51 protein-coding genes, 9 tRNA genes, 1 rRNA gene and 1 other RNA gene (1 of these 62 running past the window's edge) are annotated in these 57,671 nt (G+C 44.2%); 55 read left to right on the plus strand and 7 right to left on the minus strand.

Annotated elements, in window-relative coordinates:
* The 15 genes from J2Z69_RS11895 to J2Z69_RS11965 all read left to right on the plus strand — a co-directional run.
* A 23S ribosomal RNA gene (locus J2Z69_RS11895) occupies nucleotides 1–99 on the plus strand; the annotation flags it as partial.
* Nucleotides 100–165: 66 nt separating this feature from the next.
* A tRNA-Ser gene (locus J2Z69_RS11900) sits at nucleotides 166–257 on the plus strand.
* Nucleotides 258–299: 42 nt separating this feature from the next.
* A tRNA-Met gene (locus tag J2Z69_RS11905) sits at nucleotides 300–373 on the plus strand.
* A 23-nt stretch (nucleotides 374–396) separates the two neighbouring features.
* Nucleotides 397–472, plus strand: a tRNA-Val gene (locus J2Z69_RS11910).
* Nucleotides 473–477: 5 nt separating this feature from the next.
* A tRNA-Thr gene (locus tag J2Z69_RS11915) sits at nucleotides 478–553 on the plus strand.
* Nucleotides 554–569: 16 nt separating this feature from the next.
* Nucleotides 570–646 (plus strand) — tRNA-Asp (locus J2Z69_RS11920).
* Nucleotides 647–728: 82 nt separating this feature from the next.
* A tRNA-Phe gene (locus J2Z69_RS11925) sits at nucleotides 729–801 on the plus strand.
* A gap of 16 nt (nucleotides 802–817) precedes the next feature.
* Nucleotides 818–902, plus strand: a tRNA-Tyr gene (locus J2Z69_RS11930).
* A gap of 4 nt (nucleotides 903–906) precedes the next feature.
* A tRNA-Lys gene (locus J2Z69_RS11935) sits at nucleotides 907–979 on the plus strand.
* 984 nt (nucleotides 980–1,963) lie between these two features.
* Nucleotides 1,964–3,067, plus strand: a complete 1,104-nt coding sequence (locus tag J2Z69_RS11940) for a PucR family transcriptional regulator (protein WP_209862732.1) — start codon at nucleotides 1,964–1,966, stop codon at nucleotides 3,065–3,067.
* Between the two features lie 114 nt (nucleotides 3,068–3,181).
* Nucleotides 3,182–4,303, plus strand: coding sequence for an ABC transporter ATP-binding protein (locus tag J2Z69_RS11945; RefSeq protein ID WP_209862735.1), 1,122 nt, complete (start codon nucleotides 3,182–3,184; stop codon nucleotides 4,301–4,303).
* 214 nt (nucleotides 4,304–4,517) lie between these two features.
* Complete coding sequence (gene hprK / locus J2Z69_RS11950) at nucleotides 4,518–5,459, plus strand: HPr(Ser) kinase/phosphatase (protein WP_209862739.1); 942 nt, start codon at nucleotides 4,518–4,520, stop codon at nucleotides 5,457–5,459.
* A gap of 11 nt (nucleotides 5,460–5,470) precedes the next feature.
* Nucleotides 5,471–6,514: a prolipoprotein diacylglyceryl transferase gene (gene lgt / locus J2Z69_RS11955; protein WP_209862742.1), complete on the plus strand. Its 1,044-nt coding sequence runs from the start codon at nucleotides 5,471–5,473 to the stop codon at nucleotides 6,512–6,514.
* 9 nt (nucleotides 6,515–6,523) lie between these two features.
* A complete protein-coding gene (gene ppaX, locus J2Z69_RS11960) occupies nucleotides 6,524–7,177 on the plus strand; it encodes a pyrophosphatase PpaX (RefSeq protein WP_209862745.1) in 654 nt (217 codons plus the stop codon).
* Nucleotides 7,174–7,671, plus strand: coding sequence for an acyltransferase (locus J2Z69_RS11965; RefSeq protein ID WP_209862748.1), 498 nt, complete (start codon nucleotides 7,174–7,176; stop codon nucleotides 7,669–7,671). The genes ppaX and J2Z69_RS11965 overlap by 4 nt, the downstream gene beginning before the upstream one ends.
* A gap of 177 nt (nucleotides 7,672–7,848) precedes the next feature.
* Here the strand turns inward: J2Z69_RS11965 and J2Z69_RS11970 are convergent, their stop codons facing one another.
* The gene (locus J2Z69_RS11970) at nucleotides 7,849–9,270 is read right to left on the minus strand and encodes a DUF4179 domain-containing protein (protein ID WP_209862752.1); all 1,422 of its coding nucleotides are present in this window, start codon (nucleotides 9,268–9,270) and stop codon (nucleotides 7,849–7,851) included.
* A complete protein-coding gene (locus J2Z69_RS11975) occupies nucleotides 9,257–9,799 on the minus strand; it encodes a sigma-70 family RNA polymerase sigma factor (RefSeq protein WP_245339265.1) in 543 nt (180 codons plus the stop codon). The genes J2Z69_RS11970 and J2Z69_RS11975 overlap by 14 nt, the downstream gene beginning before the upstream one ends.
* 362 nt (nucleotides 9,800–10,161) lie before the next feature.
* Here J2Z69_RS11975 and J2Z69_RS11980 point away from each other — a divergent pair, with 362 nt between their 5' ends.
* The 28 genes from J2Z69_RS11980 (at nucleotide 10,162) to J2Z69_RS12115 (ending at nucleotide 37,652) form a co-directional block, all read left to right on the plus strand.
* Nucleotides 10,162–11,331 (plus strand): ATP phosphoribosyltransferase regulatory subunit, encoded by a 1,170-nt coding sequence (locus J2Z69_RS11980; RefSeq protein ID WP_209862756.1) that lies wholly within the window; start codon nucleotides 10,162–10,164, stop codon nucleotides 11,329–11,331.
* Nucleotides 11,332–11,426: 95 nt separating this feature from the next.
* A complete protein-coding gene (gene hisG, locus J2Z69_RS11985; protein ID WP_209862758.1) occupies nucleotides 11,427–12,053 on the plus strand; it encodes an ATP phosphoribosyltransferase in 627 nt (208 codons plus the stop codon).
* A 16-nt stretch (nucleotides 12,054–12,069) separates the two neighbouring features.
* Nucleotides 12,070–13,377, plus strand: coding sequence for a histidinol dehydrogenase (gene hisD, locus J2Z69_RS11990; protein ID WP_209862760.1), 1,308 nt, complete (start codon nucleotides 12,070–12,072; stop codon nucleotides 13,375–13,377).
* Nucleotides 13,361–13,969, plus strand: coding sequence for an imidazoleglycerol-phosphate dehydratase HisB (gene hisB, locus J2Z69_RS11995; protein WP_425355006.1), 609 nt, complete (start codon nucleotides 13,361–13,363; stop codon nucleotides 13,967–13,969). Before hisD ends, hisB begins: the two co-directional genes overlap by 17 nt.
* A gap of 4 nt (nucleotides 13,970–13,973) precedes the next feature.
* On the plus strand, nucleotides 13,974–14,594 hold the full coding sequence (gene hisH, locus J2Z69_RS12000; protein WP_209862763.1) for an imidazole glycerol phosphate synthase subunit HisH: 621 nt from the start codon (nucleotides 13,974–13,976) through the stop codon (nucleotides 14,592–14,594).
* Between the two features lie 120 nt (nucleotides 14,595–14,714).
* Nucleotides 14,715–15,455 (plus strand): 1-(5-phosphoribosyl)-5-[(5-phosphoribosylamino)methylideneamino]imidazole-4-carboxamide isomerase, encoded by a 741-nt coding sequence (gene hisA, locus J2Z69_RS12005; protein ID WP_209863525.1) that lies wholly within the window; start codon nucleotides 14,715–14,717, stop codon nucleotides 15,453–15,455.
* A gap of 28 nt (nucleotides 15,456–15,483) precedes the next feature.
* Entirely contained in the window at nucleotides 15,484–16,242 is a 759-nt protein-coding gene (gene hisF, locus J2Z69_RS12010) for an imidazole glycerol phosphate synthase subunit HisF (RefSeq protein ID WP_209862765.1), read from the plus strand.
* Nucleotides 16,239–16,946: a bifunctional phosphoribosyl-AMP cyclohydrolase/phosphoribosyl-ATP diphosphatase HisIE gene (gene hisIE / locus J2Z69_RS12015; protein WP_209862768.1), complete on the plus strand. Its 708-nt coding sequence runs from the start codon at nucleotides 16,239–16,241 to the stop codon at nucleotides 16,944–16,946. The genes hisF and hisIE overlap by 4 nt, the downstream gene beginning before the upstream one ends.
* 20 nt (nucleotides 16,947–16,966) lie before the next feature.
* On the plus strand, nucleotides 16,967–17,797 hold the full coding sequence (gene hisJ / locus J2Z69_RS12020) for a histidinol-phosphatase HisJ (RefSeq protein WP_209862770.1): 831 nt from the start codon (nucleotides 16,967–16,969) through the stop codon (nucleotides 17,795–17,797).
* Nucleotides 17,798–17,929: 132 nt separating this feature from the next.
* The gene (locus J2Z69_RS12025; RefSeq protein WP_209862773.1) at nucleotides 17,930–18,715 is read left to right on the plus strand and encodes a response regulator transcription factor; all 786 of its coding nucleotides are present in this window, start codon (nucleotides 17,930–17,932) and stop codon (nucleotides 18,713–18,715) included.
* A gap of 22 nt (nucleotides 18,716–18,737) precedes the next feature.
* Nucleotides 18,738–19,844: a sensor histidine kinase gene (locus tag J2Z69_RS12030; protein WP_209862776.1), complete on the plus strand. Its 1,107-nt coding sequence runs from the start codon at nucleotides 18,738–18,740 to the stop codon at nucleotides 19,842–19,844.
* Nucleotides 19,845–20,009: 165 nt separating this feature from the next.
* Nucleotides 20,010–20,948 (plus strand): ABC transporter ATP-binding protein, encoded by a 939-nt coding sequence (locus tag J2Z69_RS12035; RefSeq protein ID WP_209862779.1) that lies wholly within the window; start codon nucleotides 20,010–20,012, stop codon nucleotides 20,946–20,948.
* 13 nt (nucleotides 20,949–20,961) lie between these two features.
* Entirely contained in the window at nucleotides 20,962–22,089 is a 1,128-nt protein-coding gene (locus tag J2Z69_RS12040; RefSeq protein ID WP_209862781.1) for an ABC transporter permease, read from the plus strand.
* A 2-nt stretch (nucleotides 22,090–22,091) separates the two neighbouring features.
* Entirely contained in the window at nucleotides 22,092–23,240 is a 1,149-nt protein-coding gene (locus J2Z69_RS12045; protein ID WP_209862784.1) for an ABC transporter permease, read from the plus strand.
* 122 nt (nucleotides 23,241–23,362) lie between these two features.
* Nucleotides 23,363–25,093 carry a tetratricopeptide repeat protein gene (locus J2Z69_RS12050; RefSeq protein ID WP_425355007.1) on the plus strand — a complete coding sequence of 577 codons (1,731 nt, stop codon included), beginning with the start codon at nucleotides 23,363–23,365 and terminating at the stop codon, nucleotides 25,091–25,093.
* A 112-nt stretch (nucleotides 25,094–25,205) separates the two neighbouring features.
* Complete coding sequence (trxB, locus tag J2Z69_RS12055; protein WP_209862787.1) at nucleotides 25,206–26,162, plus strand: thioredoxin-disulfide reductase; 957 nt, start codon at nucleotides 25,206–25,208, stop codon at nucleotides 26,160–26,162.
* A 252-nt stretch (nucleotides 26,163–26,414) separates the two neighbouring features.
* Nucleotides 26,415–27,362, plus strand: a complete 948-nt coding sequence (locus J2Z69_RS12060; RefSeq protein WP_209862789.1) for an ROK family glucokinase — start codon at nucleotides 26,415–26,417, stop codon at nucleotides 27,360–27,362.
* 63 nt (nucleotides 27,363–27,425) lie between these two features.
* A complete protein-coding gene (gene rapZ, locus J2Z69_RS12065; RefSeq protein ID WP_209862792.1) occupies nucleotides 27,426–28,325 on the plus strand; it encodes an RNase adapter RapZ in 900 nt (299 codons plus the stop codon).
* Nucleotides 28,326–28,385: 60 nt separating this feature from the next.
* A complete protein-coding gene (locus J2Z69_RS12070) occupies nucleotides 28,386–29,330 on the plus strand; it encodes a gluconeogenesis factor YvcK family protein (protein ID WP_209863529.1) in 945 nt (314 codons plus the stop codon).
* 5 nt (nucleotides 29,331–29,335) lie between these two features.
* Nucleotides 29,336–30,265 carry a DNA-binding protein WhiA gene (whiA, locus tag J2Z69_RS12075; RefSeq protein ID WP_209862795.1) on the plus strand — a complete coding sequence of 310 codons (930 nt, stop codon included), beginning with the start codon at nucleotides 29,336–29,338 and terminating at the stop codon, nucleotides 30,263–30,265.
* A gap of 113 nt (nucleotides 30,266–30,378) precedes the next feature.
* On the plus strand, nucleotides 30,379–30,648 hold the full coding sequence (locus J2Z69_RS12080; RefSeq protein ID WP_209862797.1) for an HPr family phosphocarrier protein: 270 nt from the start codon (nucleotides 30,379–30,381) through the stop codon (nucleotides 30,646–30,648).
* A gap of 170 nt (nucleotides 30,649–30,818) precedes the next feature.
* On the plus strand, nucleotides 30,819–31,574 hold the full coding sequence (locus tag J2Z69_RS12085; protein WP_209862800.1) for an SIMPL domain-containing protein: 756 nt from the start codon (nucleotides 30,819–30,821) through the stop codon (nucleotides 31,572–31,574).
* Nucleotides 31,575–31,856: 282 nt separating this feature from the next.
* Nucleotides 31,857–32,834, plus strand: a complete 978-nt coding sequence (locus J2Z69_RS12090; RefSeq protein WP_281069410.1) for an ABC transporter ATP-binding protein — start codon at nucleotides 31,857–31,859, stop codon at nucleotides 32,832–32,834.
* The gene (locus tag J2Z69_RS12095; RefSeq protein ID WP_209862806.1) at nucleotides 32,831–33,685 is read left to right on the plus strand and encodes an ABC transporter permease; all 855 of its coding nucleotides are present in this window, start codon (nucleotides 32,831–32,833) and stop codon (nucleotides 33,683–33,685) included. The genes J2Z69_RS12090 and J2Z69_RS12095 overlap by 4 nt, the downstream gene beginning before the upstream one ends.
* Complete coding sequence (locus J2Z69_RS12100; RefSeq protein WP_209862809.1) at nucleotides 33,682–34,488, plus strand: ABC transporter permease; 807 nt, start codon at nucleotides 33,682–33,684, stop codon at nucleotides 34,486–34,488. Before J2Z69_RS12095 ends, J2Z69_RS12100 begins: the two co-directional genes overlap by 4 nt.
* A 64-nt stretch (nucleotides 34,489–34,552) precedes the next feature.
* The gene (locus tag J2Z69_RS12105) at nucleotides 34,553–35,578 is read left to right on the plus strand and encodes a polyamine ABC transporter substrate-binding protein (protein WP_209863532.1); all 1,026 of its coding nucleotides are present in this window, start codon (nucleotides 34,553–34,555) and stop codon (nucleotides 35,576–35,578) included.
* Nucleotides 35,579–35,714: 136 nt separating this feature from the next.
* Entirely contained in the window at nucleotides 35,715–36,353 is a 639-nt protein-coding gene (locus J2Z69_RS12110; RefSeq protein WP_209862812.1) for a GDSL-type esterase/lipase family protein, read from the plus strand.
* A 219-nt stretch (nucleotides 36,354–36,572) separates the two neighbouring features.
* A complete protein-coding gene (locus J2Z69_RS12115; RefSeq protein ID WP_209862815.1) occupies nucleotides 36,573–37,652 on the plus strand; it encodes a PdaC/SigV domain-containing protein in 1,080 nt (359 codons plus the stop codon).
* Between the two features lie 89 nt (nucleotides 37,653–37,741).
* On the opposite strand, the gene clpP is transcribed toward J2Z69_RS12115, so the two are convergent.
* Both clpP and J2Z69_RS12125 read right to left on the minus strand, forming a co-directional pair.
* Nucleotides 37,742–38,338: an ATP-dependent Clp endopeptidase proteolytic subunit ClpP gene (gene clpP, locus J2Z69_RS12120; RefSeq protein WP_342591587.1), complete on the minus strand. Its 597-nt coding sequence runs from the start codon at nucleotides 38,336–38,338 to the stop codon at nucleotides 37,742–37,744.
* Nucleotides 38,339–38,634: 296 nt separating this feature from the next.
* Nucleotides 38,635–38,709 (minus strand) — tRNA-Arg (locus J2Z69_RS12125).
* A 278-nt stretch (nucleotides 38,710–38,987) separates the two neighbouring features.
* On the opposite strand from J2Z69_RS12125, the gene J2Z69_RS12130 reads away from it, so the two are divergent.
* The 11 genes from J2Z69_RS12130 to ssrA all read left to right on the plus strand — a co-directional run bounded on the left by J2Z69_RS12130 (nucleotide 38,988) and on the right by ssrA (nucleotide 51,354).
* On the plus strand, nucleotides 38,988–40,031 hold the full coding sequence (locus J2Z69_RS12130) for a sugar-binding transcriptional regulator (RefSeq protein WP_209862817.1): 1,044 nt from the start codon (nucleotides 38,988–38,990) through the stop codon (nucleotides 40,029–40,031).
* Nucleotides 40,032–40,103: 72 nt separating this feature from the next.
* A complete protein-coding gene (gene gap, locus J2Z69_RS12135; protein ID WP_209862820.1) occupies nucleotides 40,104–41,114 on the plus strand; it encodes a type I glyceraldehyde-3-phosphate dehydrogenase in 1,011 nt (336 codons plus the stop codon).
* 185 nt (nucleotides 41,115–41,299) lie between these two features.
* The gene (locus tag J2Z69_RS12140; RefSeq protein ID WP_209862823.1) at nucleotides 41,300–42,481 is read left to right on the plus strand and encodes a phosphoglycerate kinase; all 1,182 of its coding nucleotides are present in this window, start codon (nucleotides 41,300–41,302) and stop codon (nucleotides 42,479–42,481) included.
* A gap of 45 nt (nucleotides 42,482–42,526) precedes the next feature.
* On the plus strand, nucleotides 42,527–43,279 hold the full coding sequence (tpiA, locus tag J2Z69_RS12145) for a triose-phosphate isomerase (protein ID WP_209862827.1): 753 nt from the start codon (nucleotides 42,527–42,529) through the stop codon (nucleotides 43,277–43,279).
* A 1-nt stretch (nucleotide 43,280) separates the two neighbouring features.
* Complete coding sequence (gene gpmI, locus J2Z69_RS12150; RefSeq protein ID WP_209862830.1) at nucleotides 43,281–44,837, plus strand: 2,3-bisphosphoglycerate-independent phosphoglycerate mutase; 1,557 nt, start codon at nucleotides 43,281–43,283, stop codon at nucleotides 44,835–44,837.
* Between the two features lie 35 nt (nucleotides 44,838–44,872).
* Complete coding sequence (eno, locus tag J2Z69_RS12155) at nucleotides 44,873–46,180, plus strand: phosphopyruvate hydratase (protein ID WP_209862833.1); 1,308 nt, start codon at nucleotides 44,873–44,875, stop codon at nucleotides 46,178–46,180.
* A 185-nt stretch (nucleotides 46,181–46,365) separates the two neighbouring features.
* Nucleotides 46,366–46,599: a preprotein translocase subunit SecG gene (gene secG, locus J2Z69_RS12160; RefSeq protein ID WP_209862836.1), complete on the plus strand. Its 234-nt coding sequence runs from the start codon at nucleotides 46,366–46,368 to the stop codon at nucleotides 46,597–46,599.
* A 174-nt stretch (nucleotides 46,600–46,773) separates the two neighbouring features.
* Nucleotides 46,774–49,539: a ribonuclease R gene (gene rnr, locus J2Z69_RS12165; RefSeq protein WP_209863537.1), complete on the plus strand. Its 2,766-nt coding sequence runs from the start codon at nucleotides 46,774–46,776 to the stop codon at nucleotides 49,537–49,539.
* Nucleotides 49,540–49,884: 345 nt separating this feature from the next.
* The gene (locus tag J2Z69_RS12170) at nucleotides 49,885–50,079 is read left to right on the plus strand and encodes a DUF4177 domain-containing protein (protein ID WP_209862839.1); all 195 of its coding nucleotides are present in this window, start codon (nucleotides 49,885–49,887) and stop codon (nucleotides 50,077–50,079) included.
* A gap of 199 nt (nucleotides 50,080–50,278) precedes the next feature.
* Entirely contained in the window at nucleotides 50,279–50,758 is a 480-nt protein-coding gene (gene smpB, locus J2Z69_RS12175; protein ID WP_209862842.1) for an SsrA-binding protein SmpB, read from the plus strand.
* 230 nt (nucleotides 50,759–50,988) lie between these two features.
* Nucleotides 50,989–51,354, plus strand: a transfer-messenger RNA (tmRNA) gene (ssrA, locus tag J2Z69_RS12180).
* Between the two features lie 243 nt (nucleotides 51,355–51,597).
* Here the strand turns inward: ssrA and J2Z69_RS12185 are convergent.
* The 3 genes from J2Z69_RS12185 to J2Z69_RS12195 all read right to left on the minus strand — a co-directional run bounded on the left by J2Z69_RS12185 (nucleotide 51,598) and on the right by J2Z69_RS12195 (nucleotide 56,746).
* Nucleotides 51,598–55,818, minus strand: coding sequence for a GGDEF domain-containing protein (locus tag J2Z69_RS12185; protein ID WP_209862844.1), 4,221 nt, complete (start codon nucleotides 55,816–55,818; stop codon nucleotides 51,598–51,600).
* Nucleotides 55,819–55,998: 180 nt separating this feature from the next.
* On the minus strand, nucleotides 55,999–56,271 hold the full coding sequence (locus J2Z69_RS12190; RefSeq protein WP_209862847.1) for a barstar family protein: 273 nt from the start codon (nucleotides 56,269–56,271) through the stop codon (nucleotides 55,999–56,001).
* Between the two features lie 22 nt (nucleotides 56,272–56,293).
* Entirely contained in the window at nucleotides 56,294–56,746 is a 453-nt protein-coding gene (locus J2Z69_RS12195) for a ribonuclease domain-containing protein (RefSeq protein WP_209862850.1), read from the minus strand.
* Nucleotides 56,747–57,034: 288 nt separating this feature from the next.
* Between J2Z69_RS12195 and J2Z69_RS12200 the strand changes: the two genes are divergently transcribed.
* Nucleotides 57,035–57,671: the 5' portion of an NAD(P)/FAD-dependent oxidoreductase gene (locus J2Z69_RS12200; RefSeq protein ID WP_245339268.1), read on the plus strand. It continues 500 nt past the right edge of the window; 637 of the gene's 1,137 nt are visible here — the first part of the coding sequence; its start codon is at nucleotides 57,035–57,037; its stop codon lies beyond the right edge, outside the window.

The raw sequence follows: 57,671 nt of genomic DNA on the forward strand, positions 1-57,671 counted from the left end.
ATGTAAGACCCCTTGAAGACGACGAGGTAGATAGGCTGGGGGTGGAAGTGCAGCAATGCATGGAGCTGACCAGTACTAATCGGTCGAGGGCTTATTCAACAATTCAATTCACGCAAAGCTTCGTTTCGTATCTAGTTTTCAAGGATTAAACCTTGATGATGCTTTGGAGAGATACCCAAGTGGCTATAAGGGGACCCTCTGCTAAGGGGTTAGACTGCGTAAGTGGTGCGAGGGTTCGAATCCCTCTCTCTCCGCCACTATCCTATTTATAGGACAAGTATCAATTAATCATTTATTATGGCGGTGTAGCTCAGCTGGCTAGAGCGTACGGTTCATACCCGTGAGGTCGGGGGTTCGATCCCCTTCGCCGCTATTTTACCTTTTATTGTTACATATGGAGGCTTAGCTCAGCTGGGAGAGCATCTGCCTTACAAGCAGAGGGTCGGGGGTTCGATCCCCTCAGCCTCCACCATATGTGCCGGTGTAGCTCAACTGGTAGAGCAACTGACTTGTAATCAGTAGGTTGGGGGTTCAAGTCCTCTCGCCGGCACCATTTTTTTGAATAATGCGGAACTGTGGTGTAGAGGCCCAACATGCCTGCCTGTCACGCAGGAGACCGCGGGTTCGAATCCCGTCAGTTCCGCCATCTTATTCATAGAAGATGAATATTTCCACAAAGAAGTGGGATGTTAATCTAACCACTTTATTTTTATGAAAATTTTTAGTGTGGCTCGGTAGCTCAGTCGGTAGAGCAGAGGACTGAAAATCCTCGTGTCGGCGGTTCGATTCCGTCCCGAGCCATTTTTTAATTGTATATGGAGGCTTAGTGAAGTGGCTAAACACGGCAGACTGTAAATCTGCTCTCTACGAGTTCGGTGGTTCGAATCCATCAGCCTCCACCAGTACGAGCCATTAGCTCAGTTGGTAGAGCACCTGACTTTTAATCAGGGTGTCGAAGGTTCGAGCCCTTCATGGCTCATTGCTAAAAAAACCGTTAATCTTAGGATTAGCGGTTTTTTGTTATTTCTAGAGATAGATATATTTTATGCCTCACTATTAAATTTGCATTATCTTGAATTTCTTTGATTAGTTAGTATTTAAATGTATCCTTTAATGGCTATGAAAAGTAAGCTAGGGCTAGGATAACATCATGTTCTGCTAATAAGATTATTACAATAGGATTAGAAAACAGAATCTGTAGATTACTAATAATATTTAATTAATGTTAGTATGTTATTTAATTAAATGTGGTAAGGAATTTGAGAAGGATGGGTCTGGTAAATGACTGTGCTACAATGTAAATCATAGCATCAGAGAATTATGACAAGAAATAAGTTCTCTAGAAAAATTTTAATTATGTTATTTTTGATGTAAATGATGTTTTTGAAAGACCAGATAATTAATATAAAACACAATCAAAATCCAAAAGAAAATAAAAGCAAATTCAAACTCAAAAATAAACTTAAACTCAAAATCAAACCCAAAACAAAATAAAAAATAAAAATAAAATCGAAAAAACAAATCCAAAGCAAAACAAATCTAAATAAAAAAAATCAAAAAAAAATTTGAAGAAAAATCATTAGGACCGGACCTTGAACTAAACGAGAAAGAAAAGCTAAATCAGAACCAGAACCCCAGAACCAGAAAGAGAATCAAAATGAGAACTAAAAAAGGATAGACTTAAATTAAACTAAACCTAGAAGTAAATCAAAAACAGAATCAAAATCAGAATTAGAAGAAGATTCAACATTAGAACCAACAAGAAACAAAACTAGAACAAAAAAATGTAATTAAAAGCAAAGCTAAAACTGGATTCAATTCAAAATCAAGCCAAAATCAAATTAAAAATCAATATTAGAAACCAAACTAAAGCAGCCACGATTCAAACACCAATAAATCACCTGTGACCTTTATTATAAAAAAACTAGGCTATATCTACAGCATTGGAAGGGTGTTTTTAACTATGGATATGAATTTGTTACAGACAAGGCTTGAAGATATTGTTGGTTTTAAAATAGAATTAAAAACTATGTCTATTCAGGAATGGCAGATAAAAATTCAGGATAACAAAGAGTTATCGGATTCTTCTTTTTGTATAGAGGATCGGATTTATTTTGCTTTTCAGATTACCTCTTCGGATGTGCAATACTTTGAAGTGGGTATAACGCAGCTGAGCAACATGGAGCGAAAATTAATAGAATTGCTTATAATGACATCTCTATCCGTGTCTGAAGTGAAACAGTCGAAAGCTGAGGGAGATTCGCGAGATGTAGAACTAGGAAAATGGCTTCAAGAGCAATGGGAACTTGGTAATCAAGGCCAAGAGATTCCCGATTCTTTTGGACTGAGGAATACATTATCGGAGACCATGGTTCCTTTTTTATTAAGTTATGAGAACCGAATTCAACCTGAAATTACGTATAGCAGTTTAAATAAATTGATGAAGAGTTACTTTGATGGAGATGTGGTCCTCATTCCATTATTAAATAAAGAATGGCTCATTCTTGCTAATGAGAATTCTTTGGATGGGTTACGTGAGGAAAGCGAAGCAGGTGCACAGGCTGAACATGATATGTTATCAGCATTATGCCAAGGTCTTTATGAATTGATCTCGAATGAATGGGTAGGCGTATGTCATCTTTCTGTGACAGAACCCATCATCCCTATATCATCATTGCTTGATGCTACGTCTGTAATGAAAGCGACTATTCAACTAGGACGTCTATTCCATGTAACTGAGCATATTCACTTACCTTGGGAGGTACATTTAGAACGTCTGATCTATAGTATCCCTGATGAAGAACGTAGGCAGTTCCTCGAACAGACGATTACCCAGTCTAATACAACAAGTTTTACGGATCAAGAGACATTGACCACACTAGAGACCTTCTTCCAGTTAGACTGCAATGTAAGTGAGACGGCTAAGCGACTGTATATTCATCGAAATACGTTATTATACCGAATGGATAAGTTAAAACAGGAGACGGGGCTTGATGTTCGTAGTTTTAAAGATGCCGTTCTGGTGAAGTTAACTCTTTTATTGTATAAAGTGACGAAAAGGAAATAGGTTTTTTGTGCACTTTGTGTATAGCGGTCAGGTAGGCTTTAGGTTAAGATAATATTAGAAAATGTATACGATTACATGATTGATATTTTAAATAAAGCTTAGGGGGCAACACTAATGGCAGGTGTACGTTTAGAACATATTTTCAAGAAATATGCCGGAGCTGATAAAGCTACTGTAAATGACATTAATTTGGATATTAAAGATAAGGAATTTTTGGTACTGGTTGGACCGTCTGGTTGCGGTAAGTCTACGACTCTTCGTATGATTGCAGGTCTTGAAGAGATCTCTGAAGGTAAATTGTACATTGGCGACCGTGTAGTGAACGATGTAGCTCCTAAAGATCGTGATATCGCAATGGTATTCCAATCTTACGCTTTGTATCCACATATGAACGTATATCAAAACATGGCGTTTGGTCTTAAACTTCGCAAAGTGAAAAAAGAAGAAATTGACCAACGTGTGCGTGAAGCTGCAAAAATCCTAGATATTACTCACTTGCTTGATCGTAAACCTAAAGCCCTTTCAGGTGGTCAACGTCAACGGGTAGCCTTGGGCCGTGCGATTGTACGGGATCCACAAGTCTTCCTTATGGATGAGCCTCTTTCCAACTTGGATGCTAAACTTCGTGGACAAATGCGTGCGGAAATTACAAAGTTGGTTAAGCGCCTTGAAACGACTTGTATCTACGTAACGCATGACCAAATTGAAGCTATGACGATGGGCGATCGTATCGTAGTTATGCATGATGGTATTATTCAACAAGCGGCTTCACCTGAAGAACTTTACAATCATCCACAAAACATTTTCGTAGCTGGATTTATCGGTTCCCCTACAATGAACTTCATTAACGGAACGCTTAGCGATGCAAATGGTGTGGTAACTTTCAAATCTAGCGGTCTTGAACTTGTTGTACCACAAGGTAAAGCAACGGTTCTTAAAGAACAAGGCTATATTGGTAAAGAAGTAATTATGGGTCTTCGTCCTGAAGATATCCATGAAGAGCCTGTATTCCTTGAGGCTTCACCGCATACTGTGTTCTCTGCAAATGTATATTTGACTGAGAATCTTGGACACGAAATGCAAATCTACCTTAACGGTGTAGGAACAGATTCCGTCATCGCTCGTGTAGATGGACGTTCCAGAACACGTGAAGGCGATCAAGTGAAATTGGCGATCGACATGAACAAAGTCCATATCTTCGATAAGCAAACCGAACAAAACGTATTTACTTACTAAGTAAATATTATATAAGAGCCGCCCTTAGGGGCGGTTTTTTTATATAATTAAAGACAAAGCAATTTTGGATGTCATCATGGACTTATAATTGATTTAACATGCTTTTTCCATTACGATGGATACGGAACACTTTTGAGTATGAAGGTTGCCTCTTTCCATAAAGACTATGATATATAAAGTTAATCACCGCATCGGTACGAAAGGAAGAACTCGAATGGCTAAAAAAGTGAAAGTGTCAGAACTCGTGAACCAATTCGGATTAGAGGTCCTATCCGGTGAACAAGGCTTGAAGAGAGCCATAACTGTAGATGATTTATATCGTCCTGGCCTAGAAATGGCTGGATATTTTGAATATCACCCACCTGAACGTGTTCAGATCCTAGGGAAAACAGAACTTGCATTTTATGATATTTTGCCTGAAAAAGAGCAGCGTGATCGGGTAGAACGTCTATGCAGCAGCCCAGAGACGCCTTGCATTATTATTACGCGGGGCTTAGAAGTACCGAAGGTACTTGTAGAAATTGGCGGAGAAATGAATGTTCCTATTCTGCGTAGCAGTATGGCTACAACTATTCTATCCAGCCGCATTACAGGCTTCCTCGAACGTAAGCTAGCTCCAACAGCAACAATTCATGGGGTTCTCGTCGATGTCTATGGTGTGGGCATGCTTATTACAGGAACGAGCGGAATAGGTAAAAGTGAGACAGCGTTAGAACTTGTAAAACGTGGTCATCGCCTAATTGCAGATGATGCGGTGGAGATCCGTCAAACGTCGGATAACCAGTTGCATGGTACAGCTCCAGAGCTAATTCGTCATCTACTCGAGATTCGTGGCGTCGGCATTATTAATGTAATGACGTTATTCGGAGCAGGCGCTATTCGGAATAACAAACGAATTACACTAGTTGTTCGGCTTGAAGCTTGGCAGCAGGAGAAGCAATACGACCGACTGGGATTAGATGAGGAAACCACTCGTATTATTGATACAGATGTACCCTTAGCTACAATTCCTGTGCGTCCGGGTCGTAACTTAGCCGTTATTATTGAAGTAGCTGCTATGAATTTCCGTCTAAAACGGATGGGATACAATGCTGCTTTGCAATTCACAACAAAGCTTACAGAGACCATTGCTGAAGATGTAGATGATCTGGACTAGGAGTGTATATGATGCAAACGTTGTTACTGAACCCGATTGCCTTTAGTATTGGTTCCTTAGCTGTCCATTGGTATGGACTGATTTTGGGGTCGGCGGCTTTAATCGGACTATATCTAACGATTCGAGAAGGAAATCGATTTAAAATTGCGCCTGAGTTTTTCATGGATTTGGTCCTGTTCGGGGTTCCTTCCTCCATTATTTGCGCGCGTATTTACTATGTAGCTTTTAAATGGGATGAGTACAAAGATCATCCCCTCGATGTTTTTAAAATATGGCAAGGCGGTATTGCTATTTATGGTGCTCTTATCGGCGCTATCCTTTGTGCTCTAATCTACACCCGCAAAAAAGGCTATTCGTTCTGGCGTATCATGGACATATGTGCCCCGGGACTGATTACAGGGCAATTAATTGGTCGTTGGGGTAACTTTGTGAATCAAGAAGCCTATGGTGGTCCTACTACGGAGACTTTCTTAAGGGATCACTTGCATTTGCCTAATTTTATAGTAGAACAAATGAATGTTGAAGGTGTGTTCCATCACCCTACTTTCTTATACGAATCGGTATGGAACATCGTAGGATTATTATTATTGTTAGTGTTAAGGCGGCAGAGGTTTTTGCGTGCTGGGGAATTGTTCTTGTCTTATTTCATGTGGTACTCCATTGGGCGCTTCTTCATCGAGAACTTGCGTACAGACAGTCTCGCATTTCAAGGACCGACTTGGCTAGCCTCATTCATTAATGGATTATGGTCTCCTATGAAAGCTTTTGGATTTGAAGCGGGTGCTTTGGATTCTGCGTATGGAAATATAAGAATTTCACAGTTGCTAGCTCTGATTATACTTATTGTTGCGATTGCGCTCATTGTATACCGCCGGAGATCAGGTTTGGCTAAAGTGCATTACCTTGATCCAATTATGTCTACTCACATGTCTCAAGAGGAGCTTCCGGAATCTGTTCTACACACCCATTCTTCAAAGACAAATGAGGGACTCCATTCTCTGTCTATTAATAAAGAGACTGATGCAGAGGACAAGCTAAAGGATAGGAAGGAGTAACAGAAACGAATGATAGATACTATACTATTTGATCTAGATGGAACCATTATAGATACAAATGAACTGATTATCAGTTCATTTCAACATATTCTGCAACCGCATGTTCAACAGCCTTTTACGAAAGAACAAATCATTCCCCATATGGGGATGACACTACAACAACAATTACAACAATTCTCTGGCCGTTCAGATGTTGAGGATTTAGTGACGGAGTACCGTTCATATAGCTCATCGAGACATGATGACATGGTGCAGCCTTTTCCTCATGTGGAAGAAGTGATGGCTACCCTCTATCAAAAAGGATACACCCTAGGGGTGGTCACTACGAAAATGAAAGCATCCAGTCTTATGGTACTAGAAATGTTCGGACTACTGAAATATTTGAAAGAAGTGGTCACATTAGATGATGTGAATCATCCTAAACCCCATCCTGAACCTGTGCTTACAGCAGTGCAGAGACTAGGAGTAAAAGCTAGCACAACCCTTATGATTGGGGATAGTCCCGCAGATCTACAATCCGCACGAGCTGCGGGCGTGCAGTCAGCAGCAGTAGCGTGGTCTCTTAAAGGGGCCGACGTATTAAAGAAATATGAGCCTAACTATATTCTGAGTGATATGAAAGACTTATATCATGTGCTTGGATTGGAGATTGAAGCAAAGTGAGAAAGGTAACCCGCCATCCTGTAGAAGGCCCGAATGCCCTACTTCAAATTTATAAGACGGTTAGCCCTTGGAAAGGGATACGTAATTTCGTGGTGATTCAAATCGCCAGATATTGCCCCATTCTCTCGTTTAAAAACTGGCTGTATCGAAATCTTTTGAAGATGAAAGTGGGAGAGCATACGGCCTTTGGACTTATGGTGATGGTGGACGTCTTTTTCCCGGAGAAAATTACAATTGGTCGCAACTGCGTCATAGGCTACAATACGACGATCCTTGCGCATGAGTATTTAATTAAGGAGTATCGTCTTGGGGATGTTCTTATCGGTGATGAGGTGCTGATTGGAGCAAACACGACGATTCTTCCGGGCGTTACGATTGGCGATGGCGCCGTTATTGCTGCGGGCTCCATGGTGCATAAGGATGTAGCTGCGGGCAGTTTTGTAGGGGGAAATCCACTGCAAGAGTTAAGGCGTATTTCCGAAGAGCTGGTGTAATGGCTAAGTGTAATGTACCTTCAATTTTGATTAGCTCGCATTTCAAGTGCTTAGAATTCATGGATACTAAAAAAAGAAGACTCTTCCTACCCTAGAGGGTGTGGAGAGTCTTCTTTTCGTTTTATTTTTTGTTCTCTACTTTTTGTTCTCTACTTTCTGTTCTCTACTTTCTGTTCTCTACTTTCTGTCCTCTGCTTTTTTGAGCTGGATGTGAATGGGCTGGATCAAAGAAATACCAGGATAACTAGAGGGAGTAAAGGTAAGCGGTTGGTTATAGGATATGTTTTTTATAAAGTAATGATAAAGGTAACGACGCTTGGAATTAGAATCTTCAGTGAAAGCATAGGGAAATCCTGGGGATGGATCAGGGCTTATCGCTTGATAAACTTTACCCGACGCATCGGTATATTGCTGAGCTATTACGAATTGACTGGATAATGCTGCTTGGGAATTTTCCTCTTTTTCTACGCTAAATTGGAGTTCGAGATAATCAGTATTGTGAATTACATCTTTAATTGTTGTTCGGCCGTCTGGTACCTGTATAAGCTGCTTTGTATCTGTATTGAGCTTCATGGTCATGGACTGTGCGGTATTCTGAATCCAGCCATCTGCTTGGAAGGTTACAGCTGAATGATCTACATAATAGATAGACTCAAAGAATAAATGATTCGGCCCGCTTGCAGAAGAAGATTGTGCAGAACCTTGGAAGGGGAATGTTTGTGTGCCTATACTAAGATGAGGTTTGATAAAGCTGTGAATGCTTTCTTGGATGGTATCTAGATAGGTTAATTCAAGCTCACTATGCAGTGGCCCAACAATTAATCGGTTAAAGGCAATGTCATGACGGTTCAAGAGCAATCGTTGATTCGAACGTATGACTTGATCCAGATGGATGAAGCGAGAGGCATCTACATTTAATTGAAGACGGACTAGCTCTCGATCTATGGATGTCTCTGAATCTGCTCCCCATAGATTAATATTCAGCATGTCTGGCGTTTGTTGCTGCCCATAAAAGTCCAAGACATAATAACCCCTAGTTCTAGTCGAACCGTTAGGCAGCGTAGTCGTCTCTAAAAAAGGAGCATACGAAGCATCTAGTGATGTATGATTGCGGTCGGTAAAGGTGGCTCTCTCTCTGTGCAGGGCAACACCACTGAGCTTGGTAGTTGTAACAAAAATAATGAGCCTACGATTATCTGCTAGAACACCGGAGACAGTAACCTTATAGCCCTTATTTTCCTGTGTACGATGGATTGGTTGATATAAGCCTTGATTGGCAGCCTGTAGCCAAGCGGAATTAGACTTAATGCTGGCAATCACCTCAGGTTCAGCCTTGAAAAGGATAGGAGTAGGGAGGGACTGGGGAGCAATCGGTGTAGACGATTCAGACATTCTTAGACTTATAAATAATAATATGACAAACAGCGTAGCACCAACTCCGGTCCATCTGACCACTTTCCGAATAGAGTTCTTGCTGCGCTGTGCACGTGCTGTCCCTTTGAGGGCGGCCTCATTAAGCAACGACTCTGACACTTGCTCTTGGGCAGTTCGGCTATCCTTAAAAAGTTCATGTAGCATATCTTCCTCAGAACGACTCATGATATCTCTCCCCTCCTTGATCCATATAGAATCTCAATTTTTTTAGTCCCTGGTGTATCCAAGTCTTAATCGTTCCTTCTGATTTATTAAGTACCATCGCGATGTCAGAGACGGTCATATCCTGAAAATATCTGAGGGTGAGCACGTGTCTATATTTTGGCTTCATGTGCTGCATAGCCTTATTTAGATCCATTCTATAGACGTTGACCATCTCTAAGGTCTCCGATGAATAAAAGAAATCTACAGCCACAGCGCTATGCTTCTTACGTCTGCGAAGTTTATCCATGCAACAGTGAATCAAAATGCGAAAAAGCCACGGAGTAAAACGAGTAGGATCTTGAAGTCTTCTACACTTTAGCCAGGCCTTATATACCGTATTCTGGACTACATCTAATGCGTCTGCTTCATGATGTAGATAGCTAAAAGCAATCCCATACATCTTTCTTTGATGAATTTCTATTAAGTATAGGAAAGCCTGCTCATCCCCGTGACAAGCAGCTATAGCTTGTTGATGATCTTCTAATTGCAATCTGGTTTCTCCTTTCATGTATATAGAAACGAAGTTGGTTTGTTAGCTCTATAAATAAGACGGAGAAGAAGGATAAAACGTTTTATGTTTTAAAAATACTGCGTCATTGCCAGATTTAGGGTGAAATAGGTATACTCGTTAGTATTAAGGAATAGTTCCGTTGACGATGCACAGAGATTGTGTTACCATAACTCTTATTCTTTAGTTTGGTAGCATGGTAGCACTTTACCGTAATGAAATAACTCGTCATAAAAACGCAATTCTATATTTAAATAAAGAAATAAAGATAAAGAAGTAAAGACTAAAGAAATATCCTACATCACAGAACCGACTCATTTCATTATTAGAAGAGGTGAATAGACATGTCTAAACCCAAAGGATTCGAAAAGCCGATAGGTGCCAGAGATTATCTACCCTATGCGGTGGAGCGTCTGCGTGCTATTGAACGCAATGTATTAATGTGTATGTCACGCTGGGGATACAGCCAGATTATGACGCCTACGATGGAATATTACGATACTGTAGGTGTAGCTAGCTCAACATCCGATCAAAAACTTTTTAAATTGCTTAATAACAGGGGAACGACCATGGTGCTCCGTTCCGATATGACGGCCCCTATTGCTCGGGTTGTATCCTCTCTATTAAAAGAAGAAACGTTACCGATTCGTCTATCCTACCATGCAAATGTGTATCGATCGATTGAAGAGGAAGCCGGAAAAGAGGCAGAATTTTTTCAGACCGGACTTGAATTGGTGGGAGATAGCTCTCCTGAGGCGGATGCGGAGGTTGTGGCGCTAGCCGTTGCCTCCCTACAGGCGGCAGGGGTGAAGACGTTCAAAATTGCCTTAGGACATGTAGGGTTTTTGAATGGCATCTTAGAGGAGGCACTCCCGGCACAAGCAGATGCAAGAGAGGTACTGAAAGAAGGTCTACTTCACCGGGATTATGTAGGGTACAGAGAAGCCTTGTCCAAGCTCAATATCACGGCGATGCAAAAGGAAGAACTACAAGGGATTTTACGGCTTCGGGGTGGTAAGGAAATATGCAAGGAAGCGCTGGAACTCAGCCGAAGACCTCTAGCCCAAGCCTCCATTCAGCATCTTTGTAAAGTATGGGAAGCGTTAGAGGATTATGGTGTGGCGGATCATGTATTGATTGATTTAACCATGATTGGTGATTTCTCTTATTATACGGGGTTGATATTTGAAGGGTATGCGGCTGAACTCGGATTTCCTGTATGTAGTGGAGGGCGGTATGATAATCTCTTACAGCAGTTTGGACGGGCGGTTCCAGCGACAGGGTTCGCACTTAAGACCAATCGTATTTTGGATGGTGTAAATGGAATCCATTCAGAGAAACCTCTACCGACCTTGATTCAATATATGGCCTCCGGAAGAAGAAAGGCGCTGGAGATCGCGTCAGAACTACGAGGCAAGGGTGACGTGGTTATTACGAGACATGTTGATGGTCTTGATAAGATATATGAATCCGATACAAGTGATTTATATAAAGAAATATTTATTTTTGAATAGTGAGGATATGAAGCTAGAGCGGTAAAGCTCGTACTTATAGATATAACACTAAATATATAACAACAATCTTTAAAAGAAGGAAGGAGGCTTGAACCGTGGGTGAGATTCTGAAGGTTGCTATGCCAAAAGGACGTATATATAAAAAAGCTTCGGCTCTGTTCCGCGAGGCGGGACTGGATATACCGCTGGATGTCGATGATTCACGTAGATTAGTAGTTCCTATACCTGAATTGAATATGGAATTTATACTGGCCAAGCCCGTGGATGTACCTACATATGTAGAATATGGCGTAGCGGACATTGGTATTGTGGGAAAAGATGTGCTGTTAGAGGAAGATCGAGATGTCTATGAGCTTCTGGATCTGGGTATTGCTCGTTGCCGCATGTCCGTGATTGCTCTGCCGGATTGGGAGCCGGGTATCCATCAACGCGTCGCAACAAAATATCCCAATGTAGCTTCCCAGTATTTCAGAGAACAAGGGCAGCAAGTAGAAGTGATTAAGCTGAACGGATCTATTGAGCTGGCTCCATTAATTGGACTCGCCGACCGTATTGTCGATATGGTGGAGACCGGACAGACTTTGAGGGACAACGGGCTTGTAGAGATGGAGAGTATCTTTGAGATCACTAGCCGCCTTGTAGCCAATCGGGTCAGTTACCGTATGAAAAATGCCGAGATTCAACGTGTATGTGATGCTTTACAGAAAGTGATTGGCGTCTAGACAGGGGGAAGTATCGATGAGAATTGTATCAGCTCAAGACTATGATCTGCGGCGAGAAGTCGAATATGGCTCACCAGAACAAAATGCTGCAGTTAAGCGGATTGTAGCGGATGTAAGAAGTGAAGGGGACCGGGCACTACTTCGCTATACGGCTCAGTTCGATAGCACGACGTTAGAATCTGATGAGCTCAGAGTGACAGAGGAAGAACTTCAAGCAGCGTATAGTCAGGTGGAGCCTTCTTTTGTAAAGGCCATTGCTGCGGCAGCTGCAAACATTCGGGCTTTCCATCAAAAAGAGAAACGTAATTCGTGGATGGATCTTCAGCCGGATGGGACGCTGCTGGGTCAGATCATCCGGCCTCTAAAAAGGGTGGGGGTGTACGTTCCCGGCGGAAAGGCGGCTTATCCGTCTTCCGTATTAATGAACGTCATCCCCGCGCAAGTAGCGGGTGTGCCCGAGATTGTGATGGTCACGCCACCGGCGACCGGGGGGAAAGCGGGCATAGACCCGTATATTCTGGTAGCCGCCGCTGAGGCCGGCGTACGAGAGATCTACCGGGTCGGCGGAGCGCAGGCGATCGCCGCCCTCGCTTACGGCACGGAGAGCATCGTGCCGGTCGATAAGATTTGCGGGCCTGGCAATATCTACGTGGCGCTGGCGAAGCGCGAAGTGTTCGGTGCTGTCGATATTGACAGCATCGCAGGCCCGAGTGAGATTGCGGTGCTGGCGGATGACAGCGCCGATGCCGCATTTGTGGCCGCCGACCTGCTCTCGCAGGCTGAACATGATGAGATGGCCTCGGCCATTCTCGTGACGGATTCAGCTGCGTTCGCTCAGGCTTGCCAAAAGGAAGTGCAGCGCCAGCTCGCGGAGCTACCGCGGCGTGCCATTGCCGCCGCATCGATTGAACGCTATGGCGTAATTCTGCTGGTGGACTCTCTATTAGAGGGAATCCAGGTCATTAACCGGCTTGCGCCGGAGCATCTGGAATTGATGGTCCATGAACCTATGAGCTATTTGAGCCTGATTGAGAATGCCGGAGCCATTTTTTTAGGGCCTTACAGTTCGGAACCTGTAGGAGATTATTTTGCAGGGCCTAATCATATTATTCCGACAAACGGGACGGCCAGGTTCTCTTCCCCCGTTGATGTGGATGACTTTATAAAAAAATCAAGCATGATTTACTATAGCAAACAGGCGCTTCTGGACAATGGCGAGACCATCATGGAGCTTGCAAGACGTGAAGGGCTGGAAGGCCATGCCCGAGCGATAGAGATTCGACTTCAACGAGAAGGAAAGGCAGGGAATGCTCATGACAACTAATCCAGTGATTCGCCAGGCAGAACTGAGCCGTAAGACGAATGAGACCGACATTAAACTTAATTTTGCAGTGGATGGTACAGGTATTTCTCAACTTGCGACGGATGTACCTTTTCTAAATCATATGCTAGATCTATTTACAAAGCATGGTCAGTTCGATTTGAATGTGGATGCCAAGGGGGACATAGAAATAGATGACCACCACACCGTGGAAGATATCGGTATCTGCTTAGGTCATGCATTGCGTGAGGCGCTGGGAGATAAACGAGGAATTAAACGCTATGCTAGCGTATTTGTTCCTATGGATGAGGCGCTGGCTCAAGTTGTGATCGACATTAGTAATCGCCCTCATTTTGAATATCGTGCGGAGTATCCTTCTCAACAGGTAGGCACGTTTCAAGTAGAATTAGTGCATGAATTCCTTTGGAAGTTGGCACTTGAGGCCCGTATTACGCTACACGTCATCGTACACTATGGATCGAATACTCATCATATGATCGAAGCGGTATTCAAAGCATTAGGTCGTGCGCTGGATGAAGCCACCACTATTGATCCAAGGGTAACGGGAGTGCCTTCCACGAAAGGAGTGCTCTAATCTAGTGACTATCGCCATCGTTGATTACGGAATGGGCAATCTGCATAGTGTCGCCAAAGCCTGTGAACGACTGGGGTTTGATACGATCGTAACGAACGACCCATCAATTATTTTAGGGGCGAAAGGTGTTATTCTTCCGGGCGTGGGGGCTTTTGGGGATGCGATGCAGCACTTACAAGAGAGCGGTCTTGCAACAACGGTAAAAGAGGTCGCGCAAAGCGGCAAGCCTCTGCTTGGCATTTGCTTGGGTATGCAGCTGTTATTCGATCGAAGTGAAGAACATGGTATTCATCACGGCCTAGGTATCCTGCCCGGGCATGTGGTGCGCTTTGAAGGAGGCAGCTACAAAGTTCCTCATATGGGGTGGAATCATCTAACGTATACACAATCAACCAGCCCCCTATTCGAAGGGCTAACTGAAGGGCATGTGTATTTTGTCCACTCCTATCATGTTCTACCTGATCGTAAGGAAGATCTGCTCGCGGTGACGGACTATGAACAACCTGTAACCGCTATTGTAGGAGCTGGGCATGTGTATGGAATGCAATTCCACCCTGAGAAAAGTGGCGAGCTGGGCATGTCTCTTTTACGAAATTTTTTGACGATTGCCGAAGGGAAAAATTAAGGTTGAGTTACTACCGTGTATCATTCATATAAATTGCTTTTGCTCAGTCTGTAGTGCATCACAGAATACAACCAAGCTTACAATGAACGCATTAATCATGGACATGCAGGGGGAACAGCGATTATGTCATTTATAATTTATCCAGCTATAGATATTCGAGGCGGCAAATGTGTCCGGTTGATCCAAGGGGACTATGCTCAAGAGACCATCTATCACGATAGTCCAGTAGAAGCCGCGAAGGCTTGGGAAGCTCAGGGCGGTGAATTTATACATCTGGTGGATCTAGATGGAGCCAAGGCGGGTCATCCTGTGAACGATATCCTTATTGGTGAAATTGCACGAAGTGTTCAAGTGCCTGTGCAAGTTGGGGGCGGCATTCGCACAATAGATGATGTGAAGCATTTATTGCAATTAGGGGTAAGTCGGCTTATTTTAGGTACAGCTGCTATTGAAGATCGAGCTTTTACTGAAGCGCTTCTAGGGCAATATGGTGATAAAGTAGCGATTGGGATTGATGCAAGAAATGGGTATGTAGCTACGCGCGGCTGGTTGGATACTTCCGAAGTTCAGGCTGAAGTTTTGGCAAAAGAATTAGCTGCTAAGGGTGCACAAACGTTCATTTTTACCGATATTTCCCGTGATGGAATGATGCAGGGGCCTAACATTGAAGCCATACGTTCTTTGGCTTTGGCATCGGGACAGTCTGTTATTGCATCAGGTGGCGTAACTACGCAAGATGACTTAGTCCGCCTGGCTGCTTATGCAGATCAAGGTATTGGAGGGGCAATCGTAGGCAAGGCACTCTATACGGGGAGTGTAGATTTGGCTCAGGCCATTCAAGCATTGAACGCCAAGGCTTAGATACTTGGGAATGGAAAGGAAGTAGAGCATGCTGACCAAACGAATTATTCCGTGTCTTGATGTAAAAGACGGCCGGGTCGTAAAGGGTGTTAATTTTGTGAATCTTCGGGATGCTGGAGATCCAGTAGAACTCGCAGCGCTATATGACCGAGAAGGGGCGGATGAGCTCGTCTTCTTGGATATCTCTGCTTCGAACGAAGGGAGAGCCACCATGATTGAGGTGGTCCGCCAGACCGCAGGTGAGATCAGCATACCTTTTACGGTGGGCGGGGGTATTTCCCATGTCGATGATATGAAACGCATTCTTCGAGCAGGTGCAGATAAGATTGGCATCAATACAGCGGCTGTCCTGAACCCAAGTCTCATTCAAGAGGGTGCGCTAAAGTTCGGCTCCCAGTGTATTGTAGTGGCTGTCGATGCCAAGTTCAATGAAGCATGGGGAGAATGGGAAGTGTACACTCATGGTGGACGCAAACCTACGGGCATACGGGCACTGGCTTGGGTAAAAGAGGCGGAATCGCGTGGTGCGGGTGAGATTCTGCTTACAAGTATGGATGCTGATGGAACGAAGGATGGCTTTGATCTGCCTTTGACACGTGCAGTGAGTAGCCTAGTTCATATTCCTGTCATCGCTTCAGGTGGTGCAGGACGTCAGGAGCATTTCTATGATGTCTTCACCGAAGGCTTGGCAGATGCGGCGCTAGCAGCGACCATTTTTCACTACAAAGAAATCGCAGTTCCGGATCTGAAGCTAGATCTCAAACACAGAGGGGTGGAAATACGATGAGTCAACCATTAGAACAACTTCTACCACTGGGTAGTCTTATAGAGCAGATAAAATGGAGTACAGATGGCCTAGTTACGGCTGTAATTCAAGATAACCAGTCCAAAGATGTTTTGACTGTAGCTTATATGAACCGGGAATCGCTTGAGAAGACGATAACATCCGGTGAAACATGGCTTTGGAGTCGATCTCGTCAGGAATTATGGCATAAAGGAGCGACGTCAGGAAATACTCAGACCCTTACAGAGCTTAGGTATGATTGTGATGCAGATGCCCTGCTCGTGCTTGTAAGCCCTGCAGGTCCTGCCTGCCATACAGGGGCGGAGAGCTGCTTCTACCGTGCTGCGGCCACATCTCAAGTGCCAAGTATGGAGAAAGTAAAGTCCGAGGAGTCTTCATCTTCTTCCGATCGCTTTGCGGTTCTAGGAGAACTGGAAGCGATTATTCGGGAGCGTCATGTGACTCGGCCAGAAGGAGCGTATACTACCTATTTGTTCGAGAAGGGAATCGATAAGATTCTGAAAAAAGTAGGCGAGGAAACGGCCGAATCAATCATCGCCGCTAAGAATGGTGATAATGATGAGCTGCGATTAGAGGTGAGTGACCTGCTATACCATCTCTTGGTTCTTTTGCAGGAGCGAAATCTTCCGCTTGATGATATCATGAGCGAGCTGGATCGTCGTCATGAACGACCAAGACGTGACTAATAAGCGGGAGGTTCCATGCAATGGCTTACTTTATTGATTACCATACCCACCATGTTCGCTGCGGACATGCTGTAGGTGAGCTAGAGGAATATGTTCTACGTGGTATAGATATAGGCCTTAGTGAACTTGGACTATCTGATCATATGCCGCTCCTTCATGTGGATCCTGAAACATACTACCCGGAGATGGCTATGCCTATGAGCGAGCTTCCTAGTTACGTAGCAGAATGTTTAGAGCTTCGTGAGAAGTACAAAGGGCAGATTGATCTTCGTGTGGGTCTGGAAGGCGATTATATTGAAGGCTGGGAAAAGGATATTCAGCATATTGTTGAAGCTTATCCGTGGGACTATGTAATCGGTTCCGTTCACTTTCTCGGAGAGTGGGATATTTCAGATCATCGTCAGACCCATCAATGGGAGGGCAAGGACATTTTGGCTGTATATCGACAGTATTATGATGCTGTTCAAAAAGCAGCGAAAACTGGCTTTTACGATATTATGGGCCATGTGGATGTCATCAAACGCTTTGGGTATACACCTTCACCAGCACTGGAATCTGAGGTTATAGCCATGGAGCAAGCCACATTACATGCTATTCTTCAAGCAGGTGTAGCGATGGAGCTCAATGCATCGGGGCTTACGAAGGTCTGTGAAGAAATGTTCCCAAGTCAGCGCATATTGGAAGAAGCGCTACGATTAGGTATCCCACTCACCCTAGGTTCTGATGCACATGCACCGGAGAAGTTAAGTGAGAATTTAGACGTAGCTCGTCGCACCTTATACGATATAGGCTTTCGGGAGTTAGCTACATTTAAAGAGCGCAAACGTCGAATGATCCCGCTCGAATTATGATAAGGAATTCCTTTATTCGATTGAACGCTACATAGAAGAAGATCTCGTGTAATGAGATCTTCTTTTTTAATCTTTTGACTAGAAGGATCGTGAACCATTCGTGTAAAATAGTTCCAGAAGGAGCGTGTATGCATGAAGATTAAGGTATTGATTGCTGATGATAACTCATTTATTCGTGAGGGATTGCGTATCATTCTAGGCACCTTTGAGCAATTTGATGTCATTGCGACGGTCAGCAACGGACAAGAAGCCGTGGACTATTGCAGACAACACGAAGTTGATGTTGCCCTTCTAGATGTAAGGATGCCCATCATGAACGGAGTAGAGGCCACAAGGCTCATAGTGCAAGATACGAGCACAAGACCGATAATCCTAACTACGTTCGACGATGATGAATATATTGTAGATGCCATTCGCTATGGAGCTAAGGGATATATGCTGAAAAATAACGAGCCTGAGCGAATATGTGACGCCATACGAAGTGTCTTCGCTGGGAATAATGTGCTTCAAGATGTAGTCATGGGGAAGTTGGCTTCCAGTATGTTGTTGCCCCGCGGCGAACATGTTCCTCAAGAATCGCAGCAGGATGAGCGTTCAGTTACAACATTTTTGCCGACGCATTCTCCACCAGATAAACCCCGTTCCGCGCTTACGTTGTCCTCAGAGAAGGCTGCTCTTGAGAAGAGTCATGATGATGATAATGATGATAAGCTGCCCTTTGATGAGCGTCCATTTACGGACAGAGAGCTCTCCGTGATGTCTTTAGTTGCGAAGGGTTATTCGAACAAGGAAATAGCTAAGGAAATTTTCATTTCCGAAGGGACGACCGCCAATTATATTACCTCGATCTTGAACAAAACAGGGCTGGAGCACCGCACGCAAATTGCGATTTACTATCTAACGGGGAGAACCCGCTAAAGCTGGAAGGTTGGCATATATAATGGAGCTATGGTCGGTCATTAACAAACTAATAGTTATGCTGTATGTAATCTACTTATGTGTTCAGTCCGATCCAAAGGATACCCAATGGCTTGTGCTGTATGGCCTAGTCTATGTGGCTATGAATCTTATTATATTAATATGGGGAACTAGATATAGCCAGTTCAGACAGATTATGCTGGGTGTAGTCATCCTGGGTCTGTGCTGGAGTGCAGTGTCCTACCATGCTATCTTTGCGCTGTTAATTCCATTTAGCGTATATGAACTTCATTCAGGGCGATCTAAACCTCAGCCTATAGTATTTATATTGGTATTCATTCCACTCTTTTTTCTACCCTCAGATAGTGTACCGCTGTATCTCCTTGTGAGTCTGGTAAGTCTCCTCAACTATAGAATGATCAAGCAAATTACCATCCAACTCTTGCAACTTAACGAGCAAGCAGATCAGCAACGTTCTGATCGACAACGATTAACCAATCTTCTATTGGGAAATCAGGAATTCATGCGCACCTCCGAGTATACAACCAAGCTTGAAGAACGCAATCGTCTTTCCCAGACCATACATGATGGGATTGGACATGCGATGACGGGAGCATTGTATCAGATGGAGGCCGCAAGGCGATTGCTTCGCACAAATCCGGAGAAAGCGGATGAACTGCTGAACAATGCCATCGGTATCTCCAAAGAAGGTATTGAAGAAATTCGCCTCACGCTCAAAAATATTCAACCCGCTGTGGAACAACTAGGATTCAATCGATTGAAATCAGCTGCGGAAAGCTTTGGAGCAAGGGCCGAACTTCGTGTTACATTGCTTCAAGAAGGAGAGTTAAATAAAATTACACCGCTACATTGGCGAGTCATCCATGCAAATGTAACAGAAGCATTAACGAATACGGCTAAATATGCAAATGCTACTACGGTACATATTGAAGTAAGAGTGTTAAAAAGCTGGATAAAGACGGTGATTGCCGACAATGGACAAGGAAATACGAAGATCGTGAAAGGTCTTGGGCTCATTGGCATGGAGGAACGTACAGCTTCCGTTCAGGGCACACTGATTGCAGACGGGAGCCAAGGTTTTAGCATTACAATGCTGATTCCTTATTAGTCTCTTAGGGAGACCTGTGAGCAGACATGGATATTCTCATCCCCTACTAGACTCCATGATATGAAGATTCTCACCTCTAAAGGATGAACTTATGCACTGACATGAGTTCATCCTTTTTCTTACAATAAGATCATGAAAGGTTAACTAAAGAACGGAGGAATAACAATGAATATTCTAGAAATTACAGGCCTAACTAAAAAATTCGGAAATTTTATTGCGGTAGACAACATGTCCCTGACGGTAAGAGAAGGTGAGATTTTCGGCTTTCTGGGTGCAAATGGAGCAGGGAAAAGTACAACAATTAATATGATCTCCTCGCTACTTAGACCTACAAGCGGTGAAATTCGCCTTTTGGATCGGGATCTGGTGAAGAATAGCCGGTTTGCCAAAATGAATCTAGGAATCGTGCCGCAGGATTTAGCTATTTATGAAATGATGACTGCTTATGAGAATGTGGAATTCTTTGCTGGATTGTATGGTCTGCGGGGAGTTGAACTGAAAGACAGAGTGCTTGAAGCTTTGGAGTTCGTAGGCTTAGCCGATAAAGCGAAGAGCAAACCTCAGAATTTCTCGGGCGGCATGAAGCGTCGATTAAATATCGCCTGCGCCATAGCCCATAAGCCTAAGCTGATTATTATGGATGAGCCGACGGTTGGCATTGACCCCCAGTCACGGAATTACATTTTAGCTTCAGTCCGCAAATTGAATGCATCGGGATGCACCATTATCTATACGAGTCATTACATGGAAGAAGTAGAGGAGATTTGTTCTCGTATTGCTATTGTAGATCATGGAAAAATCATTGCAGAAGGAACGAAAGAACAACTAACGGCCACGATTACAGACGTCAAAGATATTCATATCGAGCTTAAGACGCAAGAGTCGATTCTATTAGAATCCCTAACGAATATTCCTGGCGTAAGATCGGCGCAGCAAGAAGAGAACCGCCTTCATGTGTATAGTGATGCCACTGTAGATAATTTAAATCGAATTTTAAAACAGCTCATGGATAGCGGGGCCGAGATTCGCGCTGTTGAAGAACAAGAACCTAATCTTGAGACGGTCTTCTTAACCTTAACAGGCCGAAATTTACGGGATAACTAGGAGGGGTGAAGTAATGAATATATTATCTATAGCTTTGAAGGAGATTAAACGGGATTTTCGAGACCGTCGAACCTTATTATTCATGCTCGCTTTTCCTATTGTCCTTATGCTGATTTTGGGCCTAACGTTATCCAGTGCCTTCAATAGTGGGGCAACAGTCAGTGGAATTAAAGTGTTAGTTCAAGAAGTATCAAATGCAGGGCCCTTGCAACAAGGGTTCGATGCATTCCAGAAGGAAGTCAAGAAAAATGGAATTACATTCGTACCGTTACAGGCGGGTATGGATGCGAAGGCAGAAGTGAAGAACAATCATTACACAGCGTTCGCAAGTGTGGATAAAGATGGGATTTCTCTATATAGCAGTAATCGGAATCCGATAGAGAGTAACATTGTGCAAGGCATGCTCACTGCATTCACAGATAAATATAATGCTGTGGCTGCTGTAGCTCAGCACGATCCCGCCAAAGTACAGCAAATCACGGCAGATGCATCGGGGGCTAGCATTGTGCAGGAGACCTCCATTGTAGCTAATCGTTCGCCAGGCTCTATAGATTATTACGCTTTAGCCATGAGTGTAATGATTGGATTCTGGGCAGCATTACCCGGTGCGAAGCTCATTAGCGGAGAGATTAAGGAAGGTACGGCAGTTCGGCTGATGGCGGCACCCGTCAGCAAGGCCGAGATTTTTATTGGAAAGATCGTGGGCAGTGTGGTTCAGAGTATGCTCTGTGTGGTTGTCGTTGTATTGTTCAGTAAGTACGTATTCAAGGCCTACTGGGGAGATCATATGGGTCTGACCTTAGGACTGCTCCTCACCGAGGTCGTGCTCGCTACAGGTCTAGGACTTACACTTAGTTATATCTTCAAGGGTGGGGCTACGATGGGTCTAATCAACTTGATCATTCAACTGGCTTCCTTTCTGGGTGGTGCGTATTTCCCAATTGGGGATGATGCGGGGAAAGGGATTATGAGTACATTGGTCTCCCTCTCACCCATTCGCTGGGTGAATCACGCGGCTACGAGCCTAATCTATGGCAATCAATCTACGCTTGCTATACAGGTCATCGGTGTAAATCTTGCAGCGGCTGCAGTATTAATAGGAGTATCTGCGCTCATTATGCGTCGTAGGGAGGGATTGTGAACATGTTGAATCAACTATTTTTTCTGGTTAAAAATTCACTCCGCCGCACATTCCGTGTTCGTGCCAATTGGTTCCTGCTCATCGGTCTTCCGATCATAGGAATTTTGGCTTCTACCCTGTTATATAGCGGCGGTCAAAGTCATCTACGTATCGGATTTGTAAATGAAGATGGATCAGGTTATTTATCCAAGGACACGCTTGCCTTTGTTCAGAAACTTCAGCATGTTGAAGCATATGCACTTACGCGTGAACAGCTTCGAAATCAACTTGCAGATAGTAAGCTGGATATGGGGTTAATTATTGAACAAGGGTATTCGGAAAGTGTGATGAAACATCAGCCAGGTCACATTATTCTACAATCTGTTAAGGGCTCACAGGTTACGAGTTATGTGAAATCGATGCTGGATGAATACATCGGGAATTTGTCTTCATTAAGTAAAGTAGCAGCAGGTGATTCGGCGAAATTTCAACAACTCTATAGGTCTTATCAACAGCCTCAGTTCAAGCTTATATCCAATGAAGTCAATGATAGTTCAGTGAACAAAGAAATGTCCTACCAATCGATTGGTTTTTTGATTCTGTTCATGCTGAATTCGGCTTCGGGACTTTCTGAACTGATTCTCAAAAACAGAGAAAATCGAACGTACTTCCGGATCATATCCGCACCAGTTAGTGCTAAAATGTACGTGTTATCTAATATTATTGTAAATATGATTGTAATGTTCATACAGGTATGCGTGGCAGTCTTCTTCTTAACGGTCGTGTTCCATCTTGATCCGGGTCTACCTGTGCTTGATCTCATGGGAATTCTTACTTTGTTCGGGTTAGCTGCGGTAGGTCTTTCCCTAGTCATTGTGGCGTTCTCCAGAAATACAGCTATGGCCGGTGCACTTCAAAATTTCATTATTACACCCACCTGCCTGCTTGCTGGATGCTTCTTCCCACTGGATATTATGCCACATAGTATCCAACGCATCGCTGATTTTCTACCACAACATTGGGTGCTTAAATCAATCGGGGCTTTGCAAAATGGGCCAGTAGGCATAGGGATCTGGTTCAATGTCATGATGCTTCTCGCTTTTGCTGTGGTATTCTTCTTGCTAGCATCCTACCGGTTCGGCAGAAATAACGACACTCGAAATTTTGTATAACAACGTAGCTGGAGAAAGTGCGGGAGATCTTGGTTCCTGCGCTTTCTTTTGCCGTGGGAGGAAGGGGCTCTCTATGGTATACTGTGCTGAGAGACTTTTAGGAAATTAGGAGGTGGCCTTGCTTGAAAGAGCACAAACAGCATAATGACGGTGGACCCCGTAAAGTGGTGCCGATCCGCATGGATGCGGGCTTTTTCTTTGAGAGAGCCGTCTCCTCACTGGACCGCTTTCACTATGACAAGGCGCTGAAGTATTTTGGCAAAGCTGTTGAATATGAGCCGGAGAACCCGGTTAATCATTGTAATATGGCAGGTATTCTATCGGAGATGGGAGACTATCAAGGATCGAATGACATCCTGCATCTTGTGTTAAAAGAAATAGACCCTCTGATGACGGAGTGTTATTTCTACTTAGCTAATAACTATGCCAATATGGAACAGTTTGAGCAAGCAGAAGAGGCATTGATTACGTACTTAGAAGAAGATGCGAGCGGGCAATTCATGACCGAGGCCGAAGAGATGATGGAGTTACTCCATTTCGAATTAAAACGCCCGGCAGAGCTGAGATCAATTAAATCACGTCAAGGCATGGTAGAGCATGAACGGGCGCGGACCTTGTTAGAAGAAGGTAAATTCACACATGCGGTCCAGCTTTTAGAGGAGATTGTTGAGAAACATGAAGATTTTTTAGCAGCACGGAATAATTTGGCACTAGCTTATTATTATCTAGGTAGATTTGCGAAGGCCCAAACGGCGCTAGATGATGTACTGGACCGCGAACCGGGCAATTTGCATGGCTTATGTAATTTAGTAATCTTCTATCAGCACTTAGGGCGGGAGAAAGAACTGAAAGAGCTGACGGCGCAGCTGCGCACCGTCGTTCCTTTTCATCAAGAGCATGTGTTCAAGCTAGCTACGACCATGGGTATTCTTGGAGAGCATGAAGCGGCGTACAGTCACTTCAAGCGCCTAATTAAGGATATGGAGCTGAACCATGATCCTTGTCTTTTTCACTACACCGCTGTGGCGGCCTACAATACAGGAAGATACAAAGAAGCGCGGATACAGTGGAATCAGGTAGCAAGGTTAGATCCCGAATCCAAATTATCCTCATTTTATTTAAGTCGTCTCGACTCGCTGCCTGAAACTAAAGGATATTTGATTAGCTATAATTACCATCTGCCCTTCGAAGAGCAGTTCAAGCGCTGGGAGACTCATAGTGAAGACTTGCCTGAAGGATTAACCGATGATCCACTTATTCGCTCTTCCTTCTTATGGGCACTGCGAAATGGGGATTCCCGTACCAAGATCCAGGTGCTTCAAGCCTTTGGATGGATTGGCGACGAGGAAGCGCTAGAGTCGTTGCGTGCATTTTTACTGGAACCGGATGAAGATATTTATCTTAAAGAAATTGCCTTATTTGTCCTTCGCAATCTTGACGTAGAAGAGGATTTGCCTTTGATGAATCAGGGTAAGATAGAACAGGTGAATCCGATGAAAGTTAGATCATCGTTGCCGGAATGGGATTCACAGTGGCAACGAGTGTTAGATCTAGCGTTACGTAGTATGTCCAAACGATATGAATTAACAGAACAACACGATCTCGAAATTTTATGGATACAGTTCATTACGAAGATGGATTTGAATATGCCACCCATTTCCAAAGCAGAGGTCTGGTCCGCAGCCCTTGAGTATCTGACTGCCAAAATGCATGGGCGATCCATTTCGTATGAACAAGCAGCGAGTAGATACGGTGTATCGTCGCCAACTGTAAGCAAATATGTGAAGCTGATTGATCAGACCTGTGGCATTGATCACAAAATGAAAGCTATTTTACCATCCCCATTCGAGTAAGTGTAGCCGTAACATGATACTGGATAAGAATGTTCTACGTTTTTAAATAGGCCTTATTCGGGTATAAGATTATCTATAGCAGGAGACACCAATTTCAAGGAGGCTATCCATTATGTATAAATCAATTGTTATCGGAACCGGACCATCTGGTCTGACTGCCGCAATTTACTTAGCACGTGCCAATCTAAGCCCTCTGGTTATTGAAGGAATTCAACCGGGCGGACAGTTGACTACAACCACGGAAGTGGAGAACTTCCCGGGATTCCCGCAAGGAATCATGGGTCCTGAACTCATGGATAATATGCGTAAGCAAGCCGAGCGCTTCGGTGCTGAATTTAGAAATGGCTGGGTGGAGGAAGTGGATTTCTCCAAACGTCCTTTCACTATAAAAGTTGAAGGTCAAGAAGCTCCGCTCCAAGCAGAGACTGTGATTATTTCCACGGGCGCATCCGCTAAATACTTAGGTATTCCTGGTGAGCAAGAGAATGTAGGACGCGGTGTAAGTACATGCGCAACGTGTGATGGATTCTTTTTCCGTGGTAAAAAGATTATTGTTGTGGGTGGCGGAGATTCTGCCATGGAAGAGGCGAGTTTCTTAACTCGCTTTGCTTCAGACGTAACTCTCGTTCATCGCCGTGATGAACTTAAGGCTTCCAAGATCATGCAAGATCGCGCTCGTGACAATGAGAAAGTGAAATGGGCACTGAATCGGACTCCTCTGGAAGTTGTGACGGATGAGAAAGGCCTTAAGGGACTTAAAGTTCATAATAATGAAGCGAACAAGGAAGAGATTGTCGAAGCAGATGGCGTATTTATAGCCATTGGACATACGCCGAATACAGCTTTCCTAGGTTCTCAAATTACGACTGATGATCACGGTTATATCGTAGTGAAGCCGGGTACGACGGAGACGAATATCCCTGGTGTCTTCGCTTGTGGCGACGTACAAGATACGAAATATCGTCAAGCTATTACTGCAGCAGGTTCCGGCTGCATGGCTGCTATGGATTGTGAGAAGTTCCTAGAAGGCGATATGGTGCACGACTGGAGCGAGTCGCTGGATCAATAATTCAAGTTCGACAAGCATATAAAGACCCCTCATTTCAATATTGAAATGATGGGGTTTTTGCGTATTATCGTATTAAAATTTGTCTAACGGTTTATATCATCTAATAGGGATAAAACCTATAATAAATTTCCATAAAAACCTTGTTATTACGCGGTTTGGGTAACGCTTCCTTCTCTTGACCGAAAGGGAGGGTTCGCTTATAGTGGGTACGTAGGAGCAAACTATTTTATAGAGAAAAAGGTGGCTTGTAAAATGTCTGAACACATCTACATCGGTGTCGATCTGGGCGGAACAACAATTAAAGTCGGCATCTGTAATGAAGTAGGCCAACTTCTTCATACATATGAAGGACCGACTGAAGTTGAGAAGGGCGCAGATACGGTCGTCAGCAACATTGAGAAGTATGTTCGTCTCATTGTGGAACAATCTCCATACGCATGGGATCAGCTGAAGGGCGTGGGTGCGGGCGTTGCGGGCTTCACGAATGTTCGCGACGGAATCATCATTTTTGCGCCGAATGTAGGGTTGAAAGATGTGCATATCCGGAGCATTTTGGAACAGCGTCTGGGCAAGCCCGTACGTATAGATAATGATGCAAATGTAGCTGCTCTGGGTGAAGTATGGAGTGGTGCAGGTAAAGGGGTTAACAATTGTGTGTGCTATACGCTAGGAACAGGCGTTGGCGGTGGGATTATTATCAATGGAGCTATCTATCAAGGCTTCGCCGGTCTTGCGGGCGAGCTTGGACATATGTCAGTTGTACCTGATTTAGAAGCCATTCAGTGTGGCTGTGGCAAGGTAGGATGTCTTGAAACCGTCTCATCGGCAACCGGAGTCATTCGTATGGCAAAGGATGCAGTTGAGCGTGGAGAACGCACAAGCCTCTCTCAAGTAGAGACGATCATGGCCAAAGATGTATTTGATGCGGCCAAGCTTGGCGATGAAGTGGCCATTCGTATTGTAAAGCGAGCTGCATATTACTTGGGCAAATCTATGGCCGCAGTATCTGCGGTGCTCAATCCACAACGTTTTATTGTAGGTGGCGGTGTATCCAAAGCAGGCGATATTCTATTCGATGAAATTCGATTGGTCTATGCCCGTCTTACACCTGAGCCTCTGATGAAGGAAGTAGATATCGTCCCAGCCATTCTGGGCAATGATGCAGGCATGATTGGTGCGGCAGGATTATTCATTCATTAGATATACATGATGGAGATAGAGAGCAAGGGATGATGAAGAGGAGAACGCGGAGGAGGGAAATCTATGGTAGACAAGGAGCAATCTTCGGGTGCTGTGGCAAATCTGATTATCATTACGGGGATGTCGGGCGCAGGGAAGTCACTTGCTGTAAGAAGTCTTGAAGATCTTGGGTTTTTTTGTGTAGATAATCTGCCACCCGTATTAATTCCTAAATTTGCAGAGTTAATTGAGCAGTCTAATGGTAAAATCGCTAAAGTAGCGCTCGTTATTGATTTAAGAGGACGTGAGTTCTTTACTGCGCTCTCTGAATCGCTCAATTATATTAAGGATCATTTCACCATAAAATGTGAGATACTGTTCCTTGATGCCACCGATTCCGTACTGGTGCAGCGATATAAGGAAAGTCGCCGAAGGCATCCGCTAGCCCCAGAGGGTATGCCCCTGGATGGAATTCGGCTTGAGCGCAAGATGCTGGAAGAGCTGAAAACATCGGCGACGCAGGTGCTGGATACAAGTGTGATGAAGCCAGCGCAGCTGAAGGAAAAAATCGTGTCCGGCTTTTCGCATTTAGAAAGTAGCAATTTATCCGTTAATATTACTTCATTCGGATTTAAATATGGGATTCCTATTGATGCGGATTTAGTGTTTGACGTTCGCTTTCTGCCGAATCCTCATTATATTGAACAGCTTCGTCCTAACACAGGACAGGATAGTGATGTATATGAATATGTTATGAAGTGGCCCGAGACGCAATCGTTCTTAACAAAGCTTCTGGATATGCTTCATTTTCTAATTCCGCTGTATCATAAAGAAGGCAAAAGTCAGGTCATTATCGGCATAGGTTGCACGGGTGGCAAACACCGCTCGGTCGCCATTGCTGAATATTTGGGCCGTATGCTCGGCACGAGTGAAACGGAAACGGTCCGCGTAAGTCACCGGGACTCTGATCGAGATCGGCACTAAGAGGTGAAATAACAATTGATAGATCGTCCTGATGAGCAAAAAATACCTCGAATCGTCGTGATGGGCGGGGGAACCGGCCTTTCGGTTATGTTACGTGGTTTAAAAGAGAAACCGCTAGATATTACAGCCATCGTTACTGTAGCTGACGATGGAGGCAGTTCAGGGATCTTACGTAGTGAACTTCAGATGCCCCCTCCTGGGGATATTCGAAATGTACTAACGGCGCTAGCTGATGTGGAACCCCTACTATCAGATATGTTAAGCTACCGTTTTACAGCAGGTTCGGGACTTGCGGGGCACAGTCTAGGCAATCTTATTCTCGCAGCCATGACGGATATCAACGGGGATTTTGTAACTGCTGTACGGGAGCTCAGCCGAGTGTTCGCTGTAAGAGGACGTGTCCTGCCTGCCGCAGGGCAAGCGGTCATTCTACACGCTGAAATGCATGATGGCACCATCGTCACTGGGGAATCGAAGATTCCAGAAGCGGGCGGTAAGATCAAGCGAATTTTCTTAGAACCGGAACAGGTGGAACCTCTACCTGAAGCGGTGGAAGCTATCTTGGAGGCCGACGCAATTCTTATTGGTCCAGGAAGCTTGTACACGAGTATTATACCAAATCTGCTTGTGCCTAAGCTGGCAGAGGCTATACTCTCGAATACCGAAGCGATCAAAATTTTTGTATGTAACGTGATGACCCAGCCAGGAGAGACCGATGATTACGCGGTAAGTGATCATTTGGCAGCGATCTATGAGCATGTGGGTCATCAGTTGTTTGATTATGTCATTGTGAATGACGGCGAAATTCCGGTCCAGGTCCAGGATTTCTATGCTGAGAAAGGGGCTAAGCCTGTACGCGTCGATTGGGATGTAGTCACAGGCCGAGGCTATAAAATGATTGCGGATACCCTGGTATTATTCCGCAGATATTTGCGCCATGATGCGGACAAATTAAGTCATCACATCTATCAATTGGTGCAAAACTGGAGTTTACGAAAGAGGTGAGTCCCTTGTCGTTTGCGGCACAAACCAAAAAAGAACTGACGATGGTCGAATCCGAGCCTTGCTGTGAGCAAGCAGAGTTGTCTGCCTTAATTCGTATGAACGGCTCTGTCTCGGTATCGAGCAAGAAGGTGATTTTGGATATTTCAACGGAAAATGCCGCGATAGCAAGACGGATTTATTCTTTGATAAAAAAGTACTTCGATGTTCATACGGAACTACTAGTTCGTAAAAAAATGCGTCTGAAGAAGAACAATGTCTATATTGTGCGGATACCTAATTTTGTGCAGGAAATTCTGAACAAGCTTAACATTGTGTCTGAAGGATTCATGTTCACACCGGGGATTAATCCGGATCTAATTCGCAAGAACTGCTGCAAACGCGCCTATTTGCGCGGAGCTTTCATGGCAGGTGGTTCCGTGAATAATCCGGAGGGCTCCTCCTACCATTTGGAAATTGCCTCGATGTATGAGGAACATTGTCAGTCTCTTGTAGACCTTGCCAATGAGTTCCATTTGAATGCGCGGTGTATCGAACGGAAGAAGGGTTTTATTTTCTATATCAAAGAAGGCGAGAAAATTATTGAACTGCTAAGCATCATTGGTGCGCATCAAGCCTTGTTCAAATTCGAAGATGTTCGGATTATGCGGGACATGCGGAATTCGGTGAACCGTATTGTGAACTGCGAGACGGCTAATCTGAACAAGACGATCGATGCCGCCATTCGGCAGATTGATAATATCAAGCTGATTCAAAGAGAAGTCGGACTCGATACCCTTCCGGACAAGCTAAAGGAAGTGGCCCAGATTCGGCTAGCTCACCCCGACATGAACCTGAAGGAAGTGGGCGAAATGCTCAAGGGAACGGTAAGTAAATCGGGTGTGAATCATCGTTTGCGAAAAATTGATGAACTTGCTGAAAAAATTCGCGGTGTATGAATGCGTTTCCTCTAGTGTGGGGTATACAGGCTATGGTATACTGGGATAAATATAAAGAAATGCTACCATGTGCAGTAATGTATAGGTAATTGCGGATTAGGAGGTAAGAGTTCATGGTGAAACAACCGGTTACCGTTCGTTTAAAGACGGGCCTTCATGCCAGACCAGCGGCGCTTTTTGTACAAGAAGCGAATAAATATTCTTCTGAAGTGTTTGTAGAGAAGGATGACAAGAAGGTCAATGCCAAAAGTATTATGGGTATAATGAGCCTTGCCATCAGTACAGGTACAGAAATTTATATCAGTGCTGAAGGTGCCGATGCTGAACAAGCGGCAAATGCCTTAGTGAATTTAGTTAGCAAAGAAGAGTTAGAAAATCAATAAAATAATGTCAGTTCATAGAGGCGTACCTTTCCCTATTCGGGCGAGGAACGTCTCTTTTGCTGTATTCCAGAAAATATATTTTAGGTTTGTCCTTTCGCAGTGCAACATTTCAAAATGGGTGACGTTTAGTAGTTAAAATTACCAAAATATGCGTTGCGGAGGCGAACGAAATGAAAACATGGGCAAAAACAGCAGGAACTTTATTAGTGGCAGGATCTTTATTAGCAGGGGGTTCAGCAGTGAGTGGTGTATTTAGTGGGACATCCGTATATGCGGACGAAGCCGTACAGCGTAATGTCATTAATGTCGTAGGTAGTGGAGAAATGAGCATCAAGCCAGATATAGCGTATCTCTCCATTGGGGTTCAGACCACGGGCGATACAGCTCAAGCAGCACAGAAGGCTACAGCAGCACAAATTGCCAAAATTACAGCAGTCCTAAAGAACACTTGGAAAATTGATGCAGCAGATATTCAGACCGCCCAGTTCTATGTACAGCCGAACTATACGTATAATGAAAAAGAAGGTCAAAAACTGAAAGGCTACAATGCCTATCATACGTTACAAGTAAAATATCGTCAGCTCGACAAAATTGGACAGTTGTTAGATGATGCGACTAAAGCGGGAGCGAATCAAATTGACAATGTTCGCTTCACTGTAGAAAATCCGGACCAGTATCAAGAACAGGTTATTAACAAAGCGCTGGCTAATGCTGAACTCAAGGCGGGAATCATCGCAAAAGGAGTCAAACGCACACTTGGAACAGTCCTTAGTGTTAGCCAGAACGATGTGATCGCTGCACCTGTCTATGAGCGTAGTATGACGGAATTGAGCAAAGCTTCATCAGCGGATACAGCAGCCACTGCTGTAGAGACCGGCCAAGTGAAAGTGAACACATCTTTAAGTGTTCAATATGAATTGAAATAGTCTCTTAATATAGCCTATAGCCGTCTTCTCCATGTATGGGGGAGGCGGTTTTTTTGTGGTACCTATGGTGACAAATCCTTGACCTATATAGGCGGATACGGCCGTTGAGAGCGACAAAGGTGTTGTATCAGGACATAAAATAAAGTATATTGAATATGCAAAAATGAAGGGTTAGAGGAGAATGGCCATACCTCGCGGATATGGTTTTTTTCAATTCTGCATGATATATAGGCAATACTTACAGGATATCGGTAAATACTAGATGACAATGACAGGGAGATGATGCATATGATTGAGCTCGTGAACGTAGAAAAGCATTTTGCTGGACAAACTGTTGTGCATCCGCTTTCGCTCCGGATTGAAGCTGGCGAATTTTTGACCTTACTCGGTCCAAGTGGTTGCGGAAAAACGACAATATTAAGAATGATTGCAGGATTTGAACAACCTACTTCGGGTCAGATTACACTGGATGGTGCAGACTTAACGAATCTGGCACCAAATCGGCGGGATTTGAACTTGGTGTTTCAGCACTATGCGCTCTTCCCGCATATGACCGTGAGAGACAACATCGCTTTTGGCTTGAAAATGAAAAAAATGGCTGCGGCAGAGATTCGTTCCCGAATTGATGAGGCGGTAGCTATGACCCAGCTGACACCTTTAGTAGATCGCTACCCGCATCAATTGTCTGGTGGACAACAGCAACGGGTGGCTATCGCGCGTGCTATCGCTAACAAGCCTAAGGTGTTATTACTAGATGAACCGCTTGGAGCTCTGGATTTGCAGCTTCGCAAAAATTTGCAATCGGAGCTGAAGCAGCTACAGCGCAGCCTTGGGATTACTTTTGTATATGTAACCCACGATCAAGAGGAAGCCATGATGTTGTCCGATCGTATCGTTATTCTTAATAACGGGCAAGTGGAGCAAATCGGTACGCCACGTGAAATATATCGCTCCCCATCGACCTTGTTCACAGCTACGTTTGTCGGAGAGAACAATATTTTCTCCTCTGCTCAAGGAGAGTTGTTCGCCATTCGCCCGGAGAAATTGATTGCCGTGCGAGAAGCAAATGAGGGCAAGCGATCGGGTGTCATTCAGGACATCCATTACCTCGGAAGTGTGCATCAACTCATTGTACAAGTAGACCAAGAACCTATGACGGTAACCATCGCCTTAGACTTTACCGATGAGCGCCCGTGGAATATTGGCGAACATATTGGAATAGATTGGGACCTGCGTCATGAGGTCATGATCGGATCATGAAGAAGAAGTCAGGGTTAGTTGTTCTGCCGGTCTTTTTATGGTTAAGTCTTTTTTTAGTGGTCCCGATGCTAATTGTTGTAGGTATTTCATTTCTAAGGCGTGATGAACTTGGAAATCTAATCTACCAGTTCAATTGGGAAGCTTATGCTACCTTCTTTGATAAGTTATATTTGGGTATTTATTGGGATACGATTGTATTATCCGTACTCACTACCTTAATCTGTCTACTTCTAAGCTATCCATTGGCCTATTATATTGCTCGCTCAGGTCCACGTATGCAGACATGGGGCCTTGCGCTTGTTACGATTCCCTTCTGGATCAACTTCTTGATTCGAACCTATGCTTGGGTGCTTCTCCTACGTACGCAAGGGATAGTGAATAATTTGCTTTTAGATCTGGGATGGATCACGGAGCCTATGCAAATGCTGTATACCAAAGGCGCTGTCCTCATGGGGATGGTGTATACCTTCATTCCATTCATGGTGCTCCCTATTTATGTAGCGATTGAACAGATGGACAAGCGACTCCTTGAAGCTGCGAGCGACTTAGGCGCTTCCCCTTCGCGGGCCTTTTGGCATATTACCCTGCCGCAGACCAAATCAGGTATTACTACGGGGGCGATTCTGGTCTATGTATCCACAACGGGGATGTTTGTCGTGACCGATATTTTAGGAGGCGCCAAGTCGTCAATGATTAGTAATATTATTCAAACTCAGTTTTTAGGTGCTCGAAATTGGCCCTTTGGGGCCGCGCTTTCGGTGATCTTTGTGATTACATCCCTTGTTTTGATCTTCTTATTCAACCGTGCGATGACTACTCGCGTGGACCGAGTAAAGGAGGGACGGATATGAGAACAAAGCGGAGTCCGTGGTTAGGAATACATGCATTAGTTATGCTGATATTTATCTATGTTCCGATTGCTATGATTATTTTGTTCTCTTTCAATGAGAGCAGGTTATCTGCGGAGTGGAGCGGTTTTACCTTGGATTGGTACACATCCTTATTCCAGAATGAACATGTCATGGATGCTCTGAAAAATACGTTAATTGTTGCGATCACATCGACGGTAGCAGCTACAATATTAGGCACCTTGGCAGCCATAGGCGTGCGAAGAGTGGCTCGTAAATTAAAGCTTGCGACGAATGCGCTTTTGTATTTGCCGATAGTTATACCTGATATTATTATGGGAATTTCACTTCTGGTGCTGTTCAACTTAATGGAGATCGATCTAAGTCGCTGGACCATTATTATTGCGCATATTACATTTAGCATTTCGTATGTATATGTCGTAGTAACGTCAAGATTGTCTACAATGGGTAAACAACTGGAAGAAGCCGCGGAAGATTTAGGAGCCAGCCCTTGGCAGACCTTCCGTTTTGTCACCTTGCCGCAGATTCTACCAGGCGTAGTATCGGGCGCGATTATAGCATTCACCATGTCGCTGGACGATTTTATGGTTAGCTTTTTTGTTGCCGGTCCTAGCTCGACGACCTTGCCGATTTATATTTATGGACAAGTGAAGCGGGGGATTTCCCCAGAAATTAATGCATTATGTACCCTGCTCATCTTGGTGAGCGTAGCCTTGATCTTCTTGGCTCAGTATATGCTAGGACGGGGTAAAGGACAGAAGAAGCAACGAATGCTGCCTTTTTAACAGCAACAACAATACACGGTTCTTAAGGAGATGTGATAGAACATTGAAATCAACTACTAGATTCATGTGCCTACTTTTGGTGGCTATCCTTGTAGTCTTGCCATTGTCTGCTTGCGGAGAGAAAAAACAGACCCTCAATATTTACAGTTGGGCCGATAATTTTGATCCACAGGTTTTAAAAGATTTTGAAGAGCAAAATAACGTTAAGATTAACTACGATAATTTCGCAAATAATGAAGATCTGTTAGCCAAAATTAAGGCGGGCGGCAGTGGATACGACTTAATTCAACCTTCAGATTATATGGTTGCTACCATGGTTAAGGAGAATCTACTCGCGCCTCTCAACAAACAGAACATTCCGAATTTTGTGAACCTTAAGGATTCTTTGAAGAATCCACCTTTTGATCCAGACAATAAATATTCCATCGCATATATGTCGGGGGTAACGGGTATTGCTTACAATAAGAAGTATGTCAAAGACCCTATTACGAGCTGGGCCGATCTTTGGAATCCTAAATATAAAGGGAAAGTCATTTTGTTAGATGATAATCGTGAAGTTATCGGGATGTCTCTAAAAAAGAATGGTTTCTCTAACAGTACAAAAGATGAGGGTCAGATTTCTACAGCGGTGACGGACCTCAAAAAGCTCTTGCCGAATGTACTTGCGTTCGATACAGATACAATTAAGCAGAAATTGATTCAAGAAGAAGGCTGGATTGCTATGTTATGGTCTGGTGATGCTTCTTTTGTAGCGAAAGATAATGCAGATGTAGCCTATGTAATTCCTAAAGAAGGTGGTACGATCTTTGCAGACAATTATGCCATTCCTAAGGATGCTAAAAATCAGGCTATGGCTGAGAAATTCATCAATTATATGATGGATCCGAAAGTAAGCGCCAAAAATTATGAGACAATTGGTTATAGCGATCCGAATGCCAAAGCCATGGAATTTCATAGTCAGAAGTACCGTGAAGATAAAATGATTAATCTGTCAGATGAAGAGATGAAGCGCACCGAATGGTTAAGCGATGTTGGAGCAACTTTGCAGTCCTATGATCGCTATTGGACTGAGCTGAAAAGCGGACGGTAATCCAGATCTCTAGATAGGCAAACCCACTCTGTAATGGAGTGGGTTTTTTGTTGAATTTCTTTAAGAAATCACGTCACCTCTGGGCAGAGGTCTACATATGCTGTCGTATGAATGAACACCTTCAGGAGGTGATACGATGGCATATCTCTATACCGCAATTGGAGATTCGTTAACTACAGGATTCGGTGCCCTACCAGGCAATGGATTTGTACCCATATACCGCCGAATGGCCGAAGCCAAATTAAAGGACGTAGTCATTAATCAAAATTTAGGAGTCAATGGACTTACTTCCCCGGAACTGGAGCAGCGTGTGTTATACCATCCGCTATATCAACAAGCACTGACACAAGCAGATCTAATTACCATCTCCATTGGAGGTAACGATCTGATTCGTGCAGGTCGAGCACTTCAGATTGCACCTGACCGTGCTCCTCAAATATTGGGTCAATCTTTAGATACTTGTCAGCGCAGTTTCGGTAACATCGTAAGGAGTGTCCAAAAAATTAAGGCCGGTTCTACAAGCCCTTATGCTATACGAGTAGTGGGCCTTTATAATCCATTTCCACAGATCCAAGAAGGTAGCGAATGGGTTAGACAATTCAATGCCTTTGCCTCAGGGTTTTCTAATAAAAATTTTGCCTTCGCTGATATTTCCGGAGCCTTTGCCGCGCAGGGTAGAGAGTTATTGTTCTGGGATGGAGTCCATCCAAATGGGCGAGGGTATCGAACTATTGCAGGACAATTAGATAAGCTTGGATTCAAACCGCTAAGTTAATACATGAAGGCATTCCACAGAAATGGAATGCTTTTTCCTTTTTTTGTTTAAAAATTTACAACAAGTTTAAGAAAAAGTCATAGGTATAACGATTTGAGCAGAAAGAAGAAAAGATATTGTCATTCCCATTGTTACCCTTATCCAGCCATCTTTTTCTATAATGAATAAAGTAATAACTACCCAGACGATGTTTGACTAACGAGAGGAGTTTTAAAGAAGATGAACAGATTAATGAAATGGAATGCAGGTATATTAGCGGCCGCAACCGTGATTGGGGGATTTGTCATTAATTCTGGGACAAGCAATGCGGCACCACAAGCCGTAGTACAGACGACTCAAGGAACTCCGATTCAATTGAACTGGAAGGGCCAACCTACTAAGCAACAAGGCTTACTCATCAAGGATAGTATATATGTTCCTATTACTTTTTTGCGAGACACCTTGGGTAAGAATCTAGTGTATACGCCTAAAACACATACGTACTCTATTGGAGAGGGATATCGAACGCTGAACCTAATGGTGTCTGAATATGGAGTAGATGTAAATGTTAACGGCACTTATCTCAAAGATGAATACAATGCCAAGATGATACAAGGGCATATCTATGTACCGTATAGACTCTTAAACGATTATATGGGCCTACAGTCTAACTGGAATCCGAGTGCAAAACAACTTTCTCTAGGGGCTAGAAAAGAAAATTCAATCCAAATCAAATCGGTAACACTTCAACCGACATTAAAGGGAGCAACCTTTAAAGTAACCTATCCTCAGGTAAGTGGTGTATCTAATCAAGCGGCTGCAGACAAAATAAATAAAGATCTTAAAGAGGTTGCGACGTTAGCTTTAGCGCAAGCCCAAAAAGAATTGAAGACACGTTCGCCGCAGGATCGAGAATACGAATACCTTGGTGATTATGCCATAACCTACAATGAGCAGGGGGTATTAAGCGTTGTAATTAATCAGGATGCCTACACAGGCGGTGCCCATGGCATGCCTAGTCGACAAGCCTTCACGTTTTCACTGAAAGACGGTTCACAATTGAACTTAAATGATCTCTTAAAAAGCAATAAAAACTATAAAAAAGTACTAAATGATCAGATTGCTAAAAGCTTGAAGTCAAATGGAAGTTATTTAGGCGGATTTAAAGGACTTACATCCGATAAGAACTTCTATGTACAGCCGAACACACTCAAAATCTTCTTCCAACCTTATGAATATACGGCTTATGCGGAAGGATTTGTAGAAATAGGTTTTGGATTTAACAGTTTATTATCAAAAGGTGTCAACCCTTTTAAATAAGGACACGCCTTATAGATAATATAAATTTGTAAAGAGGTATACTAAAAACCCCCCGTCCATTTGGACGAGGGGTTTTTGATTCCATTTCATTACACGCCTTGAGGACCTGTCTTTTCAATGACTTTGTCTACGAGGCCATAATCTTTAGCTTCATAAGCGCTCATGAAGTAATCACGATCCGTATCGCGTTCAATTCGCTCTAGAGGTTGACCTGTACGGTCTGCTAAAATTTTGTTCAAATTGTCACGCATCTTAAGAATGCGACGAGCGCGAATCTCAATGTCTGTAGCTTGACCTTCTGCACCGCCCAGAGGTTGGTGAATCATAATCTCACTGTTAGGTAAAGCAAAACGTTTACCTTTCTCGCCTGCATTCAGCAAGAATGCACCCATGGATGCAGCCATACCTACGCAAATGGTAGATACATCGGATTTAATGAAATGCATCGTATCGAAAATAGCCATTCCCGCTGTGATGGAGCCACCGGGGCTATTGATGTACAAGTGAATATCTTTACCTGGGTCTTCTGCGTCCAGGAATAGCATTTGAGCAATAATGGAGTTGGCTACGACATCATTGACTTGGGTACCCAAGAAAATGATCCGGTCCTTAAGTAGACGGGAGTAAATGTCATAAGCGCGCTCCCCGCGGTTGCTTTGTTCGACGACCATAGGAATATAACTCACAAAAAACCCTCCTTAAGTGTTGGTTTGGTAGGTACTATCATAAGTGCAAGAAACATTAGCGCTCCCTTATAGTCTTGACCAAAAATAATGGATCAAAACTTATGAGTACAATCCACTGTAATCATGGACGGCTGGAATCGTTTCTTAATACCCACATCATAAACAATTTCAAACACAAAGTCAAAGAAAGTCAAACTAATTGCATTAAAAAAGCCCGATTTCTCGGACGTTTGGTTAAACATAGTATAGTGGCCTGATATAAACCGACAAGTAATGACAAATTAAGATTCAGAAAATGGCGCGCCCGCGAGGAATTGAACCTCGATCTCAGGCTTCGGAGGCCTGCGTCGTATCCATTGGACTACGGGCGCAAAATTATGGCGCTCATTTAGAGTAGCAAAAATGATTATATGATAATGCTAGGTAAATTGCAAGCTTAACTTGGCCTCTTACTAGTTGAAGAGGGATTCCGCCTATTTTCTGAATAATCCTAGGCTCGGATGCTAATTATACGTTCGTCATACTTGCATCTGATTAGTATTTTAGGTAGAATATAGGTGGGACTTAAAAAGTTCTGCTGGGACAATTTAAGACCAGCGAGAAGATTACAGATGAATGAAAAGATAGTGAAAGTAAGCAGGAGTGGACTATGCGAAATTTATTAGAGATCCAAAAGCAGCTACTGCCTGATCTTATGGATGTACTTAAGAAAAGGTACACCATTCTTCATCAGATCATGCTCGCGGGCCTGATTGGCCGGAGAACTTTAGCTTCGACATTAGATATGACGGAGCGAGTACTACGTGCAGAGACGGACCTTCTGAAGGCTCAGGGTCTAATTGAAATTGAACCCTTAGGTATGGTCATCAGTGATGCAGGTAGAGACCTGCTAGATCAACTGGAGCCTGTAATGAAAGAGATGCTAGGCCTTGCCAAACTTGAAGAGCAGATTCGAAAGGCTTACAATTTACGCAGAGTCATCATCGTATCTGGTGATTGTGAGAATTCTTCTACGGCAAGACAAGAGCTTGGCCGAGCAGGTGCCGAAGCATTAATGGACGTCATTGAGCAAAAGGATGTCGTTGCGGTAACGGGCGGCACTACGTTAGCAGATATGGCAGAGAGATTAATGGCGCCTCCGCATGCTACTCTTTCAGAGAACTGGTTCGTACCTGCACGCGGAGGTCTTGGGGAGAACCTAGAAATACAGGCGAATACCATTGCTTCTATTATGGCCAAAAGAGTGGGAGCCTCCTATCGCCTGCTTCATGTCCCAGACTTGCTGGGCCGAGAAGCATATCACTCTTTGGTAGATGATCCGAATACGCAGGAAATTGTAGCTTTGATTCGCAAAGCTAGGATTATCGTCCACGGGGTCGGGGATGCTATGGAAATGGCACGACGACGCAAGCTCGATGCGGCGAGAATCGAAGAGCTCCATAACGAAGGAGCTCTTGCAGAGTCTTTTGGATACTATTTTAACAAAGAAGGAACGGTCGTTCATAAGATGCTTACACTAGGTCTTCGGCTCGAAGATATTATCTCTACCGAGGTAGTCATCGGCATCGCAGGCGGGAAGAGCAAAGCGAAGGCGATCCATGCGGTACTCCGTTTTGGTCATGAGGATATTCTGGTGACGGACGAAGCCGCAGCGCTTGAGATTGTGAACGAATTGAACAGCAACACAGCTTGATCTAACCTTGTTACTCATGGCGGCATGCCGCTTTGAATAAATAAAAAAACGATTTCTGGGAGGAACTATTCAATGAGTGTAAAAGTTGGTATTAATGGTTTTGGTCGTATCGGTCGTCTTGCTTTCCGTCGTATTCAAAAAGTGGAAGGTATTGAAGTAGTTGCTATCAATGACCTTACTGATGCTAAAATGTTGGCTCATTTGCTTAAGTATGATACTACGCAAGGTAGATTTGATGGCGAAGTAGAAGTACATGACGGTTTCTTCAAAGTAAACGGTAAAGAAGTTAAAGTTCTAGCTAACCGTAACCCTGAAGAATTGCCTTGGGGCGAGCTTGGCGTAGACATCGTTCTTGAATGTACAGGTTTCTTCACAGATAAAGAAAAAGCTGAACTTCACCTTAAAGGCGGAGCTAAAAAAGTAGTAATCTCTGCTCCAGCAACTGGTGAAATGAAGACTGTAGTATATAACGTTAACCACGAAATCTTGGATGGTTCCGAGACTGTAATTTCCGGTGCTTCTTGCACAACAAACTGCTTGGCGCCTATGGCAAAAACACTTCAAGATAAGTTCGGTATCGTTGAAGGTTTGATGACTACAATTCACGCTTACACAGGTGACCAAAATACATTGGATGCTCCACATGCGAAAGGTGACTTCAGACGTGCTCGTGCAGCAGCTGAGAACATCATCCCTAACACTACTGGCGCAGCTAAAGCAATCGGCCTAGTTATTCCAGAACTTAAAGGCAAACTTGATGGTGCGGCTCAACGTGTACCTGTACCTACAGGTTCCCTTACAGAGTTGGTTACCGTTCTTGAGAAGAGCGTAACGGTTGATGAGATCAACGCAGCTATGAAAGAAGCTTCCGACCCAGAAACTTACGGTTACACTGAAGACGAAATCGTATCTTCTGACGTAATCGGTATCACTTACGGATCCCTGTTTGATGCAACACAAACTAAAGTATTGACTGTTGGCGACAAGCAATTGGTTAAAACTGTAGCTTGGTATGACAATGAAATGTCTTATACTGCACAATTGGTTCGTACTTTGGAATATTTCGCTAAGAAATCCCAATAATTATACAGCAACAAAAGAACACAAAGAGGAGCAGTCCCAACTTCGGTTGGGGACTCCTCTTTGGTTCATGATTTTTACCCATACTTAAGATGTACGGATGTATACATTAGACAGAGAACAGGCATAGCATAGGAGCACATCTTGACCTTGTAGCGATCATAGAAGAACTTAGGAGGAACGTGGAGATGACCAAGAAAAGTGTACGTGATGTAGAAGTAGCCGGTAAGCGTGTGTTCGTACGTGTGGATTTCAATGTACCCCTCGAGGACGGTAAAATTACAGATGATACCCGTATTCGCGAGACATTGCCTACCATTAACTATTTGATTGAAAAGGGTGCAAAAGTTATTTTGGCGAGTCACTTAGGCCGTCCAAAAGGCGAGTTCGTGGAATCCCTTCGTCTTACACCCGCAGCAGAACGTCTATCTGAATTGCTCGGCAAACCCGTAGCTAAAGCAGATGAAGCTGTAGGTGAGGCAGTCAAAGCTAAAGTAGATGCACTTAATAATGGCGATGTGCTTGTACTTGAGAACGTCCGTTTTTACCCGGGCGAGGAAAAGAACGATCCAGAGCTAGCTAAACAGTTCGCAGAACTTGCAGACCTGTTCGTGAATGACGCATTCGGCGCTGCTCACCGTGCACATGCTTCGACAGAAGGCATTGCGCACATTCTTCCGGCGGTCTCTGGCCTACTTATGGAGAAAGAACTTTCCGTACTTAGCAAAGCACTTACAAATCCAGAACGTCCATTCACAGCGATTATCGGCGGTTCTAAAGTTAAAGATAAAATCGATGTCATCGATCACCTCTTGACACTTGCAGACAACGTTCTTATCGGTGGAGGACTGTCTTATACGTTCTTCAAAGCTCAAGGTCATGAAGTAGGACAATCTTTGCTTGATAAAGATAAAATTGACGTAGCTCTTGGTTTCATTGAGAAAGCGAAGAAGCTCGGCAAGAACTTCCTTCTGCCTGTAGATATCGTGATTTCTGACGATTTCAGTGCAGATGCGAATACAGACATCGTTGGTATCGATGGCATTCCTGCTGACTGGGAAGGCGTAGACATCGGACCGAAGACACGGGAAATGTATGCAGATGTAATTAAAAATTCCAAGCTTGTTGTATGGAACGGACCGATGGGCGTATTCGAGATTGAGCCATTTGCTGGTGGTACTCGTGCCGTAGCAGAAGCTTGTGCGAATACAGAAGCTTATACCATTATTGGTGGCGGTGACTCCGCAGCAGCGGCTGAGAAGTTCCATTTGGCTTATAAAATGGATCATATCTCTACAGGCGGCGGTGCTTCCCTAGAGTTCATGGAAGGCAAAAAGCTTCCAGGCGTAGAAGCCCTGAACGATAAATAAATGTAACATTCGATAGTTATGAAAGAATAAGAAGGAGTGAGCCTGATGAGCACACCAATTATTGCAGGGAACTGGAAAATGTTCAAAACCATCCCGGAAGCTAAAGCTTTCTTCGAGGAGATCAAAGGGAAAGCAGAAGTAGCTGGCGTGGAAAGCGTAATTTGCGCACCTTTTACCAACCTTCCGGCTTTGGTTGAAGCAGCGAAAGGCACGTCCATTAAGATCGGAGCCCAAAACCTTCACTTTGAAGATGATGGAGCCTACACAGGTGAAATCAGCGGTGTGATGCTGAAGGATCTAGGCGTAGATTATGTAATCATCGGACATTCCGAGCGTCGTGCTTACTTTGCGGAAACGGATGAAGTCGTGAACAAAAAAGTACATGCTGCCTTCAAACACGGCATTACGCCAATCGTATGCGTTGGTGAAAAGCTTGAAGAGCGTGAAGCGGATAAGACTAAAGATGTGGTTAAAGAACAGACTGTAGCTGCATTTAAAGGGCTAAGCGAGAGCCAAGCTTCACAAGTAGTCGTAGCTTATGAGCCGATTTGGGCTATCGGAACAGGCAAATCTTCCACTTCCCAAGATGCAAATGAAGTTATTGCTTATATTCGCAGCTTGATTAAAGTGCTCTACAATGACAAAGTAGCTGGAGATGTTCGGATCCAGTACGGCGGCAGTGTAAAACCAGAGAATGTGAAAGAATATATGGGTCAAAGCGATATTGATGGAGCGCTTGTTGGCGGTGCCAGCTTGCAGCCGGCTTCGTATATTGCCTTGGTCGAGGGGGCCAAGTAACATGGCAATCCCAAAACCAGTTGCCCTGATCATCATGGACGGCTTCGGTCTCCGTGGAACGGATGAAGGCAATGCCGTAGCTCAGGCGAACAAACCCAATTATGATCGTTATCTTAAAGAATATCCGAACACTACATTAACTGCATGCGGTGAAGCTGTAGGACTTCCGGCTGGTCAAATGGGGAACTCTGAAGTAGGTCATTTGAACATTGGCGCCGGACGTATTGTATATCAGGATCTAACTCGAATTGACAAATCCATTCGTGAAGGTGAATTCTTTACGAATCCAACGTTACTCGAAGCGGTTCAATACGCTAAAAATAATAATAAAAAATTGCACTTGTATGGTCTTCTTTCGGATGGCGGGGTTCACAGTCATATTGACCACTTGTTCGCCATGCTGGATATGGCCAAGCGTGAAGGCCTGCAAGAAGTGTATATCCACGCCTTCCTAGATGGCCGAGATGTTGCTCCAGATAGTGCAAAAGGCTTCTTGGAAAAGCTAGTAGCGAAAATTGAAGAGGTTGGCGTAGGTAAGATCGCTACCGTTCAAGGGCGCTATTATGCGATGGACCGTGACAAACGTTGGGAGCGTGTAGAGAAGTCTTACCGCGCCATCGTGCATGGTGAAGGACCGAAATACACAGATCCAATTAAAGCTGTAACCGAATCGTACGAGAAATCGGTGTTTGACGAATTTGTCATTCCTACCGTAATTGTGGACGAAGCTGGTCATCCAGTAGGTTTGGTGGAATCTGGAGATTCCGTCATTTTCCTTAATTTCCGTCCTGACCGTGCGATTCAGTTGTCACAGGTATTTACGAACCTGGATTTCCAAGGTTTTGATCGTGGACTGAACTTCCCTATTGGACTACATTTTGTCTGCTTGACGTTGTTTAGCGAGACGGTGGGTGGATATGTAGCTTACGAACCAAAAAATCTGGATAATACCTTGGGCGAAGTGTTAGTGCAGCAAGGGAAAACCCAGCTTCGAATTGCGGAGACGGAGAAGTACCCTCATGTAACCTTCTTCTTCAGCGGGGGCCGTGATGTTCAGCTTCCAGGGGAGACACGCGTTCTCATCAACTCACCAAAGGTAGCAACTTATGATCTACAACCTGAGATGAGTGCTTACGAAGTGGCTGAGGCAGCTGTGAAAGAAATTGAGGCAGATAAACATGATGCCATCATTCTGAACTTTGCCAACCCAGACATGGTAGGCCATTCAGGCATGCTCGAACCGACGATCAAAGCTGTAGAAGTAACGGATGAGTGCGTAGGTAAAGTAGTAGATGCTGTGCTAGCAAAAGGCGGCGTTACTATAATTATTGCCGATCACGGGAATGCAGATATGGTATTCGATGAGAATGGACGTCCGTTCACAGCGCATACTACGAACCCGGTTCCTTTCATTGTGACATCCAAGGATGTTATACTGCGTGAAGGTGGTATTCTTGCGGATGTGGCTCCAACGATTCTAGACTTCATGCAACTTCCGCTTCCTGCGGAAATGACAGGTCAATCAATGATTGCCAGCCGTGTGAATCCTAACGTGTAATTAAGACACAATTCAAATTAAAGGAGAACTAAAAAATGACTATTATTTCTGACGTGTACGCACGCGAAGTCCTTGACTCCCGCGGTAATCCGACGGTAGAAGTTGAAGTATATCTCGAATCCGGCTCTATTGGCCGCGCTATTGTACCATCTGGCGCTTCCACTGGCGCACATGAAGCGGTTGAGCTTCGTGACGGTGACAAATCCCGTTACCTAGGTAAAGGGGTTCTAAAAGCGGTTGAGAACGTTAACGAATTGATCGCTCCTGAAGTGATTGGTATGGACGCTTTGGATCAACTGGGTATTGACCAATTGATGATTACCCTAGACGGAACAGAGAACAAAGGTAAATTGGGTGCCAATGCAATTCTTGCGGTATCCATGGCTGTAGCACGCGCAGCTGCGGATGCTTTGGATCTTCCATTGTACGTCTACCTTGGTGGATTCAATGCAAAACAATTGCCAGTACCGATGATGAACATCGTGAATGGTGGCGAACATGCCGACAACAACGTGGACGTTCAAGAATTTATGGTATTGCCAGTAGGCGCACCTACGTTCAAAGAAGCTCTTCGTACAGGTGCAGAAATTTTCCACAGCTTGAAAGCTGTACTTCAATCCAAAGGTTTGAACACAGCTGTAGGGGATGAAGGTGGATTTGCTCCAAACTTCACATCGAATGAAGAAGCATTGTCTACAATCATGGAAGCCATCGAAAAAGCGGGTTACAAACCAGGTGTTGATGTATTCCTAGGTATGGACGTAGCTTCTACAGAGTTCTACAAAGATGGCAAATACCATCTTGAAGGCGAAGGCAAATCCTTCACTTCTGAAGAATTCGTAGATCTGCTTGTATCATGGGTAGATAAATACCCTATCATCACGATTGAAGACGGTTGTTCCGAAGATGACTGGGCAGGTTGGAAATTGCTTAGTCAGAAATTGGGAGACAGAATCCAATTGGTTGGAGACGACTTGTTCGTAACGAACACAGAGCGTCTGGGTAAAGGTATCGAAGAAGGTATCGGTAACTCCATCTTGATTAAAGTAAACCAAATTGGTACTTTGACAGAAACATTTGATGCAATTGAGATGGCTAAACGTGCGGGCTATACAGCCGTTATCTCTCACCGTTCCGGTGAATCTGAAGATAGCACGATTGCTGACATCGCTGTGGCGACAAATGCGGGTCAAATCAAAACGGGTGCACCTTCCCGTACAGACCGTATTGCTAAGTACAACCAATTGCTTCGCATCGAAGATCAATTGGGCGAACTTGCGCAGTATAACGGCCTAAGATCTTTCTACAACCTCAAAAACTTCAAAGTTAAAGATCAAGCTTAGGCTTGCCTTCAAGTTTGCATAACGAAGAACCCTGTCTTTAGGCGGGGTTCTTTTTTATGGAGGAATGTAATCGCAATATCTGTTGTCTTAAAGAATTGGCTATGATACAATATGAGTACTGTTTATATGCGGAAAATTCATCCTATGTTCACATAGATGGTGATCACGCTTAGGAGGTGGATTGAATGGAATTATTTTTGAAGATCTTGCTTATTATTTTCTCCATCGGTTTGATTGCGGTTGTACTGCTGCAGAAGGGTAAGAGCGCAGGTCTTTCCGGTGCCATCTCCGGCGGCGCTGAGCACTTGTTCGGTAAAGCTAAAGCACGCGGTATGGAACTTGTTCTAGAACGAGTTACTGTCGGGCTTGCGGCTGGATTCTTTATTTTATCAATCATAGTGGCGATCTACCTCAAGTAGAAGTAGAATCTGCTAAATAGTGTTGAGCGAAAGCCTTCGTTTTCTTTGGAAAACGGAGGCTTTGTTGCATTCATACGGATGCTCTGGGTCAAATTCGTGTATACTAGGTTATATACAAGGAGGGTAATTCAGGAAACTGGTCACAACTTGTACAAGCCATCCCGAGGTGAAATGATGACAATTACGGAACAAGAATGTATTAGCTTTATGCGGGACACCGCCTACAAACCTATGACTTACCAGGAACTTGAGGAGCACTTTGATCTACAAGACAGCGCGGTTGCTAAGGAATTCCTGAAACTGCTACATCAGTTAGAGCAGGAAGGTAAGATCATACTCACTCGAACCAACCGATACGGAATTCCGGAACGGATGGACCTTTTGCGCGGGCGTTTGCAAGTGCATGCCAAAGGGTTCGCTTTTCTCATTCCTGACGATAAAGAACATCCCGATGTATATATTCATGCAAATGATCTCAAAAGCGCAATGAATGGGGATATTGTGCTCGGCCGAGTAACGGCGAAGAGTAGCAACGGAGGCAAGTTGGAAGGTGAAGTCGTCCGTATCATTACGCGTGCAGTTACGCAGGTCGTAGGTGCATTTCAGAATTTAGATACGTACGGCTTTGTGCTGCCTGATGATAAACGGATTAACAAGGATATTTTCATACCTAAAGGTGGCTTTAACGGTGCATCGGATGGCGAGAAAGTTGTTGTTAAGATTGTTCGCTACCCCGAAGGACGCTCCGCGGCAGAAGGTGAGATTATTGAGGTGCTCGGTCATAAGGATGATCCAGGTATCGATATTTTATCTATTATACGCAAACACCAACTGCCAGAAGCGTTCCCCGAAGAGGTCATGGCGGAGGCTGAAAATGCCCCTGAAGTTATTGAGGAAGCGGAGATTGTAAGGCAGAAGCGCCGTGATTTGCGCGATAAGGTAATTGTGACAATTGATGGCGAAGATGCCAAAGATCTAGATGATGCTGTGAATGTGGAGAGGCTGGAAAATGGACATTTTCGGCTCGGCGTTCATATTGCAGACGTAGGCTATTATGTAGAAGAGAATTCCAAGCTGGATCTCGAAGCATACAGCCGTGGCTGTAGTGTCTATCTCGTAGACCGCGTCATTCCTATGCTACCCCACCGCCTATCGAACGGAATCTGTAGTTTGAACCCTCGAGTGGATCGGTTCACATTATCTTGCGAGATGGAATTTAACGAACAGATGAAGGTTGTGAAGCACGACGTCTTCACAAGTGTGATTCGTACGAAAGAGCGGATGACCTACACCAACGTTCGCAAAATTCTCCAAGAAGAAGATCCTGAGGTGACCGAACGTTATGCGGATTTAGTACAGACCTTCAAGGATATGGAGGAGCTCGCTATGCGTCTGCGCAATAATCGGATGCGCCGAGGTGCAGTGGACTTTGATTTTGTAGAATCCAAAGTTATTGTAGACGAAGCAGGCAAAGCGGTAGATATCGTCAAGCGTGATCGCTCCATAGCCGAGCAGATTATTGAAGAGTTCATGTTAGCGGCTAATGAGACCGTAGCGGAACATTTCCACTGGATGAAGGTTCCTTTCCTGTACCGTATACACGAAGATCCCGATCCAGAGAAGTTGTCTAATTTCATGGCTTTCATTGCGAACTTTGGCTATACCGTCAAAGGAAAAGGGAATACGATTCATCCTCGGGCGCTTCAGTCTTTGTTAGAGGATATCAAAGGAACGAAAGAGCAAACCGTAGTAAGCACTATGATGCTGCGTTCCATGAAGCAAGCGAAATATGATGCGGAGAGCACGGGTCACTTTGGTCTAGCTGCAGAATTCTATTCCCACTTCACTTCTCCGATTCGTCGTTACCCGGACCTTGTTATTCATAGGGTGATGCGAGAAGTTATCGAGAATGGAGGAGCGCTAACACCGAAGAGACAAGAATACTTGGCTAGCCGGATGCCAGATATTGCTCAGCAGTCATCGGAACGGGAGCGCGTAGCCGTAGATGCTGAACGGGATGTTGAGGCGCTGAAGAAAGCGGAATACATGCTTGATAAAGTCGGCGAGGAATTCACCGGTATGATTAGCAGTGTGACGAGCTTTGGCATGTTCATTGAACTTGAGAACAGTGTGGAGGGTCTAATTCGTCTAAGTGCGATGAACGATGACTACTATCATTTCCATGAGCAGCATATGGCTCTTATTGGAGAGCGTACCTCGAAGATTTACCGTATCGGAGATGAAGTGAAAATTCGCGTCTCCAAAGTAAGTATGGATGATCATACGGTTGATTTTGAGATGGTCGATATGAAGCCGAATCGCCGAGAAGGCAGGCCAAGTGGCGGCTTTGGTGATGGTCGAGGCGGTAAGGACAAGCGTGGCGGGGGATTCGAAGGCCGGGGTAAAGGCGGTAAAGGTCGTCCAGGTAAGGGTGGCGACAGTCGTGGTACCTCCTCGGCAGGTGCTGGAAAAGGCCGTGCAAAGGATCGTAACGGGACTAAGAATACGAGTGGTCAAGCTAATGCCAACCCTGAGCAAGGTCAACGTGGGCCAGCTACACAGTCTGCTTCATCTGCTGGTAGCAGCAACTCGTCAAAACGAGGCAAATCTACGGGTGGCAAGCGGAGTTTTGGCTTCGGTTCGGGTAAGGGCGGATATGGCGCGCCTTCGGGCGGCGTGGAACAAGCGAGCGAGCTTCGCGGTGTTGACTCTAACACAAGGTTCCGCAGTCGGGAGGATCTTGGCAAGGGAGACGGAGCGAATCGCTCTGGTGGAATTAATGAAGGCAAGAGTGGTCGCAATAAGAAGGGCAAGGGTGGCATTTTTACAGGTGCTTCTGCACAGTCAGGCCCATCGAAGTCGTCCACACCCTCATCCAAGAAGCGTAGTGATACCGTAATCGAAGGCGACGGCGGCTCTCGCAAGAAAAAGAAAAAATAATGAACTGCTTATTAACTATGAGACTGCTCTGAACATCAGGGTGGTCTCTTTTATTTCTTAGAAAAAAGAAAAATCTAGAACAAAGAGAATTATAGCAATCTCTCCACCATTGAATTTGAAATATGCATTACGCTATATAAAAATGAATTTAGTTATACATGTGTATTTATATACGATTATCTTGGATAATTAGATAATAAAAATGGGTTTTAAAGAGGATTATTATGGGGGATATAAAGAGTTTTACTAAGCATAGGATTTTATTAAATAGTATAGTAACAAGTAACATTGAGATGGTGTTATCTATTAGAATACAAAAATTCACGTGAGTTGGGGAGAATAAGAATGCCGAAATATGAATATGATTATGTCTGTATCGTGGCGGGTGGTTTTAGTGGAAAACTAAGGGAAGACTACAGACCTGTAATTACGCAGTATGCAGCAGAAGGATGGAAGCTACATAGTATAGTGCCTATGCCTCTAATATCGGGAGGTCAGGCATCTACAGTGGATCTTATTTTTGAACGCATTATCGAATGATTGGAATCAGCTGAAGAAAGGTATAAGGGAAATATTTTTTATCATGCTAGGCAGATATTGCGGAATCTAGGGCATTTCTTGCGTACTCTGTTCTAGCTTTGTTACAATAAGAAATGAAACCCCGCTTTTTGTTTCCAAGGCAGGTCGCTGGGGTATTAGTATGAAGTACGTTTGGAATTCAACTGGAGGAGTGGCTCTCATGGGTAAAAAAGCAGAAGGTAAAGTTCTGGCCCAGAACAAAAAAGCTTCCCATGATTACTTCATCGAGGATACGTTTGAAGCAGGCATGGTGCTTACAGGAACCGAAATCAAATCTCTGCGATTGGCGCGGGCGAATATCGGTGATGCGTTTGCCACAATTCGTAACGGAGAGATTCATATTCATAACATGCATATTAGTCCATTTGAGCAGGGGAATCGGAGCAATCCCGACGATCCAACGCGTACTCGCAAGCTCTTGATGCATAAAGTGCAGATTCACAAGCTGCTGGGTCTCTCGAAGCAGGAAGGCTATTCCATTGTGCCGTTAAAGATCTATATTCGCAATGGCTATGCAAAGCTTTTGATTGGTCTGGGTAAAGGGAAAAAGCAATATGACAAGCGGGATACCGCTGCCAAAAAGGATGCTCAGCGTGACATCCAGCGTGCGCTTCGTGAAAAGCAGAAGGTAGCTCGGTGAATAGATTTTTCAGTAATTACTTTCACGTTGTTTGAGATTAAGATTTTCAAATGTTTTGAATTTGGTTAAAAGTAAATATGCTTGGTAAATATATTACCTACGTGGTTGGCAAGCTTTCCAGCAAGCACCTTCGCATTGAAGTGAACTATGTGATATACTGAATTATCTGTAAAAGATGAATGCACCTTAGTTGGTAGCTATTCAGTTAATCCAGAACCCCTTTTTATTTCGGGGGCGTTATTGGATTCGACGGGGGTAGTACGAGCTGGGGTAGCGGGTAGTGGGGACGCGTCCGCTTTATCAACGCTAAAGCCTATTAAACGGCAAACAACAAACAAACTACGCTTTAGCAGCTTAATAACCTGTTAGCGTGCTCCTCTCCTGCATCGCCCATGTGCCGGATGTAGGGGCTAACCTATAGTGGGATACGCTGTCACATCTCCGCCTGGGGTGTGCTGAAGAAGACAATCAGGCTGACCTTAGCGATAGCCTGTTACGGGGCGCTTGCTTGGGTGACATCAAAACCGTGACTACACCCGTAGACACCTTAGTGGCGTTGCCTTCGGACAGGGGTTCGACTCCCCTCGCCTCCATAAGTAGTATCAGTGACGGACACCATTCGGTGTCCGTTTTTGCTTGCTCTTACTCGAAGGATGACCTCTAAAATATCGCAAATCCATGTTTACCATCTTCTAGAGCCTTTGGACAGGAAGTCGATACCCCTTGCTTAAATTCGTATGTACAACAAAAGCGACCTTAAAAGGTCGCTTTTTTGTGATGTTAAGGAAAATTTGTCCCAAAGGAACAAATATATTAATCCCTTCACAATCCTAATTCCACTATAGTCTTGCAGCCACAACTTGATTTTTGCCCATTTTTTTGGCGTGGATCTCTGCTTCATCGGCTAACCGAATCAGCTCATCTGGTGTAGCGGCATCGGACCAAGAAAGTGAGGATACGCCAATACTGGCGGAGACCACATAAGGACGTTCTTCGGATAACTGCTCAATTCTTCGTCGGAGCTGCTCAGCGATACGCATAGCCAGAGATCCGCCGGTTTTTGGTAAAATCACAATAAATTCTTCGCCCCCATAGCGACCTGGAACAGCATAGGGGCCTATCATATGACGGATGACATCGGCTACTTCCATGAGTACGCGGTCCCCCTCTTGATGGCCGTATTCATTGATGAGTCTGAAATTATCCAAGTCGATCATAAGAACCGATAGATCAAGCTGGAACCTTTTGGACAGCTCAAATTCCTGCCGCAGTCGCTCCAAGAAAAAATTACGTAAATACAGGCTTGTTAAATCATCAATTCCCATTTCAAGAATAAGCACAGATGCCGAGATATGGGGCCTGACCATATTTAGAACAGATTCCAACTGCTCTTTGTCCCATGGCTCCATATGATGCAAGTGCATTTGGATTCCAATTCGCCACGGAGACTTGCTATAAAGGTCGGCATAAAAACCTTCATATTCGTGAGCTGATACATAGTGCTCGTGGATTCGTTGATGTAGAACTCCACTAGTAGTGTAAGCTTGTTTAACTTGCTTGACCCGTAATTGATAGTCGATCACAATGGCTTCAACCGGAAAATATTCAAATAATAGCTGAATGAGCTTTTCCATAGTTTTGTTGATATCCGGTGTCTCTGGTAATTGTTCGCTAAGACGAAGATTGAGTAGAAGTCGCATGGATTTACGGATATACGCTTCTCTGTCCCTCAAAAGGAACTGCACTTTCGGCTCTTGTAGGAGCGGATCCGCATGGTTGAAGTAGGCGGGCACAATTAACGATTGGAACTCGTGTTCCAAACGATCTGAGATGTCTTTTTTGCCTTGCAGTCGGTAACCTTTAATTGCACGATCAAGTAGAGAAAGTCCGTCTTCACTCTGATCCACTAGAAAGGCCATCTGAGCGCTGTAATAATTGTAATCAGGCCAGAAGAGATAGAATCCATAATTTGAGATATAATTTTTAAATTGAATGAGCCAAAAGGAAGCCTCATCTGGCTGATAGACCAGTAGATGGCGGATAAGTTCCCGGTAAGACCATCCCGTCATCATTCTGATTCCATTGGGGCTAGTTCCATCTGCCTGAATGCAAGCCTTCCATAGCCGGGCTACTTCCGAGGGATTATCATGGTTCGCGGAGGCATGAAGAGCCATCATAAAGTAGCGTTCCTGATCATCTCCATCAGATAAAGCCGGTTCCACCATGGGTCTTCCCCTCTGGAAATCCAAATAACGGCGTGTAATTTCCCAATATGCTCTAGCGATTGGGGTTATACTCTCTAGATTTAGAGTCGATACGAGTTGTTCGAATTGTTCTGGATCGTTCCATTCACAGCAATAGAGAAATATGGATTCAATAGATAGGGACTCCCAGTCTTTTCTATTCAGACTACCAGCCTTCTCACGGTGATACCAAAAAGCTCGGATATCCCCCACATACATTGCCGTTTCGGCGCCGTTAGCTTGGGATAGGTGCACCAGCCTGCTTATACCTAGACGTTGCGCGCCTTCTATGGATTTAAGAATATAGTTGCGGGCATTTCTCATATTTTTGTGGAACATATAGGCTGCATATACTCTAAGCTTCATGGTATGGAATCCGGTATGTTCGATTAGTGCCTCCAAGCTGCTTAAAAGCGAAAGCGCCCATTCCTCTTCTTCTGGGAAGAACTCTAATAAAAACTGGGCATAACGGGTTGAAATTAGTAAATAGATTTCACGTTTCAACTGGTTGCGGTTCGGATAGAGCTGCTTCACATACGTTTCATGCAAAATTCGTCGTTCATCTTTTGATAAATTCACCATCGCCCAATACCAGATTAGGACGTAGAAAGCATGAGCGCGATCAGGGATACTTTTAGTAGAATCGAGCATATATTCAAAAAGTCCCGGTTTTAGCGCAGGTAAGTCTAATTTATTTTGGATGAGCTGAATCTGTAACAGGCGAAACTGGTCGCTATCGTTGCCAGTCCTATCGTATACTACCTTGGCGCAATGCTCTGCGGCAGCCCAATCTCCGAGTTGTTGGTTGGTAGTTATCTGTTTTCTTAGCCAAACTTCTGAAGCCGGACGCTTCAGCGCGTGATGTAATTCAAGAATGTCAGCCAGTAGAGAATGTGCCTGTTCAAGCATGAGTACAGAGCGATTTTCCCGGTAGTATCGAATTAGATAATAGTATTCTGCACTACGATTACGAGTGGATTGCGCCATGTTTAACAAGATGGAAGAGGCTTTGGGCTTCCAATTGCGAAACAATGTATAAGCTTCTTGTTGGCTATGAATTCTCATATCCTCTGGTATGATCCCTTCAAGAGCTCGTCTTGCACTACCTAGGACAAGTAGACAATTCCATGAGATGATTTCGATTAAGCCTGCATCGACTAGTCGGAGTAGGCTGGGAATTAGCGAAGGGAGCGATAGGTTATTCGCTACAGCCAGCGAGCGAATATTAATCCATGTTGGTAGAGATGAAAGAACAGCAAGTTGATAGAGATCATCTTCTAGTAATTGTCGAACCTGTAGTTCCACCCACTTATCTGGATGAAGCGTCTGGGTTTCTGAGCATGAATTCTGCCAATGCCATCCTTTAGAAGTTAGGCTCAGTTTCCCTGATGCGAGCCACTGATTTAGCATAGTACTCGCTTGAGAGGGATGGATGTGAAGTTTCAACATGTCTTCTGCGGCTAATGTAATAATTTCTTCATCGGCTTCGCCTAATAGGCCTCTGATGGTTCTAATATAATATCTCCTAGTTGCAGGCATGAGGCTGACCTGTCGGACCGATTCTGCCTTTAAGCCTTTAGGAAAGCTTTCTCCACTGATTATAAAATGCAGTTTTGAAAGACGTGAACCATACTTTTGGCGGAAATGATTAAATACTTCTAAGGTGCTGCTATCAAGCTGATGGCAGTCCTCAAGTACGAAATATAAATGCTCATCGGAAAGATACTCAAAAATGACTCTCGTCAAATCGAATAACCAATCCGCAAAATCCTCTAAGATATCTTCACCAGAGTAAAAGTGGTTAAGCAAGTAGTGAAGACGATTATAGATGGATCTAAATCTTCCCCGAGCCTCTGGATAGAGGTGATGAAAGCTATCCATGATCTGCTGCATACCTTGTCTCCATGTAGAGAGCGGCATCGGGGTGCAGTTAATAGTAATGAACACATGCAAATTCAATACCGCATAAGTTTGCTGGTGCAGAAGACGTGTGCGGAGCTGAGAATCTTGTTCGATGATGGCAAAGGTTAGCTCATCCCCATCCCTCAGAAAAGTTTGGATGGATCGCAAGCTTCCTAGTGTAAACGGAGAATCTGCTGGATGAAGCCAAAAAGAAGACGGAGACGGTTCATAGGGTGGAGAGGTAGGGACAGGAATCCCATATATTGAACAGATCTCATCTGCAATATGGTCTAGGAACAATATGGACTCGGGGTGTCTATGTAATCTTTGGCGAATTCGGCGCAGCCTGCTCGGTAAACCGTCTCTAAATAGAAAATCTAGTACGATTCCAACAGTTTCGATGTCCGCCAGTCGCGGCATTATGGCGAATCGAGAATGCCAAGGTAAATGCTCGAAGGGGTAATCCTCAAGCTGGTGATTTACGAATGGATATGTAGTGTCAAAAGGCTGTACATCAAGGCATACTTGCATTGTATCTCGGTGAACATAGATGGACTCCGCTGCAAAAAAACCATATACAAATTGCTGAAGGTGTAGGGTGCCTAAAGCACGACAAAAAGAGGCGAATAAAATGACTTTGTCCTGTTCTTGGACTTCTTCGTTCATTAATTCAGGTAGCAAAGCCCATTTTGTAGACAAGGCGGGCAACTGAAGAATCAAGCGCTCGTCTTCAGAGTCAATGCGGCTTGGGGTACGTAAGCTTGGATTGTGTGCCGAGACAGAGCACCAGTCCTGCACACGGTCTTTAATTCGAGACATGATGAAATAATGCCAAGCCTGCGGTTGAAGTGTCATCATCGTACCATGATCATCATTTGCAATCTGAAGCAACATGTTCTTGTCGGCTTGACCCATATTCATCACCTAGAAATCACTATGTATTTTTTTGAATCGTCAATTATGTAAGAGTCTTATGTAAAATCATCTTAACTCTCGGTCTTCGACTAGTCAAAATAAAAACGTTTACAACATATAGCAACGTCCGTAAATGTTATAAAAAAACCGCCCTACCCTAATGGGAAGAACGGTCGGCCCTTAATTCATTTTTAACTGAAACCCCGGGATCTCATCTTCGGCCTCTTTAAAAAGTTGAAGCACTAGCTGGCTATAGTTCCCCAATTTTTTCTCACTTGCGTAAAAATGTATCCAGCGGATGGTTAAGGGCATCTCCACCCACCCAGTTAAAGCATCCCATAGAGCATCTAGGTTATTGCCATAGTAGCTCGGCAAATCCAGTGCTTCTCGTAGAGCTGTATGCAACGCTTCGCGAGTATCTATGTTTTTACCATCTAAAATGAGACTGCGCATTCGGTATCCTCCTGACACAAATTCACTTGATTTGTTGATACGATGCATAATGATCTTCTGTCTTATAGATTAATCCATCGCTGGAGAACACGATCCGATCCTTACCCCGTGACCCCTTGGTATAGTTAATATCGGCCTCGTACCATACTCTACCTTTTTTACGTGGTAATTTTCCTTCACGATTCTGGAATACATCTCCCCCAATGCTTTTCCCTGGTGCAACTTTATGCAAGTTCCCTGATTGGGGGTCCCAGCCCAGATTCCTGGCGTCTTTTTTGGTGATAAAATTGTCCGGTAACTGGTGATGCTCCTGAATGTAACTGGAGACCGCCTCAAAAGTAGTGAGATTCTTTGGGGACGGTTTCTCTACTGAAGTAAGCTTCTGGGAGGACGGTGTTTCTACGGTGGATAGTCCGCAACCTGCTAATAAGAACACACTTAGAATGAATAAAATGATATACTTTATTGCTTTCATAAATTTCATCCCCGCTTTATAACGTTAGTATTGTGGTGTTATCCGTAAACACGATTGTACCTGTTTTGTTAATGTTAAGCCAGTTCAGGACGATGAGAATTCATAATCTAACAGCTCAGATGAACATTGTGTTTGCATTGCTAGTTGTGAGTTTTCTTTAGTTCAGTGGATACAGTTATAATAACATTAAAGGAGCTTCGGAAAAGCAAGTGTAGGAGCAAGTATAGGATTGAAGGGACTCCGGAAAAGCAAGTGCAGGTATCAAGTACAGGAAGGAATGAATTCATCATGAAGGTCATTGTTATTGGTGCTGGAATTGCTGGGGCATCCACGGCCTATCATCTAGCTAAGTTTGGAGCCAACGTACTCATTATAGACCGTCAGGATCAAGGACAAGCTACGGACGCTGCGGCTGGCATTATTTGTCCATGGCTGTCGCAAAGGCGCAATCAGGCATGGTATAGGCTTGCTAAAGCCGGTGCACGTTATTACCCAGAACTCATTAAAGATCTTGAAAGTAAAGGGGAAACGGAGACCGGTTATGCCAAAGTAGGTGCCCTTAATATACATACGGAGCAGGAAAAGCTCAGTAAGATGGAAGAGCGGGCATACCAGCGTCTAGAAGATGCGCCGGAAATCGGGGAAATTACACGGCTGGATGAACAAGGCACTCGTGAGCTGTTTCCACTGCTCATGCAGGGGTACTCTTCCGTGCACATCAGCGGTGCTGCCCGTGTCGATGGCCGGGCGCTACGTGACGCTCTGCTTCGGGCGGCACAAAGCCTTGGGGCGGAACTGTTATATGGAGATGCTCAACTTGAGTTTCATGCAGGGCGTGTCAAGCGTGTAATATGTGGAGCTAATAGCTACGAGGCAGACAAGGTTATCGTATGTGCAGGAGTGTGGGCGAATCAACTGATGGCAC

Source organism: Paenibacillus shirakamiensis, from assembly GCF_017874255.1.
Taxonomy (GTDB): domain Bacteria; phylum Bacillota; class Bacilli; order Paenibacillales; family Paenibacillaceae; genus Fontibacillus; species Fontibacillus shirakamiensis.

Excerpts from the sequence above, each read along its gene's own strand:
- secG (WP_209862836.1), top strand. The coding sequence starts at position 46,366 with ATGGAATTATTTTTGAAGATCTTGCTTATTATTTTCTCCATCGGTTTG.
- J2Z69_RS12060 (WP_209862789.1), top strand. The coding sequence starts at position 26,415 with ATGTCTGAACACATCTACATCGGTGTCGATCTGGGCGGAACAACAATT.
- J2Z69_RS12085 (WP_209862800.1), top strand. The coding sequence starts at position 30,819 with ATGAAAACATGGGCAAAAACAGCAGGAACTTTATTAGTGGCAGGATCT.
- J2Z69_RS12095 (WP_209862806.1), top strand. The coding sequence starts at position 32,831 with ATGAAGAAGAAGTCAGGGTTAGTTGTTCTGCCGGTCTTTTTATGGTTA.
- J2Z69_RS12025 (WP_209862773.1), top strand. The coding sequence starts at position 17,930 with ATGAAGATTAAGGTATTGATTGCTGATGATAACTCATTTATTCGTGAG.
- hisJ (WP_209862770.1), top strand. The coding sequence starts at position 16,967 with ATGGCTTACTTTATTGATTACCATACCCACCATGTTCGCTGCGGACAT.
- J2Z69_RS11940 (WP_209862732.1), top strand. The coding sequence starts at position 1,964 with ATGGATATGAATTTGTTACAGACAAGGCTTGAAGATATTGTTGGTTTT.
- hisB (WP_425355006.1), top strand. The coding sequence starts at position 13,361 with ATGCTCATGACAACTAATCCAGTGATTCGCCAGGCAGAACTGAGCCGT.
- J2Z69_RS12040 (WP_209862781.1), top strand. The coding sequence starts at position 20,962 with ATGAATATATTATCTATAGCTTTGAAGGAGATTAAACGGGATTTTCGA.
- eno (WP_209862833.1), top strand. The coding sequence starts at position 44,873 with ATGACTATTATTTCTGACGTGTACGCACGCGAAGTCCTTGACTCCCGC.
- J2Z69_RS12035 (WP_209862779.1), top strand. The coding sequence starts at position 20,010 with ATGAATATTCTAGAAATTACAGGCCTAACTAAAAAATTCGGAAATTTT.
- J2Z69_RS12090 (WP_281069410.1), top strand. The coding sequence starts at position 31,857 with ATGCATATGATTGAGCTCGTGAACGTAGAAAAGCATTTTGCTGGACAA.
- gpmI (WP_209862830.1), top strand. The coding sequence starts at position 43,281 with ATGGCAATCCCAAAACCAGTTGCCCTGATCATCATGGACGGCTTCGGT.
- J2Z69_RS12190 (WP_209862847.1), bottom strand. The coding sequence starts at position 56,271 with ATGCGCAGTCTCATTTTAGATGGTAAAAACATAGATACTCGCGAAGCG.
- J2Z69_RS12080 (WP_209862797.1), top strand. The coding sequence starts at position 30,379 with ATGGTGAAACAACCGGTTACCGTTCGTTTAAAGACGGGCCTTCATGCC.
- hprK (WP_209862739.1), top strand. The coding sequence starts at position 4,518 with ATGGCTAAAAAAGTGAAAGTGTCAGAACTCGTGAACCAATTCGGATTA.
- hisIE (WP_209862768.1), top strand. The coding sequence starts at position 16,239 with ATGAGTCAACCATTAGAACAACTTCTACCACTGGGTAGTCTTATAGAG.
- tpiA (WP_209862827.1), top strand. The coding sequence starts at position 42,527 with ATGAGCACACCAATTATTGCAGGGAACTGGAAAATGTTCAAAACCATC.
- J2Z69_RS12185 (WP_209862844.1), bottom strand. The coding sequence starts at position 55,818 with ATGGGTCAAGCCGACAAGAACATGTTGCTTCAGATTGCAAATGATGAT.
- J2Z69_RS11980 (WP_209862756.1), top strand. The coding sequence starts at position 10,162 with ATGTCTAAACCCAAAGGATTCGAAAAGCCGATAGGTGCCAGAGATTAT.
- J2Z69_RS11970 (WP_209862752.1), bottom strand. The coding sequence starts at position 9,270 with ATGAGTCGTTCTGAGGAAGATATGCTACATGAACTTTTTAAGGATAGC.
- smpB (WP_209862842.1), top strand. The coding sequence starts at position 50,279 with ATGGGTAAAAAAGCAGAAGGTAAAGTTCTGGCCCAGAACAAAAAAGCT.
- ppaX (WP_209862745.1), top strand. The coding sequence starts at position 6,524 with ATGATAGATACTATACTATTTGATCTAGATGGAACCATTATAGATACA.
- J2Z69_RS12195 (WP_209862850.1), bottom strand. The coding sequence starts at position 56,746 with ATGAAAGCAATAAAGTATATCATTTTATTCATTCTAAGTGTGTTCTTA.
- lgt (WP_209862742.1), top strand. The coding sequence starts at position 5,471 with ATGCAAACGTTGTTACTGAACCCGATTGCCTTTAGTATTGGTTCCTTA.
- J2Z69_RS12110 (WP_209862812.1), top strand. The coding sequence starts at position 35,715 with ATGGCATATCTCTATACCGCAATTGGAGATTCGTTAACTACAGGATTC.
- gap (WP_209862820.1), top strand. The coding sequence starts at position 40,104 with ATGAGTGTAAAAGTTGGTATTAATGGTTTTGGTCGTATCGGTCGTCTT.
- J2Z69_RS12105 (WP_209863532.1), top strand. The coding sequence starts at position 34,553 with ATGTGCCTACTTTTGGTGGCTATCCTTGTAGTCTTGCCATTGTCTGCT.
- J2Z69_RS12170 (WP_209862839.1), top strand. The coding sequence starts at position 49,885 with ATGCCGAAATATGAATATGATTATGTCTGTATCGTGGCGGGTGGTTTT.
- J2Z69_RS12030 (WP_209862776.1), top strand. The coding sequence starts at position 18,738 with ATGGAGCTATGGTCGGTCATTAACAAACTAATAGTTATGCTGTATGTA.
- J2Z69_RS12045 (WP_209862784.1), top strand. The coding sequence starts at position 22,092 with ATGTTGAATCAACTATTTTTTCTGGTTAAAAATTCACTCCGCCGCACA.
- J2Z69_RS12100 (WP_209862809.1), top strand. The coding sequence starts at position 33,682 with ATGAGAACAAAGCGGAGTCCGTGGTTAGGAATACATGCATTAGTTATG.
- hisF (WP_209862765.1), top strand. The coding sequence starts at position 15,484 with ATGCTGACCAAACGAATTATTCCGTGTCTTGATGTAAAAGACGGCCGG.
- J2Z69_RS11945 (WP_209862735.1), top strand. The coding sequence starts at position 3,182 with ATGGCAGGTGTACGTTTAGAACATATTTTCAAGAAATATGCCGGAGCT.
- hisD (WP_209862760.1), top strand. The coding sequence starts at position 12,070 with ATGAGAATTGTATCAGCTCAAGACTATGATCTGCGGCGAGAAGTCGAA.
- J2Z69_RS12140 (WP_209862823.1), top strand. The coding sequence starts at position 41,300 with ATGACCAAGAAAAGTGTACGTGATGTAGAAGTAGCCGGTAAGCGTGTG.
- rapZ (WP_209862792.1), top strand. The coding sequence starts at position 27,426 with ATGGTAGACAAGGAGCAATCTTCGGGTGCTGTGGCAAATCTGATTATC.
- J2Z69_RS12130 (WP_209862817.1), top strand. The coding sequence starts at position 38,988 with ATGCGAAATTTATTAGAGATCCAAAAGCAGCTACTGCCTGATCTTATG.
- rnr (WP_209863537.1), top strand. The coding sequence starts at position 46,774 with ATGACAATTACGGAACAAGAATGTATTAGCTTTATGCGGGACACCGCC.
- trxB (WP_209862787.1), top strand. The coding sequence starts at position 25,206 with ATGTATAAATCAATTGTTATCGGAACCGGACCATCTGGTCTGACTGCC.
- J2Z69_RS12115 (WP_209862815.1), top strand. The coding sequence starts at position 36,573 with ATGAACAGATTAATGAAATGGAATGCAGGTATATTAGCGGCCGCAACC.
- J2Z69_RS12070 (WP_209863529.1), top strand. The coding sequence starts at position 28,386 with ATGGGCGGGGGAACCGGCCTTTCGGTTATGTTACGTGGTTTAAAAGAG.